Source organism: Nocardioides humi (assembly GCF_006494775.1).
Taxonomy (GTDB): Bacteria; Actinomycetota; Actinomycetes; order Propionibacteriales; family Nocardioidaceae; genus Nocardioides; species Nocardioides humi.
Genome location: NZ_CP041146.1, coordinates 672,836 through 728,489, shown reverse-complemented (window position 1 = coordinate 728,489; position 55,654 = coordinate 672,836). Strand labels below are relative to the sequence as shown.

General features: G+C 67.9%; 60 protein-coding genes and 1 pseudogene (2 of these 61 cut by a window edge). 27 read left to right on the top strand and 34 right to left on the bottom strand.

What is annotated here, in order from left to right:
- Positions 1-1,617, top strand: partial view of a DUF6493 family protein gene (locus FIV44_RS03565; RefSeq protein WP_219996274.1) — the 3' portion only. Its footprint begins 255 nt before the window's first position; only the last 1,617 of its 1,872 coding nucleotides appear in the window; its start codon lies off the left edge, out of view; the stop codon is at positions 1,615-1,617.
- Positions 1,618-1,700: 83 nt separating this feature from the next.
- Here FIV44_RS03565 and FIV44_RS03560 read toward each other — a convergent pair whose 3' ends face one another.
- The gene (locus FIV44_RS03560; protein ID WP_141003285.1) at positions 1,701-2,675 is read right to left on the bottom strand and encodes an AAA family ATPase; all 975 of its coding nucleotides are present in this window, start codon (positions 2,673-2,675) and stop codon (positions 1,701-1,703) included.
- A 69-nt stretch (positions 2,676-2,744) separates the two neighbouring features.
- On the opposite strand from FIV44_RS03560, the pseudogene FIV44_RS33845 reads away from it, so the two are divergent.
- A pseudogene (locus FIV44_RS33845) lies at positions 2,745-2,975 on the top strand (helix-turn-helix transcriptional regulator); the annotation flags it as partial.
- A 232-nt stretch (positions 2,976-3,207) separates the two neighbouring features.
- The gene (locus tag FIV44_RS03550; protein ID WP_246086790.1) at positions 3,208-5,478 is read left to right on the top strand and encodes a S8 family serine peptidase; all 2,271 of its coding nucleotides are present in this window, start codon (positions 3,208-3,210) and stop codon (positions 5,476-5,478) included.
- A gap of 514 nt (positions 5,479-5,992) precedes the next feature.
- Here FIV44_RS03550 and FIV44_RS03545 read toward each other — a convergent pair.
- The 6 genes from FIV44_RS03545 to FIV44_RS03520 form a co-directional block, all read right to left on the bottom strand.
- Positions 5,993-6,928: a YVTN family beta-propeller repeat protein gene (locus FIV44_RS03545; RefSeq protein ID WP_246086789.1), complete on the bottom strand. Its 936-nt coding sequence runs from the start codon at positions 6,926-6,928 to the stop codon at positions 5,993-5,995.
- A gap of 742 nt (positions 6,929-7,670) precedes the next feature.
- Positions 7,671-7,994 carry a hypothetical protein gene (locus tag FIV44_RS03540; RefSeq protein WP_141003282.1) on the bottom strand — a complete coding sequence of 108 codons (324 nt, stop codon included), beginning with the start codon at positions 7,992-7,994 and terminating at the stop codon, positions 7,671-7,673.
- On the bottom strand, positions 7,991-8,236 hold the full coding sequence (locus FIV44_RS03535) for a YgaP-like transmembrane domain (RefSeq protein WP_141003281.1): 246 nt from the start codon (positions 8,234-8,236) through the stop codon (positions 7,991-7,993). The genes FIV44_RS03540 and FIV44_RS03535 overlap by 4 nt, the downstream gene beginning before the upstream one ends.
- 120 nt (positions 8,237-8,356) lie before the next feature.
- Positions 8,357-8,803, bottom strand: coding sequence for a hypothetical protein (locus FIV44_RS03530; protein WP_219996272.1), 447 nt, complete (start codon positions 8,801-8,803; stop codon positions 8,357-8,359).
- A gap of 2 nt (positions 8,804-8,805) precedes the next feature.
- Positions 8,806-10,347, bottom strand: coding sequence for a multicopper oxidase family protein (locus tag FIV44_RS03525; RefSeq protein WP_141003280.1), 1,542 nt, complete (start codon positions 10,345-10,347; stop codon positions 8,806-8,808).
- Between the two features lie 62 nt (positions 10,348-10,409).
- Positions 10,410-10,655 carry an SHOCT domain-containing protein gene (locus FIV44_RS03520; RefSeq protein ID WP_141003279.1) on the bottom strand — a complete coding sequence of 82 codons (246 nt, stop codon included), beginning with the start codon at positions 10,653-10,655 and terminating at the stop codon, positions 10,410-10,412.
- Positions 10,656-10,761: 106 nt separating this feature from the next.
- Here FIV44_RS03520 and FIV44_RS33840 point away from each other — a divergent pair, with 106 nt between their 5' ends.
- The 10 genes from FIV44_RS33840 to FIV44_RS03475 all read left to right on the top strand — a co-directional run bounded on the left by FIV44_RS33840 (position 10,762) and on the right by FIV44_RS03475 (position 20,429).
- Positions 10,762-11,178, top strand: coding sequence for a response regulator (locus FIV44_RS33840; RefSeq protein ID WP_425465153.1), 417 nt, complete (start codon positions 10,762-10,764; stop codon positions 11,176-11,178).
- 86 nt (positions 11,179-11,264) lie between these two features.
- Positions 11,265-11,576, top strand: a complete 312-nt coding sequence (locus FIV44_RS33835) for a winged helix-turn-helix domain-containing protein (protein ID WP_425465152.1) — start codon at positions 11,265-11,267, stop codon at positions 11,574-11,576.
- Positions 11,577-11,590: 14 nt separating this feature from the next.
- Entirely contained in the window at positions 11,591-12,697 is a 1,107-nt protein-coding gene (locus FIV44_RS03510) for a sensor histidine kinase (protein ID WP_141003278.1), read from the top strand.
- A 131-nt stretch (positions 12,698-12,828) separates the two neighbouring features.
- Positions 12,829-13,575 (top strand): cytochrome c biogenesis CcdA family protein, encoded by a 747-nt coding sequence (locus FIV44_RS31745; RefSeq protein ID WP_246086788.1) that lies wholly within the window; start codon positions 12,829-12,831, stop codon positions 13,573-13,575.
- Positions 13,572-14,090, top strand: a complete 519-nt coding sequence (locus FIV44_RS31740; protein WP_246086787.1) for a hypothetical protein — start codon at positions 13,572-13,574, stop codon at positions 14,088-14,090. The genes FIV44_RS31745 and FIV44_RS31740 overlap by 4 nt, the downstream gene beginning before the upstream one ends.
- 23 nt (positions 14,091-14,113) lie before the next feature.
- Complete coding sequence (locus FIV44_RS03495) at positions 14,114-14,737, top strand: peroxiredoxin family protein (RefSeq protein ID WP_141003277.1); 624 nt, start codon at positions 14,114-14,116, stop codon at positions 14,735-14,737.
- Positions 14,738-14,852: 115 nt separating this feature from the next.
- Positions 14,853-15,155 carry a metal-sensitive transcriptional regulator gene (locus FIV44_RS03490; protein WP_141003276.1) on the top strand — a complete coding sequence of 101 codons (303 nt, stop codon included), beginning with the start codon at positions 14,853-14,855 and terminating at the stop codon, positions 15,153-15,155.
- A gap of 26 nt (positions 15,156-15,181) precedes the next feature.
- Positions 15,182-15,562, top strand: coding sequence for a heavy-metal-associated domain-containing protein (locus tag FIV44_RS33490; protein WP_342778876.1), 381 nt, complete (start codon positions 15,182-15,184; stop codon positions 15,560-15,562).
- A gap of 47 nt (positions 15,563-15,609) precedes the next feature.
- On the top strand, positions 15,610-17,955 hold the full coding sequence (locus tag FIV44_RS03480) for a heavy metal translocating P-type ATPase (protein ID WP_141003275.1): 2,346 nt from the start codon (positions 15,610-15,612) through the stop codon (positions 17,953-17,955).
- Positions 17,952-20,429 carry a heavy metal translocating P-type ATPase gene (locus FIV44_RS03475; protein ID WP_141003274.1) on the top strand — a complete coding sequence of 826 codons (2,478 nt, stop codon included), beginning with the start codon at positions 17,952-17,954 and terminating at the stop codon, positions 20,427-20,429. Before FIV44_RS03480 ends, FIV44_RS03475 begins: the two co-directional genes overlap by 4 nt.
- 55 nt (positions 20,430-20,484) lie before the next feature.
- On the opposite strand, the gene FIV44_RS03470 is transcribed toward FIV44_RS03475, so the two are convergent.
- The 6 genes from FIV44_RS03470 to FIV44_RS03445 all read right to left on the bottom strand — a co-directional run bounded on the left by FIV44_RS03470 (position 20,485) and on the right by FIV44_RS03445 (position 25,196).
- On the bottom strand, positions 20,485-21,207 hold the full coding sequence (locus FIV44_RS03470) for a DUF305 domain-containing protein (protein WP_219996271.1): 723 nt from the start codon (positions 21,205-21,207) through the stop codon (positions 20,485-20,487).
- A gap of 87 nt (positions 21,208-21,294) precedes the next feature.
- Positions 21,295-21,702 carry a four-helix bundle copper-binding protein gene (locus FIV44_RS03465; RefSeq protein WP_141003273.1) on the bottom strand — a complete coding sequence of 136 codons (408 nt, stop codon included), beginning with the start codon at positions 21,700-21,702 and terminating at the stop codon, positions 21,295-21,297.
- A gap of 625 nt (positions 21,703-22,327) precedes the next feature.
- Positions 22,328-23,071, bottom strand: coding sequence for a DUF3152 domain-containing protein (locus FIV44_RS03460; RefSeq protein WP_181410967.1), 744 nt, complete (start codon positions 23,069-23,071; stop codon positions 22,328-22,330).
- Between the two features lie 100 nt (positions 23,072-23,171).
- Positions 23,172-23,987, bottom strand: a complete 816-nt coding sequence (locus FIV44_RS03455) for a F510_1955 family glycosylhydrolase (protein ID WP_246086786.1) — start codon at positions 23,985-23,987, stop codon at positions 23,172-23,174.
- Between the two features lie 98 nt (positions 23,988-24,085).
- Positions 24,086-24,652, bottom strand: coding sequence for a DUF305 domain-containing protein (locus tag FIV44_RS03450; RefSeq protein ID WP_141003270.1), 567 nt, complete (start codon positions 24,650-24,652; stop codon positions 24,086-24,088).
- Between the two features lie 85 nt (positions 24,653-24,737).
- Positions 24,738-25,196 (bottom strand): DUF6153 family protein, encoded by a 459-nt coding sequence (locus tag FIV44_RS03445; protein WP_141003269.1) that lies wholly within the window; start codon positions 25,194-25,196, stop codon positions 24,738-24,740.
- Positions 25,197-25,655: 459 nt separating this feature from the next.
- On the opposite strand from FIV44_RS03445, the gene FIV44_RS03440 reads away from it, so the two are divergent.
- Both FIV44_RS03440 and FIV44_RS03435 read left to right on the top strand, forming a co-directional pair.
- Positions 25,656-25,886, top strand: a complete 231-nt coding sequence (locus tag FIV44_RS03440; protein ID WP_141003268.1) for a helix-turn-helix transcriptional regulator — start codon at positions 25,656-25,658, stop codon at positions 25,884-25,886.
- A 114-nt stretch (positions 25,887-26,000) separates the two neighbouring features.
- Entirely contained in the window at positions 26,001-26,501 is a 501-nt protein-coding gene (locus FIV44_RS03435) for a tyrosine-type recombinase/integrase (RefSeq protein WP_219996270.1), read from the top strand.
- Here FIV44_RS03435 and FIV44_RS03430 read toward each other — a convergent pair.
- Positions 26,456-27,735, bottom strand: a protein-coding gene (locus FIV44_RS03430) for an IS3 family transposase (RefSeq protein WP_141003217.1) whose coding sequence is annotated in 2 segments (ribosomal slippage) — positions 26,456-27,432 and positions 27,432-27,735 — 1,281 coding nt in all. Because the reading frame shifts where the segments join, the coding sequence is not laid out codon by codon here. The two genes, FIV44_RS03435 and FIV44_RS03430, sit on opposite strands and share 46 nt — an antisense overlap.
- A 65-nt stretch (positions 27,736-27,800) precedes the next feature.
- Between FIV44_RS03430 and FIV44_RS03425 the strand changes: the two genes are divergently transcribed.
- Positions 27,801-28,448, top strand: coding sequence for a tyrosine-type recombinase/integrase (locus tag FIV44_RS03425; protein WP_141003266.1), 648 nt, complete (start codon positions 27,801-27,803; stop codon positions 28,446-28,448).
- 146 nt (positions 28,449-28,594) lie between these two features.
- On the opposite strand, the gene FIV44_RS03420 is transcribed toward FIV44_RS03425, so the two are convergent.
- The 4 genes from FIV44_RS03420 to FIV44_RS31730 all read right to left on the bottom strand — a co-directional run bounded on the left by FIV44_RS03420 (position 28,595) and on the right by FIV44_RS31730 (position 31,510).
- Positions 28,595-29,173, bottom strand: coding sequence for a hypothetical protein (locus FIV44_RS03420; RefSeq protein WP_141003265.1), 579 nt, complete (start codon positions 29,171-29,173; stop codon positions 28,595-28,597).
- Between the two features lie 10 nt (positions 29,174-29,183).
- Positions 29,184-29,642, bottom strand: coding sequence for a single-stranded DNA-binding protein (locus tag FIV44_RS03415; RefSeq protein ID WP_141003264.1), 459 nt, complete (start codon positions 29,640-29,642; stop codon positions 29,184-29,186).
- 81 nt (positions 29,643-29,723) lie between these two features.
- Entirely contained in the window at positions 29,724-30,524 is an 801-nt protein-coding gene (locus FIV44_RS31735) for a type IV secretory system conjugative DNA transfer family protein (protein ID WP_246086785.1), read from the bottom strand.
- Complete coding sequence (locus FIV44_RS31730; protein WP_246086784.1) at positions 30,407-31,510, bottom strand: type IV secretory system conjugative DNA transfer family protein; 1,104 nt, start codon at positions 31,508-31,510, stop codon at positions 30,407-30,409. Before FIV44_RS31730 ends, FIV44_RS31735 begins: the two co-directional genes overlap by 118 nt.
- 709 nt (positions 31,511-32,219) lie before the next feature.
- On the opposite strand from FIV44_RS31730, the gene FIV44_RS03400 reads away from it, so the two are divergent.
- The 6 genes from FIV44_RS03400 (at position 32,220) to FIV44_RS31045 (ending at position 36,766) form a co-directional block, all read left to right on the top strand.
- On the top strand, positions 32,220-33,296 hold the full coding sequence (locus FIV44_RS03400; RefSeq protein WP_238694809.1) for a tyrosine-type recombinase/integrase: 1,077 nt from the start codon (positions 32,220-32,222) through the stop codon (positions 33,294-33,296).
- A gap of 94 nt (positions 33,297-33,390) precedes the next feature.
- The gene (locus FIV44_RS03395; RefSeq protein WP_246086783.1) at positions 33,391-33,681 is read left to right on the top strand and encodes a helix-turn-helix domain-containing protein; all 291 of its coding nucleotides are present in this window, start codon (positions 33,391-33,393) and stop codon (positions 33,679-33,681) included.
- A gap of 152 nt (positions 33,682-33,833) precedes the next feature.
- Positions 33,834-35,552, top strand: a complete 1,719-nt coding sequence (locus FIV44_RS03390; RefSeq protein WP_219996269.1) for a hypothetical protein — start codon at positions 33,834-33,836, stop codon at positions 35,550-35,552.
- A gap of 125 nt (positions 35,553-35,677) precedes the next feature.
- On the top strand, positions 35,678-36,103 hold the full coding sequence (locus tag FIV44_RS03385; protein ID WP_136562087.1) for a MerR family transcriptional regulator: 426 nt from the start codon (positions 35,678-35,680) through the stop codon (positions 36,101-36,103).
- Between the two features lie 19 nt (positions 36,104-36,122).
- Positions 36,123-36,443 carry a hypothetical protein gene (locus FIV44_RS03380; protein WP_141003262.1) on the top strand — a complete coding sequence of 107 codons (321 nt, stop codon included), beginning with the start codon at positions 36,123-36,125 and terminating at the stop codon, positions 36,441-36,443.
- Positions 36,444-36,490: 47 nt separating this feature from the next.
- Complete coding sequence (locus FIV44_RS31045; RefSeq protein ID WP_219996268.1) at positions 36,491-36,766, top strand: hypothetical protein; 276 nt, start codon at positions 36,491-36,493, stop codon at positions 36,764-36,766.
- Between the two features lie 71 nt (positions 36,767-36,837).
- Here the strand turns inward: FIV44_RS31045 and FIV44_RS03370 are convergent, their stop codons facing one another.
- Both FIV44_RS03370 and FIV44_RS03365 read right to left on the bottom strand, forming a co-directional pair.
- Entirely contained in the window at positions 36,838-38,337 is a 1,500-nt protein-coding gene (locus FIV44_RS03370) for an ATP-binding protein (protein WP_141003261.1), read from the bottom strand.
- Positions 38,334-39,086 carry a hypothetical protein gene (locus tag FIV44_RS03365; protein ID WP_141003260.1) on the bottom strand — a complete coding sequence of 251 codons (753 nt, stop codon included), beginning with the start codon at positions 39,084-39,086 and terminating at the stop codon, positions 38,334-38,336. Before FIV44_RS03365 ends, FIV44_RS03370 begins: the two co-directional genes overlap by 4 nt.
- 663 nt (positions 39,087-39,749) lie before the next feature.
- Here FIV44_RS03365 and FIV44_RS03360 point away from each other — a divergent pair.
- Positions 39,750-40,811, top strand: coding sequence for a CHAT domain-containing protein (locus tag FIV44_RS03360; RefSeq protein WP_141003259.1), 1,062 nt, complete (start codon positions 39,750-39,752; stop codon positions 40,809-40,811).
- A 5-nt stretch (positions 40,812-40,816) separates the two neighbouring features.
- Here FIV44_RS03360 and FIV44_RS03355 read toward each other — a convergent pair whose 3' ends face one another.
- The 4 genes from FIV44_RS03355 to FIV44_RS03340 form a co-directional block, all read right to left on the bottom strand.
- Positions 40,817-42,283: an SCO6880 family protein gene (locus FIV44_RS03355; protein WP_141003258.1), complete on the bottom strand. Its 1,467-nt coding sequence runs from the start codon at positions 42,281-42,283 to the stop codon at positions 40,817-40,819.
- Positions 42,280-43,599, bottom strand: coding sequence for a TrbL/VirB6 family protein (locus FIV44_RS03350; protein ID WP_141007712.1), 1,320 nt, complete (start codon positions 43,597-43,599; stop codon positions 42,280-42,282). Before FIV44_RS03350 ends, FIV44_RS03355 begins: the two co-directional genes overlap by 4 nt.
- A gap of 81 nt (positions 43,600-43,680) precedes the next feature.
- Complete coding sequence (locus FIV44_RS03345; protein ID WP_425465151.1) at positions 43,681-43,977, bottom strand: DUF6112 family protein; 297 nt, start codon at positions 43,975-43,977, stop codon at positions 43,681-43,683.
- Positions 43,978-44,072: 95 nt separating this feature from the next.
- Positions 44,073-44,339, bottom strand: a complete 267-nt coding sequence (locus FIV44_RS03340) for a DUF6112 family protein (RefSeq protein WP_141003257.1) — start codon at positions 44,337-44,339, stop codon at positions 44,073-44,075.
- Positions 44,340-44,730: 391 nt separating this feature from the next.
- Here FIV44_RS03340 and FIV44_RS03335 point away from each other — a divergent pair, with 391 nt between their 5' ends.
- The 4 genes from FIV44_RS03335 (at position 44,731) to FIV44_RS03320 (ending at position 46,418) form a co-directional block, all read left to right on the top strand.
- Positions 44,731-45,252 carry a hypothetical protein gene (locus FIV44_RS03335; protein WP_219996266.1) on the top strand — a complete coding sequence of 174 codons (522 nt, stop codon included), beginning with the start codon at positions 44,731-44,733 and terminating at the stop codon, positions 45,250-45,252.
- A gap of 63 nt (positions 45,253-45,315) precedes the next feature.
- Positions 45,316-45,582 carry an ArsR/SmtB family transcription factor gene (locus FIV44_RS03330; protein ID WP_141003255.1) on the top strand — a complete coding sequence of 89 codons (267 nt, stop codon included), beginning with the start codon at positions 45,316-45,318 and terminating at the stop codon, positions 45,580-45,582.
- A 12-nt stretch (positions 45,583-45,594) separates the two neighbouring features.
- Positions 45,595-45,987 (top strand): VOC family protein, encoded by a 393-nt coding sequence (locus tag FIV44_RS03325; protein ID WP_141003254.1) that lies wholly within the window; start codon positions 45,595-45,597, stop codon positions 45,985-45,987.
- Positions 45,984-46,418 carry a toxin-antitoxin system YwqK family antitoxin gene (locus FIV44_RS03320; RefSeq protein ID WP_141003253.1) on the top strand — a complete coding sequence of 145 codons (435 nt, stop codon included), beginning with the start codon at positions 45,984-45,986 and terminating at the stop codon, positions 46,416-46,418. The genes FIV44_RS03325 and FIV44_RS03320 overlap by 4 nt, the downstream gene beginning before the upstream one ends.
- 82 nt (positions 46,419-46,500) lie before the next feature.
- On the opposite strand, the gene FIV44_RS03315 is transcribed toward FIV44_RS03320, so the two are convergent.
- The 10 genes from FIV44_RS03315 to FIV44_RS33830 all read right to left on the bottom strand — a co-directional run.
- Positions 46,501-46,833: a YciI family protein gene (locus FIV44_RS03315; RefSeq protein WP_141003252.1), complete on the bottom strand. Its 333-nt coding sequence runs from the start codon at positions 46,831-46,833 to the stop codon at positions 46,501-46,503.
- 70 nt (positions 46,834-46,903) lie between these two features.
- Positions 46,904-49,393: a peptidoglycan DD-metalloendopeptidase family protein gene (locus FIV44_RS03310; RefSeq protein WP_141003251.1), complete on the bottom strand. Its 2,490-nt coding sequence runs from the start codon at positions 49,391-49,393 to the stop codon at positions 46,904-46,906.
- Between the two features lie 14 nt (positions 49,394-49,407).
- A complete protein-coding gene (locus tag FIV44_RS03305) occupies positions 49,408-50,097 on the bottom strand; it encodes a hypothetical protein (protein WP_141003250.1) in 690 nt (229 codons plus the stop codon).
- Between the two features lie 163 nt (positions 50,098-50,260).
- The gene (locus tag FIV44_RS03300; RefSeq protein WP_246086782.1) at positions 50,261-51,148 is read right to left on the bottom strand and encodes a ParB N-terminal domain-containing protein; all 888 of its coding nucleotides are present in this window, start codon (positions 51,146-51,148) and stop codon (positions 50,261-50,263) included.
- Positions 51,145-52,035 (bottom strand): hypothetical protein, encoded by an 891-nt coding sequence (locus tag FIV44_RS03295; protein WP_141003249.1) that lies wholly within the window; start codon positions 52,033-52,035, stop codon positions 51,145-51,147. Before FIV44_RS03295 ends, FIV44_RS03300 begins: the two co-directional genes overlap by 4 nt.
- Before the next feature lie 95 nt (positions 52,036-52,130).
- Positions 52,131-52,550 carry a hypothetical protein gene (locus FIV44_RS03290; protein WP_141003248.1) on the bottom strand — a complete coding sequence of 140 codons (420 nt, stop codon included), beginning with the start codon at positions 52,548-52,550 and terminating at the stop codon, positions 52,131-52,133.
- Entirely contained in the window at positions 52,547-53,281 is a 735-nt protein-coding gene (locus FIV44_RS03285) for a DUF2637 domain-containing protein (protein ID WP_181410966.1), read from the bottom strand. Before FIV44_RS03285 ends, FIV44_RS03290 begins: the two co-directional genes overlap by 4 nt.
- Positions 53,281-54,207 (bottom strand): bifunctional DNA primase/polymerase, encoded by a 927-nt coding sequence (locus FIV44_RS03280; protein ID WP_141003247.1) that lies wholly within the window; start codon positions 54,205-54,207, stop codon positions 53,281-53,283. The genes FIV44_RS03285 and FIV44_RS03280 overlap by 1 nt, the downstream gene beginning before the upstream one ends.
- Entirely contained in the window at positions 54,207-55,274 is a 1,068-nt protein-coding gene (locus FIV44_RS31040) for an ArdC-like ssDNA-binding domain-containing protein (RefSeq protein WP_219996264.1), read from the bottom strand. Before FIV44_RS31040 ends, FIV44_RS03280 begins: the two co-directional genes overlap by 1 nt.
- Positions 55,275-55,445: 171 nt before the next feature.
- On the bottom strand, positions 55,446-55,654 hold the final stretch of the coding sequence (locus FIV44_RS33830) for a helix-turn-helix transcriptional regulator (protein WP_425465167.1). Its footprint extends 349 nt past the window's final position; only the last 209 of its 558 coding nucleotides appear in the window; the start codon falls outside the window, past its right edge — the gene reads right to left on this strand; its stop codon occupies positions 55,446-55,448.

The following is a 55,654-nucleotide window of genomic DNA, read 5'->3' as shown; positions in this document are numbered from 1 at the left end:
TTCGACGCTCAGGGGTTTCTCGACGCCAGCAAGGCCACCGTCGGCAGGACCGACAAGGCAACAGTGGCAGCGCACCTGCGCCTTCTCGCCAAGCTCGGCAAGGCACACCCACACGTCTCCGTAATCGACACCGTCCACATCGCTCTCGATCATCCGCGCGCGGACATCCGAGAGCAGGCTGCCAAGATCCTCGAGCAGTTCGGAACCCAACCTGTTGTCAGCCACGAGCAGGCGTCGTTCGCACCCGCGCCGCCAGAGAAGCGGTCGCCGGCCGAGCCAGTCCGGCCCGTCGAGTCCGCCGAGGAACTGGGCGAAGTCCTCCTGGGCCTGTTCGAGCAGGTCGAGCCACTCGAGACGGAACGCGCCATCGACGGACTCCTGCGCTTCGCAACTGACCGCCCGTCAACGGCAGACCTTCTGAACGCACGTGCAGCCGAAGCGGAGTACTACCAAGACGACCCCCGCATTGCTGCGCGCGTGTTCACCCTCGCCTGGCTGACGCCCCGGCGCCGCCTGCGGAGCGAAGACTGGCCCATTGCTCTCGGCCACACAGTGTTTCCCACCGTCGCAGCGGATCCCCACACTCACGTCGGAGCGATCGGACGACGGCTCACCGGAATCGCCCACGCGGTTCGCGATGGCAACCATGTCTCCGTCGCACTCCCAACCCACGCCGACTTCACCATTAACGCCAGCGAGCTCAACCGCCGGCTCCGCGACGCGAGCCGATCGCGCCCCATTTCCGAGCTCGAGCTCGTCGTCGCCCTGCTCCGAGTCGCGCCGCGCGATCGAAACACGGTCGAGCTGCCGCGAACCCTCAGGAAGTCAGCAGCACTCCAGCACCTTCGGGAAGGTCGTCCGCCCCGATGGGCACGCGAGGTCGCCACCTTCCAGAACTACAACTGGGAGCCGGAGCAGCGTGCCGCGATCTTCCGGGACACCGGAGGTAGCGAAGGGCACGCTGCTGCAGGTTTCCTCGCCAGAACGTCACCCGCGACCACGGTGGAGGAGGAGTCGGGATACGGACAGTACGAACCCCGCTTCGAGCAGACCCTGGGACTCGGTGCCGCCCTCCTGCCTCACGACCACGACGTAGCAGCCGCTCACGCACATCCGTACCTGGCGCGGGATCTTCGGAAAGACCGCGCCTGCAGCGTGGCTGTGATCGACGCGATCGCCCGAGCTACGACGATGACCGGCCCGCCGTCGTCCTCGGCGCTCGTGCTCGAACTCGCGGCCAAAGACGCACGCGGCCGTATGGCCGCGCAGGACGCAATCCTGGACCTCGCCCGGTACGGCGTCCTCGACGGCAAGGAACTGGGGCGCCAAGCGGCGCTCCTCCTCACCGACGACATCGTCGTGGGCCAGCGCGTCAGCACCGGCCTGAGTGAGTGCGCTCGTGCCGCCGACGCCGCTGTCCTCCCCATCTTGGACGCCCTCCAGGAGATCGTGACCGCACTGCCAGGACGCCGCGACGCCGGCGGCTTCCTCGAGCTGGCGGCCGACCTCGCCGAGCGGTCAGGCCGTGCTATCGATCTGCCGTCCGAGTTCCGACAGCTCGCTGCAGGGAAGTCCACCTCGACGCCTGCTAAGGCCGCGCGGAGGCTCCTTCGCTGAGGCGGCAGGGATTTGAGCCGCTGGCAGAAACCAGTCGCTGAAAGGCTATGGAGGTCACCTGGAGTCGAGGCCTCAGGCTGTGATCACGGTGTTCGGGAGGGCACGCGCGACTGACGTTCGATCAGCCTGCTTGCGATGGATTCCCGGCTCGGTTGGGGTTGATCACCAAGGATCGCGTCTTTGTGAGCGTCTTCGATCGCCGCGCGGATGTCAGCAAAGGACAGCCCGGCCGTCGCACCAACCAGATTCTCTGTGGGCCTAAGGCGCCAAGGGCGCAGGAGTCGGCCGAGCAACTCTCGCCGCTGAGCGTCCGTCGGCGCGGGGAGCTCTAAGACGTCATCGAATCGACGGAACAGAGCGGTGTCGAGGGCGTGTCCGGTGTTGGTGGCGGCGATCAGGAGGCTGTCGCTGTGGTCAGCATCGAGAAGCTGCAAGAAGGTGGTGACTACCCGCTTGATCTCGCCAACCTCGCTGTCGTCGAGGCGGGTCCTTCCAAGCGCATCGAACTCATCGAAGAGGTACACGCCGCGCACGCGCGCGGCTTCCGCGAAAACATCTGACAGGGTGCCGGCCGTTTCGCCGAGATACTTGCTGAAGACCACCTCGAGGCGAACGCGGATCAGTGGGAGCTTGAGCTCACCTGCGAGCGCTTGTGCGGTCATGGTTTTGCCGCAGCCAGGCGGCCCGTGGAGGAGCAGGCGTCGACGTGGTTTGAGGCCGTGGTCCGCTAGCGCCTCCGCTCGTCGTTGCTCGACTACGTACCGCTCAAGCGAGACGCGCGTCTCTGGTGACAACACGAGATCCGCGAGCTTCGTCTCGCTATAGCCGACGGACAGGATCTGCTCGAGGCTTCTCGGCGCACGGGCGAGAGGAGTGGCCTTGGCAGCCGAATCGCTGCGCGTCCCTTCGATCCGCAACTCCCGCAGGCGCTCAGCAAGACGGGAGTGTCCTGCACGCGACTCCGCGGCGATCACTTGGTTGAGGAGGTTGGAAAACCGCCGGTCGTCGCCACTGTAGTGCGCGCGGACCAGCTCGGTCAGGTACTCGGCGTTCGCCACGGTTCACCTCCTCGCGAGTAGCCTACGGCCTCGGGCCGACAAGTAATAATTTACCTCTAGAATGGTGAAATGCACCAACGAGGCAGGCCGAGTCGCGGGACGCGTTCCCGTGAGGACCTGGCGCGTTCGGTCGTAGCGACCTTGCGCCAGGCCCGTGACGACGCAGGCCTCACCCGCAAGCAGCTCTCAGAGTTGAGCGGTGTGTCAGGCCACACGATCGCGAAGATCGAGCAAGCGGCCGTGACTGATCCGGGCTTCTCGGTCGTCGCTGCGATTGCCGGAGCCCTTGCGCTGCCGCTGGACGACTTAGTTCGTCGCGCTAGTCGCGCGCAGGGAGCAAGTGGGCGTGGCAACTCAACGGCGACGGGACCGCCCGACAGAATCGGGGGTGATTGTCGGCGGCCTTCCTCTCCTCGCGCTCCGCCCAGCCGCACGCGAGCAGTTCGTCACCCGGCGGTCCGGTCGGACGCCGCAAGTGCCCGAACGCGATCGTGCACAGCAAGCCGCTATCGTCTTGTCTCAGCTCGACCAAGTGACCGAGCAGATCGCCGCCGCTCGCGCGGAACTGGAGCGGACCGAGTCGTCAGCGCTGGTCACCGCCGTTGGCCCCGGTCTGGGAGACCCGCTGGTGGCTCGCAAGTTGGTTCCCACGAGGTCCGAGAACGAGTTGCTCGTCACCGGCGAGGGGCGGGTCACCTTCCGAGTCACGGATGACCTCGTGGGACTCCGGAACAAGGCCGTCGCGTACGCCGAGGAGAACACCGCGAAGGGAAACCCGCGCTTCGCGGACCCCGTCGCTCGCATCGACGCCATCGCAATGGCCACCATCGCGGACTTGAGTCTCGGTGAGATCGCCAACGACATAGCAGACGAGGAACGGCTATGGGTCGAGATCTGGACCCGTGGCGGAGCGCGACTGAGCCCCGACGAACACCGGACTATCGATGCGACCGTTGCCAGCTTCGCCGCGCTGACCGACGACGGCGCGCAGGCAATCCCGGTCTTCCGTGGGCCCGAGCGAGATGTGCACGTCGTGCTCGCGAGCGGGGCTTCGCTCAAGGCGCTCCCGGTCCTTCTCCCCGACGCAGCAGAGGTGCACCGGGCGCCCACAGTCTTCCCGATCGTTCTCGCAGAGGCGCAGGATCAGGCTGGCGAGCTGGCGGACGTCGACGAGCCACCCGAGGATGCGGTTGTCGTCGCGGTCCATGACAGCGGGGTGGACTCCTCGCATCCTTACGTCAGCCCCATCCTTCTCGGTGCCGAAAGCGTGGTGCCGGGGGTCCTCGGCTCGGCGGACCTGGACGGGCACGGAACTCAGATGGCAGGGGTTGCCGCATACTCCGCGCTCGCCGATGGCGTCGCGGGCGGGCTCCTTCACGCGGACGCCTGGCTCGTCGCGATGCGGCTGCTCGAATCTGCCGCTGATGCTGGCGGGGATCCCGAACGCGGCGTGCTGTGGGCCGAGCGCACGGTTGAGTCCATCGATGTTGCTGAATCTCTCGCGGGTGGTCGACCGGTCGTGCATAACCTGAGCATCGGGGCCGACAATCCAGCGATCGGCAAGACCGACCGCACTTCGTGGTCGGTTGCCGCCGACGTCCTGGCGTGGAACGGGGGCCACGGTCGTCTTTTGGTCGTCGCGGGCGGGAACGCTGACACGATCACTGATCCGGCGGACTACCCATACATCAACCTCGGGCCGCCGCACCTACAGCAGCCTGGTCAGGCATGGAACGTTCTGACGGTGGGTGGATACACCGCCCTCGACGGGCTGACAGCCGCGGACACGGCAATGGGCTATCCCGCTCCGCTGGCTGCGGCTGGACAGCTGAGTCCACACAGCCGAACCGCAGTCGTCGCCAATAGCCCGATCAAGCCGGACATCGTTATGGAGGCTGGCAACACTGCTCCCGGCGTTGGATTGGAGAACCCCGATGCGCAGGGCCTCAGCATACTGACGCTCCAGTCGACGGCCGGGGGAGCTGGCAGCCTGTTGCGACGCACGTACAAGACCAGTCCGGCGGCCGCGGCGGCGTCGAACGCGCTCGCGCAGATCGCTGCAGCCCATCCTGTGCTCCTGCCTTCCACTTGGCGAGCCCTGCTCGTCCACACGGCCCGATGGCCCGATGCAGCTGTGGCGCAGTTCCCGGACCAGCGTGATCTGCTTCGCTCGTTCGGCTACGGCGTGCCCCGGCCTGACCTCGCGCTGGCGAGTGATTCGAACCGGCCGGTCATGGTCTACGAGGGCTCGCTGAAGCCGAGCCGGCACACGGGATCCAGGGCAGACCGTCAGGCGGACTTCATCGAGATCCCCTTCCCAGAGGACGAGTTGCACGCGATCGGAGAGTCAGACGTCGATCTGGCCGTCACCCTCTCGTACTTCGCGGAGCCGACCGACAACCTGACCCGCCGCGCGTACGTGGGCGGCCGTCTCCGATGGGACCTCCAGGGCCCGACCGAGACCGCCGACGGATTCAGGGCGCGGATCAACAAGGTCGTCCTTGAGCAGGGTGTCACTCCCGGCTCCGGCTCCTACCCATGGGTGATTCCGGCCGATGCGCGCTCGCGAGGCACCCTTCAACACGACCACGCCACGGTCCCGGCCTCTCATCTCGCGGGTACGCGACTGCTTGCGGTGTATCCGGTTCTCGGTTGGTGGGAGGACAGTCGCGAGGGTTGGGACAAGGAGCTGCCCTACTCAGCGGTCGTCAGCGTGGACCTCGGCGACGTCGACCTCGACGTCCATGCACTGGTATCCGCCTCCCTCGTCCCGGCGACCGTTCCCATCACCTATGGACCGTGATGACTTTCCGCGTCGGGTCGGACTCGCGACGTCGTCGACCGAGCCGAGACGGCCGGAGCATTCAATCGATCGTCGACCAGGACGCTACTGCGGGCGGTCGCAGACTCATCGCTGCAGCTTGACCGAGATTCGAGCCGCTGGCAGAAACCAGCCACATACAGGTCCAGCCGGACCCGCGCTCACCCGATACACTCCGAAGTGGACTGTGAGGTCTTCCCGCGTAAACCCGAGGAGATCCACGATCTTCCACGCCGTTCCGTAGTGGCTGAAACAAGCCAGAGGTCGCAGGTTCAAATCCTGCCCCCGCTACGAAAAAGTGGCCTCTGACCTGCGGAAACGTAGGTCAGAGGCCGTTCGCATTTTGAACCGTTTCTGCTTATGTCGCGGATTGGTGACCCAAAAATTCGGCGGAAGCTCGTCCAGCGGGGCGAACTGCAAGGTGATGGTCGGCAAAGTCCACCCCGATGTCTGGGTCTGAGTCAGCGGCACTGAGGCGCTATCGCCTTCCAGAAGATCAGTGACCGTCCTCGTGACCGTCTTCGTGACCGTCTTCGATCTCGTCGGCGGACACCTCGGGATCCATGGGAAGGTCGAGCGTGACGTTGCCGCCTTCGGCGTCGTTCGGGAGCGAGGAGAAGCTCACGCCGTTGGGCTTGTCTCCGACGGGGATCCGCGCCACGACCTCGAGCTCCTGGAGGTCCAGGACGGCGACGTCGTCCCCGTAGATGTTGGTGACGTAGGCGTGCCGGCTGGAGGGGTCGACGACGATGCCGTGGGCGCCCTGCCCGGTCTCGACGATTTCGGTCACGGTGAACGTCTTGGTGTCGATGACTGAGACCGTGGTCCCGGGCGAGCCTTCGGTGCCCTGGTTGGCGACGAGGAGGTAGAGGTTGTCGCCGGTGACGTACGTCTGGATGGGGCCGTCTCCGACTGCGACCGTGCCGACCAGCTGGCGCGTCGCCATGTCGACCTTGGCCACGGCGTCATCCCCGTTCAGGGAGGCGTAGACGAACCTGCCGTCGGGGGAGAAGGCGACTTGCGCGGGGGCCTTCCCCACGACGATGTCTGTGACCAGCTGGTTGGTCCGGGTGTCGATGACGCTGAGCGTGGTGTCGGCGACGTTCGCCACGACAAGCCAGCGGCCGTCCGGGCTGGGTCGGAGGCCGTGCGGGCCCTGGCCCACCTTGATGGTGTCGATGACCTTCATGGTGGATGCATCGATGACGGAGACGGTGTCGTCTGCCCCGTTGGTGGTGTACGCGGTGGCCCCGTCCGGTGAGACCACGACATGGGCTGGCGCGGAGCCGGTCGGAACTACGCCGTGCAGGTCCAGGCTTTCGGCGGACAGCATGGCGGCGTATCCGTCGTGGCCACTCACCGTCCACACCGAAGCACCGTCGGGAGACACCTGGACGTTGTGTGGCCCTTCGACGCCGGCGACGGTGGTCACGACCCGGTTGGTGGCGGCGTCGATCGCCGTGAGCGAGCCGCCGCCCTCGTTGGCGATCCAGACGGTGCCCTCCACCATGCCGCGGTGGCCGGCGAGAGTGGCCGCGGTCGAGTCGTTGGCGCCATCTTCGTTGCCGTTGAGTGCGGCCAGGCCACCCGCGGCGGAGAGCATGGCCAAAGCACCGGCAGAGATTGCAGCGAACCGCATGCGCCGACTCCACCCGTGCCGTTCCTCCGCAGCCTGCGCAGAAGCCGCGTCGGGACCGGTGCCGGATGTTGAGCTCATGGGTGAACCTTTCGCGAGGACGACGTCGGCCAGATGGAGACCGGGTCCTCACCCTTGCGGCCTGACCCGGGCGGATCGCCGGTGATTCGGTGAAGAATCGATGAAGGCCGACCACATGGCGGGAAAGCGAACAGGCCGCATAGTCAGATCGAGGTGGGATGCCGCCCGCTCGGCTCCAGAGAGCGCCGGGGTCGGCGAAGAGGTTGCGCGTTCCGGCGGGCACCACGACGAGGTCGGCACCGAGGTGGTCGTCGTAGGTGGTGATGCGGTCCTGGCGGCCGACCCATAGTCCGGCCAGCAGTAGCATCAGCATCAGGGCGACCCCGATCCCGGCGGCTCCGTCGGCGGTGCGGACCGGACGCGTCGTGAGGAACCGGAGGGTGACCGGCACCGACGCTCCACCGCGGCCCTTTATGCCGGCTCACATCCCTAGGCCGAGCGTGGCTCGATGCTCGTGCTACTTGTGGCCGTGACCGCCGTGACCGCCGTGCCCGCCGGGCATGGCGAACATCATGGCCGCCATCATCGCGGTGCACAGCAGGGCGGAGACGATGATGCCGGAACCTGCTACGCCCGTGAGGAAGAGCAGGCCGGCGATGGCGAGCATCGGGATGCAGCAGACGATCATCATCAACCCGTGACCACCGTGCGCCCCGTGAGCACCGCGGTCGGGCTCCTGCCCGGCGTGGTGGGTGGTCTCGGTGGTCGCAGGCGACTCCGGGTAGGTCCATCCCTGAGAGTCGCGGCGCGGGCCAGGGTCCATGCCGTTCGTGGTGCTCATGACGTCCTCTCTTTCAGTGAGGCGGGCACGCGACCCAGCCTGGCGTAGAGCGGGCAGTGTCCGAGTGCCCCGGTGACGACCAGGTCGAGGCCGGCCAGCACCAGCAGCAGCTCGAGGACGACCGCCAGGGTCGATCCGGCGCCGCCCATCAATAACGCGCCGGCGATCGCAGCGAGGCCGCCGATCACGACGCGAGCGACGCGTTCGGCGGGGGTGATGTTGATGCTCCAACGGCTGCTCATGACGTCCTCCAACTTCGTCGCGGACCGTGGTCCTTTGGTGCACTCTCAGCGTCCCGCTGACGGGTGAAGGTGACCGCGCCCTTCGTGTGAAGGTTCGTTGAAGGTGCGCGGTCGACGTGGTCAGCCACCGTGGTGGCCCTCGTGTTCCTCAGGGTCCGGGGTCTGCACGGGGGTCCGGTCCCGGTCCGGGTTCGGATCGTCGTTGCTGATGGCGGGGCCGATGACGAAGGCTGACAGGGAGAACATCAGCGCGAAGACACCCAACGCAAGAACGGGGGCCTTCCAGGTGCCGAAGCGTCGATAGAGGCGCCGGAGCAGCGGCAGGGAGAAGACCAGTCCCAGTACGGCGAACAGCACATTGCCGGTCGCGCCGGTCACCAGTACCGCTCCGCCGAGGATCCCGACGTGGTGCAGCAGGTGGGGGAGCAGGCCCATGATGCCGCCCACCAGGGCGGTCAGCGCGTTCCACGCGGTGGCGAGGAGACCTCGGCGGTGGCCCGGAGCGGCGGCGTCAAGCGTCTCGGGCCGCACGGCCTCGGCCTCAGACTGGAAGTGCTGTTCGGACATCGTTACTCCTGGCCCTGGTAGGAGAGCGTGGTCATCATGCCGGTCTCGGCGTGGTAGATGTTGTGGCAGTGGGTCGCCCACTGGCCGGGGTTGTCGGCGTCGAGGTCGACGTCGAGGGTCGCCATGGGGCGCACGATGACGGTGTCCTTGCGGGCTCCGCTGTTCGTCAGGGCGAAGGTGTGGCCGTGCACGTGCATGGGATGGAACATCATCGAGTGGTTGACGAATCGCAGCCGGACCCGCTCCCCCTGGGTGAGCTGCAACGGGTCGGTGTCGGGGAAGGTCTTGCCGTTGATGGTCCAGCGGTAGGGCGCCATGCTGCCGCCCAGCACGAGGTCGTGGCTTCTGTCGGCCGACCGCGGGTCCAGGCGGACCGACTCTGCCGCCGACAGGACGGTCCCGAGCAGCACTTGGCGGGCCAGCTCGCGGACCTTGACGTCGCCAGTGGGTGGGCGACCGGCGCCGGTTCGGATCACGGCGAGCGCCTGGCCCTGTTTGCCTTCGGCGGTGGCGACCAGCGGGTACACGCCCTCCCCGATGGTGATGGTGGCGTCGAAGCGCTCGCCCATCCCGATCAGCAGCGCGTCGGTGGGCACCGGCAGGACGGGGAAGCCGTCGCTGTGTGTGACGGTCATGCGGTGCCCACCGACGGCGACCCGGAACGCCGTGTCCGAGCCGGCGTTGACGAAGCGGATCCGAACGCGTTGACCCGGCTTCGCCGAGAGCGTGACCGGATCCTCGGTAGTCCGGCCGTTGAGCAGGTAGTGCGGATAGGCGATGTCCCCAGCACCACCCAGCAGAGGCGACTGCATGCCTTCGATGCCGTGCATCCCACCCATCGACCCGCCCATCGAGCCGTGGTCCATCCCCTCCATGCCGCCCATGTCATGCATGTCTCCCATGGAGTCGTCGCCGCCTTCCTGCAGGTCGGCGAGGATCTGGTCCGGGGTGCGACCGGTCCCGTCGACCCAGTCGTCCAGGACGACGATCCACTCGGCGTCGTAGCGTCCCGGCTCGTGGGGGTCGTCGACGACCAGGACGCCGTACAGGCCACGGTCCAGCTGGACTCCGGAGTGCGGGTGGTAGAAGTACGTGCCCGGGTGAGGGGCAGTGAACTCGTACCGGAACGTCCCTCCGGCGGCGATCGGGTCCTGTGTCATGCCGGGCACGCCGTCCATGTCGTTGCGTAGCGCCAGGCCGTGCCAGTGCACGCTGGTGGCGGCGGAGAGCTGGTTGTCGACATCGACGCGGAGCACGTCGCCGGCGTCGACGCGGAGCAGCGGCCCCGGCGCGGTGTCGCCGTAGGCCCACGTGCTCACGGCCCGGCCACCCAGGTCGAGGGTCACCGGCTGCGGGGTGAGTCGGGCGGTGACGAGTCGACCTCCGGGCTTCCGGCGCGCCGCCTCCGCCGCTGCGACCGCGTCGGCGGCGGGACCGACCGCGGTCTCCGTTGACCGGCTGCAGGAGGCAAGGCCACCGAGGGCGGCCACACCTGCGAGTCCGGCGGCTCCGCGAAGGACGGCGCGACGAGTGATCTCGGACAAGTGGGGCTCCTTGACTCAGGTTCGGCGAGGGCGAGATGTGCGAGGCGCGCGGTGCGAGCGTGCTAGTGCACCGAGGCACGCAGCACACTGCTGCGGGCGCGGTACTCGTCCTCGTCGATCTCGCCCCGGGCGAACCGCTCGTCGAGGATCTGCATCGGGTCGCGGCGGTCCGGGGTGGACTCACCGGGGCGCTCCGTGCGGAACAGCGTGAGAACGGCGAAGACCACCAGCGCCCAGAACGCGACCATGGCCAGGGTCATGACGATCCAACCGCCCCAACCCATGCCGTCGTGGTACCAGCCCATCATCGTCCTCAGCTCCTTTGCTCGGCTTGGTGACTGCCACGATCGCCCGGGCACCACTGCGTCTGGGTCGCGTTCATGTGAAGGTTCGCTGAAGGACCCGCCGTCACCGGTGCTGACCTACGGCTTGCCGCGCAGCGGACTTGCGATCATGGCGGGTATGGGCGAGGACGTGATGGACGAAAGGACCGGCTCACCGGCAACGGGTGCCGCGGGTGGTCGCCCCCGCACCGGGCTCCGGGCGATGGTGGTCGAGGACGAGACGCAGCTGGCCGGGGTCATCGGCAGCTACCTCGAGCGCGACGGCTTCGAGGTGGCGGTGGTTCATGATGGGCTCGAGGCGGTGGAGGCCGCCCGCGCCGTCGACCCGGACGTCGTCGTGCTGGACCTAGGCCTGCCCAGCCTGGACGGCGTGGAGGTCTGTCGGCAGCTGCGCACCTTCTCCGACGCCTACGTGGTGATGCTGACCGCACGCAGCGAAGAGGTCGACACGCTGATCGGGCTCTCGGTGGGGCCGATGACTACCTGACGAAACCGTTCAGCCCCCGGATCCTGATGGCCCGGATCCAGGCCATGCTCCGCAGGCCCCGTCCATTGGGAACCTCGTCCGATGCTTTGGAAGGTGCCCGCACCTTCGGTCCGCTGGTCATCGACCCGCTGGGACGCGACGTGTGGCTCGACGGCGAACCAGTGGCGCTCACGCGCACCGAGTTCGACCTCCTCGCCGCCCTGTCCGAGCGGCCCAGGATGGCGTTCAGCCGCCGCCAGCTCATCGACGCCGTCTGGGGACCCTCGTGGGTCGGTGACGAGCACCTGGTCGACGTGCACGTCGGCCACCTGCGCCGCAAGCTGGACGACGACGCCACTCAGGCGCGGTTCATCCGGACCGTCCGTGGCGTCGGCTACCGGATGGGCACAGGGCAGTGAGGAGCCTCGCACTCGTGGCGGACACGGTCCGTGCCCGGCCGCGGTTCGCCGCTCGGCTCCTGGTCGCCCAGGCCCTGGTGCTGGTGGCCGGGGCCCTGACCACCTGGCTGGTCGCCTCCGTCGTCGGACCCAGCATCTTCAGCGACCACCTGCAGCAGGCCGGCGACACCCACACGGTCGAGGAGACCCGTCACGTCGAGGAGGCCTTCGCCTCGGCGCTGGTCCTCTCGGTCTCTCTTGCGCTGCTCGCCTCGGTCCTCGCCGCGCTGGCGGTCTCGTGGTACTTCAGCCGCCGGGTGCAGCGCTCGATCGGCGACGTGGCCGCCGCCGCAGCGCAGATCGCCGCCGGACGGTACGACGCCCGGGTGCCCGACCCGGGTCTGGGCGGCGAGTTCGCCTCCCTCGCACTGACCTACAACCGTCTCGCGGAGAAGCTCGAAGCGACCGAGTCGACTCGGCGCAGCATGCTGGCCGACCTGGCCCACGAGATGCGCACGCCCCTGGCCACGATCGATGCCCACCTCGAGGCCGTCGAGGACGGCGTCCGAGTCCTGGACGACGACACCCTGGGCATCATCCGCGGCTCCACAGGCCGCCTGCGCCGCCTCGCCGAGGACATGACAGCGGTCTCCCGGGCGGAGGAGGGACTCGACGTCACGCTGCGACCGGTGGCGGCCACTGACGTGGCCGCCGCGGCCGCCGACGTCGCCCGCGACCGGTACGCCGCCAAGGGGGTAGACCTGCGCACCGAGCTCGACGATGTCGGCCAGGTCCGCGTCGACGCCGACCGGTTCGGACAGGTGCTCGGCAACCTGCTCGACAACGCCCTGCGCCACACTCCCGCGGGCGGGACCGTGACCCTGGCCTGCCGCCGGATCGACCACTGGCTGGAGTATCGCGTCGCCGACACCGGCCAGGGGGTGGCGGCCGAGCACCTGCCGCACCTGTTCGACCGGTTCTACCGTGCCGACACCGCCCGCGACCGTGGCCATGGCGGCTCGGGCATCGGGCTGGCCATCGCCCGCGCCCTCGTCGAGGCACATGGCGGTGGGATCTCGGCGACCAGCGCCGGGCCCGGACTCGGGGCCACGTTCACGGTGCGGCTCCCCGGCCTCCGGTAGGGCCTTCGGGCCCGGACATCCGGGACCAACCGCCGGGCATCTTCAGCGAACCTTCACACAACCTCGCCGCTTTTCCCCGAGCACCCCGTCGACGCTGGACCGTGTCGAACCAGCGCGCCTGAGGGGAAGCCATGTCATCACCCACGCCGGCATTCGAGCCGGTCCGGATCACCGTCGTGGACAGCGAGGCCTGCCACTTCTGCGAGGACGCACACCGAGCGCTCACGGCGCTCGCAGCCAACTACCCGCTCGCGGTCGACACGGTAGCTGTGCGCAGCGAGGCGGGACAGGCGTTGATGGCACGCCACCGCGCGCCGATGAGCCCGCTGGTCCTCCTCGAGGGCACCTTCTTCAGCAGCGGACGCCTGCCACGACGCAAGCTGGAGAAGCTCCTCAAGTGCAGGTACGGCGACGCACCGAGCACCGCCGCCGCGGCGAGGGGGCCAACCATGGGTGACCTGCTGACCACCGGCTCGGTCCTCGCCGCGTTCTTCGCCGGAGGCATCGCCCTGTTCGCACCGTGCTGCATCGTCTTCCTCGCCCCGTCCTACCTGGCGGTGGCGGTGAAGAACCGGCGGTGGCGACTGCTGCCGCTCACCTTCGTCTTCGCCGCCGGCCTCGCGCTCGTGCTCGTGCCGATCACGCTGGGCATCAGCCTGGTGGCCTCGACCATCGCGAACTACCACGCACCGCTGTACTACGCCGGCGGAGCGCTGATGCTCGCGTTGGCGGGGCTCAGCCTGTCCGGCCGGATGCTCAGCCTGCCGTCCTTCCTGCGCGCCCCCGACACCGCCCGGGGGATTCCGCAAGCTTCTTCGCCCTCGGCGTCTTCTCCGGGATCGCCAGCTCCTGCTGTGCCCCGGTCCTCGCCGGCGTGATGACCCTGTCCGCCCTGTCGGGCTCCGCCATCGGCGGAGTGACGCTGGGACTGGCCTACACCTTCGGCATGGTGTTCCCGCTGTTCGTGATGGCCCTTCTCTGGGACCGCTTCCGGCTCGGGGAGCGGGGATTCCTGCGGGCCAAGCCGGTCCGCCTTCGACTGGCGGGCAAGGTGCTGGCCACCAACTCCATCAACATCGCGATCGCCGCCGCGTTCACGGTCATGGGCGGCTTCGTCATCTACCTGGCCAACACCGGCCAGATGACCGGCGGTCCGGGGTTCCAGGTCTCCATCGGCAAGGGACTGTCCGAGATCTTCGCCCGCATCGAAACGTGGGTCGACCCGGTCCCCGAGCCGGTGCTCGGACTCGTTGTCCTGGCCCTCGCCGCAGTGTTCGTCATTGCCACCCTGCGTGACCGACACCGCCCGGACGGGTCGACCGGCGCGGCGGCCGACGAACATCTCGCCTGCCACGCCCCGGCGGCAGACGCTCACCCCGAACACCACCGCTGAACCGGATGCTGGAGGAACACCTCATGTCACACAAGGCCGCCGAGCAATCGCGCAATGACCGCCGCCTGCGCGCCGAACAGGCTGCGCGAGCATCCGGTCGTCGCCGCCGCTTGCGCATCGTGATCGGCACTGCCAGTGCATTGGCTCTGGTCGCCGTGATCACGGCCATGATGCTCACCTCGCGCCCCGAGTCCTCCGACGAGGTCCGCACCGCCCCCGACTTCACCCTCACCGACACCGGCGGCGCCGAACACACCCTGGCGCAACACCGTGGCGAGAACGTGCTCCTGTACTTCTCCGAGGGCGCCGGCTGCCAGTCCTGCATCGTCCAGATGGGGGAGATCGAGAAGCAGGCCGACGCCTTGGCGCAGGAGGACGTCACCGTGCTGCCGATCGTTATGAACACCCGTGAGCAGATCACCGCCGACATGGCGGCCAACGGGGTCACCACGCCCTTCCTGCTCGACGACGGCACGGTGGCCGAGGCCTACGGCACCCTCGGCAAGGGCATGCACGCGGGCCTGCCGGGCCACAGCTTCGTGCTCATCGACAAGCAGGGCCGGCAACGCTGGTACGGCGAGTACCCCTCCATGTGGCTGGCTCCTGAGGACTTGCTCGACCAGGTCCGCAGCAAGCTCGGCGCCTGACCTCGAGGGGCAGGAACCTGCCCTGATGAAGGTTCGATGAAGGTCTGGCCGACAGCCTTACGCGTGTACCCCTCCGGGGTATAGTTCGGAGCGACGGCGATACCCCATGGGGTACATGCAGGAGGAGGTCGCGATGGCTGTCGAACCGGGTTACATCACCGAGAAGCAGGCAGTCCTGACGAGGCTGCGCCGCATCGAGGGCCAGATCCGCGGCCTGCAGCGACTGGTGGACGAGGAGCAGTACTGCATCGACATCCTCACCCAGGTCTCGGCCGCGACCAAGGCCCTCGAAGGTGTCGCGCTACTTCTCCTCGACCAGCACCTCGAGCATTGTTTGACGCACGCCACTGACCCCGCCGAGGCCCAGCAGAAGCTCAACGAGGCCTCAGCAGCGATCCGACGACTTGTCCGCTCATGATCGACCCGTCCAACCAAGGAGTACCGATGTCCACGACCAAGACCAGCCTCGACCTCCAGCTGCTCGACACCTCCGCAGACGGCGGTGGGTGCGGCTGCGGAGGATGCGGCTGCGGATCCAGCACCGAGACCAAGAGTTCTACCGGTACCAACACTGAATCGACCGCCACCGACGCAACGAAGGGAACCGAGATGACCACCAACACCTACGCCGTCACCGGCATGACCTGCGGTCACTGCGCCAGCGCCGTCACCAGCGAGCTCAAGAGCCTCGATGGGGTCACCGACGTCACCGTCGACCTCGTCGCCGGCGGCACCTCGTCGGTCACGGTCACCAGCACCCAGCCCCTCGACCAGTCCCAGGTGTCCGCCGCCCTCGACGAGGCCGGCGACTACCAGCTCGCCTGAGGACCCAACCTTCCCACCGAACCACCGTCCCTGCAGGAGGCACAGTCATGACACTTCAGGCCAACACGCCCGGTGCCCTCAATGACGTCGAGCTCGCCATCGGTGGGATGACCTGTGCCTCCTGCGCCGCCCGGATCGAGAAGAAGCTGAACAAGCTCGACGGCGTTTCCGCCACGGTCAACTACGCCACCGAGAAGGCCAAGGTCAGCTACCCGACGACCCTCACCCCCGCCGACCTCGTCACCGTGGTCGAAGCCACCGGCTACACCGCCGCCGTGCCCGCCCCGGTGACCGGCGATGAACCCACCACGGCCGAGCCCGAGCCGGACGACCGTGACCGCGAGGCCGCGAGCTGGCGGCAGCGCCTGGTCGTCTCTGCCGTGCTCACGGCTCCGGTCCTGGCCCTGTCGATGATCCCTGCGCTGCAGTTCGACAACTGGCAGTGGATCTCCCTGACCCTGGCCTCGCCCGTCGTGGTCTGGGGCGCCTGGCCCTTCCACCGCGCCGCGGTGACCAACGCCCGGCACGGCGCTGCGACCATGGACACCCTGATCTCCGTCGGAGTCACCGCCGCTTGGCTCTGGTCCCTGTGGGCACTGCTGTTCACCCACGCCGGGATGACCGGGATGCGGATGCCGTTCGACCTCTTCCCCGACGGCGAGGCGGATGTCCACATCTACCTCGAGGTCGCGGCCGCGGTCACCACCTTCATCATCGCCGGCCGCTACTTCGAGGCCCGTGCCAAGCGCCAGTCCGGGGCGGCGCTGCGCGCCCTGCTGGACATGGGCGCCAAGGACGTCGCCGTACTCCGCGACGGCGCAGAAGTGCGTGTGCCGGTGAGCCAGCTCGCGGTCGAGGACCGGTTCCTCGTGCGCCCCGGCGAGAAGGTCGCCACCGACGGTGTCGTCGAGGACGGCACCTCGGCGGTCGACGCCTCCATGCTCACCGGGGAACCAGTCCCCGTCGAGGTGGGCCCTGGTGACGTCGTCGTGGGCGCGACCGTGAACGCCGGCGGCCGCCTGCTGGTCCGGGCCACCCGCGTCGGAGCCGACACCCAGCTGGCCCAGATGGCACGGCTGGTCGAGGACGCCCAGAACGGCAAGGCCGAAGTCCAGCGCCTCGCAGACCGGGTCTCGGCAGTCTTCGTTCCCATCGTGATCGCCCTCTCCCTGGCCACCCTCGCCGGTTGGCTGCTGACCGGCCACAGCGTCACCGCAGCGTTCACCGCCGCAGTGGCGGTCCTGATCATCGCCTGCCCCTGCGCCCTCGGGCTGGCCACACCCACCGCCCTCCTCGTCGGCACCGGCCGCGGCGCCCAGCTCGGCGTGCTCATCAAGGGCCCCGAGGTGCTCGAATCCACCCGGGTGGTCGACACCATCGTCCTGGACAAGACCGGCACCGTGACCACCGGACGGATGGAACTCGTTCAGGCCGTGCCCGCCGACGACGTCGACGGCGACGAACTGCTCCGGCTGGTCGGGGCGCTGGAGAACGCCTCGGAACACCCGATCGGTCAAGCCATCGCCACCGGCGCCAGCCAACGCCTCGAGGAGCGGCTGCCCGACGTCGAGGGATTCACCTCGACCCAGGGCCTCGGCGTCGCCGGAGTGGTCGACGGCCACGCGGTCGTGGCGGGCCGGCCCGGCTGGCTCGCCCAGGAGTGGAGCCAGCCCCTCGGCCCGCGCCTGGCACAGGTCGTCGATGCAGCCGAGCAGGAAGGACGGACCGTGATCGCCGCCAGCTGGGACGGCGAAACCCGCGGCGTGCTAGTCGTCTCCGACGCCATCAAGCCCACCAGCGCCCAGGCCGTGGCCGAGCTCAAGGAGCTCGGACTGAGGCCGGTGCTGCTCACCGGCGACAACGAACGAGCCGCCCGCGCGGTCGCCGCCGAGGTAGGCATCGACGAGGTCATCGCCGAGGTCCTTCCGGCCGACAAGGTCGCCGTCGTCGAGCGCCTGCAACGCCAGGGCCGCACCGTCGCCATGGTCGGGGACGGCGTCAACGACGCCGCCGCACTGGCGACCTCCGACCTGGGCATCGCCATGGGCACCGGCACCGACGTCGCCATCGAGGCCTCCGACCTCACCTTGGTCCGCGGCGACCTGCGCGCCGCCGTCGACGCGATCCGACTGTCCCGCCGCACGCTGCGCACCATCAAGGGCAACCTGTTCTGGGCCTTCGCCTACAACGTCGCGGCACTGCCCCTGGCCGCACTCGGCCTGCTCAACCCGCTCATCGCTGGGGCCGCCATGGCCTTCTCCTCGGTGTTCGTGGTGTCCAACAGCCTGCGCCTACGCCGGTTCCAGGCCGTCTCCACGCAATCGACCGAGACGCCCCACCTCGATCACGACTCGGCCAAGAACAACCTTCCCAAGGTGGAGGCAGGACGATGACCCAGCACGAACACCCCAGCACCGACCACGACACCGACGCGCGGCGCGACGGACGAGCAACCGCAGTCCTCGAGGTGTCCGGGGTCCAATGGGCGACCAGCAAGAACATCGCCGAGAAGGTGCTGTCACGCCAGCCCGGCGTGCACTCCGTGGCCGCCAACCCGGTCGCCCAGACCGCCACCGTCACCTACGACCCGAACCGCACCAGCATCAGCGAGCTGCGGGACTGGGTCCGCGAGTGCGGCTTCCACTGCGCCGGGCAGTCTGTTCCCAGCCACGTATGCGACCCGATGCTCGAACCAGGTCATGATCACCACGTCGACCACGCTCAGCAGGTCGCGCACGGCGAACACGACCCGCACGCCGGACACGACGAGCACACCGGCCCTACCGGCCCGGCTACGCCCGTCTCGTCACCGCACGACGCGATGGGCCACGGCGGACACGGGGCGATGTCGATGGCCGACATGGTCCGTGACATGCGCAACCGGTTCCTCGTCGCCGTGCTGCTCGCCATACCCGTCTCGCTGTACTCCCCGATGGGACGCGACATGCTCGGCTTCGACGCAGCAGCCCCGTTCGGGATGCGCGACGACATCTTCACCTTGATCCTGTCCCTGCCGGTCATCTTCTACTCCGCCTGGATCTTCTTCGACGGCGCCTGGCGAGCACTTCGCGCCAGGACCCTGGACATGATGGTGCTGGTCGCCGTAGCCGTCGGCGCCGGCTGGCTCTACTCCCTCGGGGTCACCCTCACCGGTGGCGGCGAAGTCTTCTACGAAGCCGCGGTCATGCTCACTGCGTTCGTGCTGCTCGGACACTGGTTCGAGATGCGCGCACGAGGCGGCGCCAACGACGCGATCCGTACCTTGCTGGACCTGGCCCCTCCGATGGCGACCGTGCTCCGCGACGGCGAGCCCGTCGAGGTCCCCACCTCGCAAGTCCAGGTCGACGACCTGCTCCTCGTGCGACCCGGGGCGAAGATCGCCACCGACGGCACCGTGGAGGAGGGGGAGTCGGAAGTCGACGAGTCCATGGTCACCGGCGAGAGCCTCCCGGTGCACAAGGCACCCGGCGACCAGGTCATCGGCGCCACCGTCAACGCCAGCGGCACTCTCCGGGTGCGCGCGACCAAGGTCGGTGCCGACACCGCCCTGGCCCAGATCGTCGCCCTCGTGCAACAGGCACAGAACTCCAAGGCCCCCGGACAGCGGCTCGCCGACAAGGCCGCGTTCTGGCTGGTCCTGGTCGCCCTGGTCGGCGGAGTCGGGACCTTCCTGGTCTGGCTCGCGGCCGGCGCGAGCGTGCAGACCGCGCTGCTGTTCGCCATCACCGTCGTCGTCATCACCTGCCCCGACGCCCTCGGGCTGGCCACACCGACAGCGATCATGGTGGGCTCCGGCCTCGGGGCGAAGCGCGGGATCCTGTTCAAGAACGCCACCGCGATCGAGTCCTCCGCGCGCATCGACACCGTCGTGTTCGACAAGACCGGCACCCTGACCAAGGGCGAGCCCGAGGTCACCGAGGTCGTCGTGGGCGACTTCGACCACGACCGGGCGCTGGCCCTCGCCGGCGCACTCGAACGCGAGTCCGAACATCCGCTCGCCCAAGCCGTCGTGCGGTACGTCGACGACACTGATGTGCCGCGTCTGCGTGCGACCGGCTTCCGCAACGTCACCGGCATCGGCGCCCTCGCCGAGGTCGACGGCCACAAGGTCGCCATCGGCAACCGACGCCTGATGGACTCGGAGGGCATCACGACCGGCGACCTCGGCGCCCGGCGCGACGAGATCGCCGCCGGCGGCCGCACAGCAGTGTTCGTCGCCGTCGACGGTCGAGCCGTCGCCGTGATCGGCATCGCCGACGCGGTCCGCGAAACCTCCGCCGCCGCCATCGCGGCGCTACACAAGGCCGGGATCCGCGTCGCCATGCTGACCGGCGACAACCGAGCGACGGCCGAGCGGATTGCCGAGGAGCTGGGGATCGACGACGTCATCGCCGAGGTGCTGCCCGAGGACAAGGCGCACCAGGTCCAGCAGCTGCAGGCGCAGGGCCGGGCCGTGGCGATGGTGGGCGACGGAGTCAACGACTCGCCGTCGCTGGTGCAGGCAGACGTCGGCATCGCAGTCGGCGCGGGCACCGACGTCGCGATCGAGGCCGCCGACGTCGTCCTGATGCGGTCGGACCCCCTGGACGTGCCTGTGGCGCTGACGATCGGCCGGGGCACGCTGCGGAAGATGCGGCAGAACCTCGGCTGGGCGGTGGGCTACAACGCGATCGCGCTGCCCATCGCGGCGGGCGTGTTCGAGCCCTCCTTCGGGCTGGTGCTCAGGCCGGAGGTCGCCGCCTTGTCGATGTCGGGGTCCAGCTTCCTGGTCGCGGTCAACGCGCTCCTGCTCAAGCGCCTGCGGTTGCCTGCACAGCCCGCGGAGGCTGAGCCGGTAAGGGACGAACGCCTTCAGCCCGTGGGCTGACGCTCATCCCCTGCGAGGGCTTGCCGAGCGAACGCCGGCAAGTCCTCGCATGTAGTCACTGCTGACCCGGCTCCTTTGGCAGTGGCAGCGCCAAGAGTGCCCGCAGGAACTCTCGGGCACTCCATCGAGCATCCGGAAGGCCCGAGGCCGAGCCCTGGAAGTCGGGGACGGGCCGTGCATCGGCTTCTTCCTTCGTCGTGGCCGGACCGCTCTCCTCGATGTCCTGGACCAGCCAGTCCATCTCCTTGATCTCCTTGCGCTGCGTCGCCGTGATCGCGTCGGCGAGTTCACGGACCCGCACGTCCTCGATACCGGATCTCTCACTGGTCAAGATCGCGATCGAGTGGTGAGGGATCATCGCCTTCATGTAGCTCTCGTCATCGACCAGGGCCTGCGAACGCGACAGGTAAAGGGCAGTGCCGCCGAGGACGAATGCGCCCAGGATGATGCCGATGTTCACCACGCGATTGCGGTACATCACCCCCCACATGAAGGCCAGCATGATCAGTGCCATCGCCGCGCCCATGAGGAGCGCCATGTACACGCGCTCCTCGCTGAAGCGGACATGATCGGCGCTGAACGCATTGGTGTAGGTGAGCGCGAACATCACGGCAGTCGAGGTCGCGATCATCAGGCCGAAGCGCAGATACATCTTCGCCTCGTGGTGTCCCCCGGAGTCGCCGGCGCGGGCTCGGTTGTCACTCTTCTCGCGATCGGAATGTTCGCCCGGCTCGCGGTGGTTGGCATGCTGTTGTTCGTTCTGCTGACGCTGGTTCATCTCATCGTCCCTCAAGATCGAAGTGGGTGCGTGCAGGCGGCATGGGATGACCGAACCGTTCGGATCCGGCCATCCCGAGCGGCCGCGTCAACCGATGGCGCTCAGGACGCGGTTGCAGGCGTCCTCGCACCGCCGGCACGCCTCGGCGCAGATGCGGCAGTGCTCATGCATCTCGGCGTGCTTCTCGCACTCCTCCGCGCAGGACTTGCAGGCTTGAGCGCACGCCTGCAGCACTGCGCGGGTGATGTTGGCGTCGTAACCGGTGTGGCGTGACAGCACCCGGCCAGTGGCCTCGCAGATGTCGGCGCAGTCTGTGTTCGTGCGGATGCACTTGGTCAGTTCGGCGACCATCTCCTCGCTCAGGCATGCGTCGGCGCACGCCGCGCACGCCTGAGCGCACTCCACGCATGCTTCGACGCATTGCGCCATGAGCTCGCGGTCGGTGTTGATCTCCGCCGGGTAGGTCTCCATCATGTCGCTGATCGTGCTGGTCATGAGTTTCTCCCTCTCGTCGTGACGTGGTCCTGTGGGCTGTCGAACGAGCAGCAGCGCGGCACCATGGTGATGACGCCGGCTGCACAGAGCCCTCAGGTCCGGATCGCCGGAGACGCACGTGGTGGCGAGAGGGGCGGGGGACTTCCGCGGGCACTTGCCCTCCAGTGAGCGGCGAGGAGCCGCCGCGACGGCGGTGCCCTCAGCATGCGGTTCGCATCACGCCAGAACCCGCCCGGGCGCAACAGCAGGACGCTGACGGCAAGGATGGACAGACAGGCGCCCAGCATGTGCAGCAGATGGGCGGGTTCATCCTCGCTACCAGGACCGTGACTGGATCCGGGTAGAAGGCCGCCGCTGCCCTCACGGACTCGCGCAAGAGCCGGCGCCTGGTCGGCGTGAGCAACCGCTTCGGCGACAGCCGCAGGAGTGGCAACTGTCATCCCAACGTGTCGTGCGAACAGGTCATCGCCGGAGATGCCGGCAAGAACGAAGAGAGCGGCCAGGACACAACCAGCGAGCGTTCGAACTCGGCTGGAGGGCGGTCGCTGGCGGCGGTCCATCACCCCGCCCGTACCCCGAGGTGCTCTGGTCCATACGTCGGGTGCCCGACCGATCGATGGTGCCGTCAGTGGGCGACGAGATCTACCCGCGACGGCCACGGGTTCGGCCGACAACCGGCCAAGCCCTTCGTCTGCTGCAACATCACCGGCGCGAGCCTTCCGGAACCGGGGCACCCGACGTGGGGGTAGCCCAGGGCGTGACCCGTCTCGTGGTTGATGACGTAGCGCCGATATGCCTGCAGGTCACCGGCGTATCCGTCTGCGCCGAACTGCCAGCGCCAGGCGTTGAGGACGACGTCCCCGCCGTTGCGGCAGGACAGCCGACCGCCCGTGTCGAGCGGTGCACAGAGTCGATCGGCCGTCTGCGGGGTGGCCAGGACGATGCGGAGGTCGGCATGCCCATCGACGCGGACGAGCGTATGGCGCGTCGCCCAGCCGCGCTGATCAGCCAGGGTCGCTTCGACCAGCCGCGCCACATCCACGGTGCTGAAGGGCAGGCCCCGCTCGACCTCGACCCGGTACGTCACCCCTTCCTGCGAGCCGAGTGGCGCAGCGGCGGCGACTTCGAAGGTGCCGGGGCCGCGCTCCGGAATGCGAGTGGCGGGGGAAGGCGGCCCCTTCGGAACCGGGTCACGATCTCGACCGACCGCGACCTCACCGTCTGGTCGCCGGCCCTTGAGAGTCGGGTCAGGGGCGGGCTCGGAGGGCGAGGCAGCAACTGGTGTGCGGCGGCCCGCCTCCCCGGTGTCCGGTGCGCCGGGGTTGAGAAGCGCGATCGGTGCGGCCACGGCGACGGTCGCCGCCAGCACTGCCAGGACGGTGAGCCCGTTCGTCGCACGCCTACGCGGCGCGCGATGGGAACCCGCGCGCCGATGCGTGGCTCTGCGCTTGCTCATCGTCCCTGGACCGTCACAGCACGCGGGACCAGGTGACACCGTCGTCGGTGGACCGGTAGGCGGCCGTCTCGGTGGCGGCGTACCAGCCTTGGGTGCTGATGGTGAACGCGGCCGGTTGGCCATCGATTGAGCCGGCTTGGCGCCAGGTTCGACCGGTGTCGGTGCTGACTCGAACCACGCCGTCGGGGTCGATTCCGGCCAGGGTCCCGTCCGGAGTGGTGTCGAGGTACATCATGGTCGGGCCGCCGAGTTCACGGGTCTGCCCGGTTTTGGCGTCGATGCTGACGAGTTGGCCGTTGCCGTCGGTCGCGATAGGCGGGTCGCCTTCATCGAACGCCGCGACGCTGATCAGCGGACCTTGGAACACGTCGTCGAAGGTCTTCCGGTCCTCGGTTCGCAGCAGGCTGCCCGAGGTCGCGTCGTACGCGTAGAGGGCGTCGCCGGCGGGTTCGAGGATGTGGAAGTCCGCCTCGCCCTGGAGGGCGAGCGGCTTCCAGGTCTCCCCGGCGTCGGTGGACTCGATCAGGCCCAGGTGAGCGGGCAGGTCCTCGCGGAGGTCCGGGTGCCCGCTGCCGAGGAAGTGGCCAGGGCCGACGACAGTGAACGCCATCGTGTCCTGATACCGGTCTGCGACGCGGCTCGGGCGGCCCCTCTCGTCGACGTGGAAGAGGCCGAAGTGGGTGGCGACGTAGAGGCTGTCGTCGGCCGGATCGACGCCGAGACCATGGATGTGGCCGACGCTCGTGTCGTCATCGGCGGGCGGCGCTGTCGCTGGGGTGTCCTTGGCGCAGGCGCTCGTGAGGAGAGCGGCGCCAACGAGGATGGACATGAGGGCGACATGGGGTCGGTACATAACGGCGGCTCCGAGGTGAGGATGGGTGCCGGGCAGGCGCACTAGCTTTGTCCTGCCCGGCACCAGGAACGACATTAGGACTTCAGCAGGTCCTGCATCGTCTGGATCTCCTCCGCCTGTGTCGTCTCGATCTCCTTGGCCATGTTGACGGCATCGGGGAACTCGCCCTCGGACTGCTCGGTCTTGGCCATCTCGATCGCACCCTCGTGGTGCTCGATCATCATGGTGAGGAACATCTGGTCGAACTCCGCGCCGGCGGCCGCCTCGAGCTCGGCCATCTCGTCCTCGGTCATCATTCCGCCCATCTCATCGGACGACATGTCGCCGTGATCCATACCCGACATGCCCTCATCCGGGACGTCCTCGCCCCAAGACTCCAGCCAGCCGGTCAGGGTCTCGATCTCGGGGCCCTGGGCTGCCTCGATGTCGGCGGCGAGGTCCTTGACCTCTTGGCTCTCGGCGCGTGATTCGGCGAGGTCGGCCATCTCGATGGCCTGCTGGTGGTGGGGGATCATCTCCTGGGCGAAGGTGACGTCGGCCTCGTTATGGCTGGCCGCGGTGTCAGTGTCGTCGTCGTTGCCGCAGGCGGCGAGGGTGAACAGCGAGGCCGCCACAACGGCGGTAATTAGCGACTTGCGCATGAGTGTTGCTCCATCTGTGTGATCGGGTGTCTGGGCAGGCGAAACTCGAGACGCCCCAGGGTGGGCGCCTCGTGACGGATACCTGTCAGCAGCGGATCACACAGAGCATGTCGAGGCTGGGCGGGTCGCGGTCACGCCCGATGAACAGCAGGGGCTGCCATGCCGGCAAAAGGGTACGAGGGATGCGGAAGCCCCGACGCGCCAGCAGGAGCGCGATCCCCAGCACCAAACCGGCCAACACGGCCAGACAGAGGCCAAGCAGCGTCGCCCCACTCTCGCCGACCGGCTCGTCAGAATCCATTCCCGCCGGCACATCCGTCACGACCGGTGCAGATGCACCCGGCTCACTCTCAGACGGGCCAGAGTGGTCATGGACGCGGGAGTCGGCGGGGATCATGACGCTCGCGGGTGTTGCTCCCATGGAGTGGACGCCTGTGTGGGATCCCCAACCGTGCATCGACAGAAGGCCGAACAGCGCGACGGCCACCGCGGCCAGCGCGTAGCGCGCACCGCGTGTCCCGGCCGGTGCTCGGAGGTCCCGCATGCCGCCGATCTTAGTTGGGCACGAACAGGCAGGAATCATGGCTCATTCTCCGGGCCCGACTGCGATTCGAGCCACGCCGCGCTTATGTCCCGAAAACGCCAGCGCAAGCCGTCTGATCCGAGCAGACATCGTCAAGAAGTTCTGGAGTCGACACGCTGGGTTGTGCGCGTCTGCGCAGGTCAGAGCACACATCGGCAAGTAAGGTCAAAGGATCCAGCGGTGGAACGTGCACGCGCTGGAGGTCCAGAGGTCGCAGGTTCAAATCCTGCCCCCGCTACGAATCAGGCCCGGGAAATCAAGGTTTCCCGGGCCTGAAAGGTTTTCGGGATTTGACCACCCTTCCACAAACCCTCCACTTTGGCGTCTCAGATGCCTCCACAAACCGGACTGATGCGCGAACGCATGGACTGACCTGTACCGCCTTGGGTCGGCATGGGACCTGTCTCGCACCTGTCGGACATGGAGACCGACAAGACCCCGGCAGCCGGCTTGGAGCCGCTGCTGAGCATCGAGGACTTGGCCGACTACCTCGGCGTCCCGATCACCACGATCTACGACTGGCGCGTCGACGGCAAAGGCCCCTGCGGTATCCGCGTTGGCCGACATGTGAAGTTCGCTGTCAGCGACGTACGCGACTGGCTCGCTCAGCAACGCGAGTCGGCGTCCGGCCGCACGAGCGAGCAGAGGTGACGGACCGTGGCTAGGCCCCGTACTCCGATCGGCACCTTCGGAGACATCGAGGTCACGACGATGCCCAACGGCACTGTCCGCGCCAGAGTCCGGGTCCGTGATGACGATGGTCGGATGCGTCGTGTCCAGGCGACCGGACGGACCCGCAAGGCAGCAGAGCATCGTTTGAAGGAGAAGCTGAGCGAGCGACGAAGCCACTCGGCAGCCTTCGGTGAGCTGACCCCCGACAGCTCCTTCGCTCGGTTGGTCGAGGTGTGGCTGGAAGACCTTGACTTGGAAGGCAAGATCGCGGAGAGCACCCGCGGGCTGTATGAGCGGAATATGCGTCAGTTGGTGATGCCTGCCTTCGAGCACTACAGCCTCCGTGAGATCACGGTTGGCCGAGTCGATCGCTTCCTCAAGGCACAGGCCAAGACGAGCTACAGCATGGCCAAGCAATCGAAGACGGTGCTCAGCCTCGCCTTCGGCCTTGCGGTCCGCTACGAAGCGATCCACCGCAACCCTGTGCGCGAGACTGTCCGGCTCCGCAAGCCGCCATTGAACCGCACTGGGTCTGATGGAGGCTCTGGTCATTTGATTTCAACCAGGGCCTGGGTTCCCTGCTGGGTAGCGTAGAACCTTTCTTCGAACTCGGTCGGCGGGAGGTCGCTGAGGTAGCCGTGTAGCCGCTGGTGGTTGTGCCAGTGCACCCAGCCGAGGGTGGCGAGCTCGACGTCGTCGATGGCGCGCCACGGCCCCGGACGCGCCGGACCGCGGATGAGCTCGGCCTTGTAGTAGCCGTTCACGGTCTCGGCCAAGGCGTTGTCGTAGCTGTCCCCGACGGTCCCGATCGATGGGACGGCGCCGATCTCGGCGAGCCGCTCGCCGTAGCGCAGACTCGTGAATTGACTGCCGGCGTCGCTGTGACACCGCAGGCCCTCGAGCTGCGTGCCGCGGGACCAGCGGGCCATCTCGATCGCGTCGAGCACCATCTCGGTGCGCATGTGGCTGGCGACTCGCCACCCCACGATCATCCGACTGAAGGCGTCGACGATGAAGCACACGTAGGCGATCCCGGCGAACGTCGGCACGAACGTCAGGTCGGTGACCCACAGTTCATTCGGCCTTGTCGCGGTGAAGTTCCGCTTCACCAGGTCCGGGTGCCGTGCAGCCTTGTCATCCGGCCTGGTCGTCCGCACCCGTTTCGTGCGGACGACGCCTTCGATGCCTTCGGCGCGCATCAGCCGGGCGACCTGGTCACGGCCGACGTCGTGTCCGGCACGCCTGGCGGCCTTCCACAGTTTCCTCGCGCCGTAGACCCGGTAGTTCGCCTCCCACAGCTCGCGCAGCGCCGGTCTGAGCTCAGCATCACGTTGCGCGCGTGCGGATGGCTCGCGGGACCGGGCGGCGTAGTAGGTGCTCGGAGCCACCTGCAGCCCCGCCTTGGACAGCGTGGTGCAGATGGACTCGACTCCGAGCTTCTTGCCCTCGACGACCTCGTCGCGGTTGGCGTCGATGAAAGCGACTACTACTTGTGTTGGCGGTCGAGCTCCGCCCCGAAGAAAGAGGCCGCTCGCTTGAGAATCTCGTTGGCTCGCTTGAGCTCGCGGTTCTCCTGCTCCAGCTCGCGGATTCGCTTGGCCTCCGCTGTGGTCACGCCCGGCACGTGGCCGTCGTCGATGTCGGCCTGCTTGACCCACTGACGCACCGATTCCACGCCGTAACCCAACTGGGTCGCGACCCGCTGGACCGTCCCGTGCTCGGTTCCCAACTCTGCTCGCAGCGTGCGGACCATCCGGACCGCCGCTGCCTTCTCCTCCGGGGAGTAGCGCCGCGTCTGCGGCTTCCCGGGCACCTGCTCCTTGGGCATGTGCTCATCCTCGTTTCCAAGGTCACGAGCCTCCAAGAAACCCAGTGCGGTTCACATCGAAGACGATGGCTCTGACCGTCGATCAAATCGAGGCTATCCGAGAGGCTGTTCGATCCTGGCGACGAGCCGAGGGCTTGTCCGGCCCGAAGCCGGATGGTCAGTTGGAGGCCATCATCGAGGTCATGCTGGGTACCTCTGCGCGTATTGGGGAGGTGCTGGCGATCCGCAAGTGTGATGTGGACATGACCTGCTCGCCTCCCACGGTCCGGCTGTGCGGCACGATCATCTCTCCGAAAGGCAAGCCGACATACCGCCAAGATCACGGCAAGTCCTCCAAGTCCCGCCGCACGGTCTCCGTGCCTTCCTACGCCGCAGAGGCCGTTCGTCAGCGGTTGGCCGCCATCAGTGATGAAGACTCCGAGCACCTGATCTTCTTTAGCCGGAACCACACACCGCTGACGACGAACAACGTGCGACGGAGACTGCGGGCTGTTCTCGATGAAGCCGGCATCGGCGGAGTGACACCACACTCGTTCCGCCGCACAGTCGCTACGGTCCTTGACCGCGCCGCTGGAGCCGACCTCGCCGCCGAAATGCTGGGCCACACCTCGTCGGAGATCACCAAGCAGCACTACATCGAGCCCGATGAGAACGTGAATCCCATGACTGCCGAGATCCTGGAAGGTCTGGCACCCCGAGAGTCGAACGGTTAGATCGCTCGCGCCAGGTCGAGCCTTTAGTCCGCCTGAGGGCTGAGACCCATCCGGGCCGCTGCCGTGCTCGGCACGGGTGCGGCCCGGATGTCTCTGTGGACCAAGGCGAAGGGACGTTGGGGCGGAAGGCTGCGAAGCAGCCTCGGTCACCGTGCCTCTCCCGTCTCGGGGTCGAAGTTGCGGTAGAACTCATCCTCGGCCTCACGTCGGCGTTGCACGTCGGCGAGGACGAACTCCACGAACTCGGCGTCGCGGTTGAGGATGGGGGTGTCCTCGACCGGCTCGCTGGGTGCTTCGCCGGGCCAGACGGTCTGGCGGGTGGGGCGGTCGCGGTCGAGCTTGGTGCCGGAGGCGGCTACCCAATCGCGCAGGCGCTGGCGGGTATCGGCGAAATCGCGATGCCAGCCGAGCGGGGCGGACCCGTTCTGGTCGGGGTCGTAGGCGCAGAGCCAGTGCAGGTGCAGGGCGGACAGTTCCCACACCAGCTCGGGGTGGTTGTACCAGGCGGGCGGGATCACCGAGACGGGAAGCCCGTAGGTCCGGCGAAGCCAGTTGACCCATGCGTTGAGCTCCAGCCACTCGACCTCCGCCTCGTCGGCGGTCAAGAGGTTCCAGTTGATCGGGTGCGGCGGCTCGGACATCGCCGGGTCGCCGTAGCCGGTCTCGTCGTAGGTGGCGTCGTTCTCCAGGTCGGCCGGGTCGGGCTCGGGCACGTACTCGCTCATCGTGGCTGCCTCACATGCCCATCGCCGGCGCGGCGCTGGATCGCTGCGGCTGATCGGGAGCGTCGAACCCGTTGGCCTCCCGCTGCGCTGCGGTCTGGTCTACGGACTGTCGGGGTGCGCGGTCGACGTGGTACCGGGTCCGGGCCATGTCGTGCCCGAAGCGGCTGACGATGAACTCCTCAGTCTCGACGGTGTGGCCGTCCTTCTCGTAGGTGTAGGCGTGGACCTGTCCGATCGCTATGAGCTTGTCGCCCTTGCGCAGTCGGCTGATGCCTTCCTCGGCGGCTTTGCGGAACGCGGTCATGTCGTGGAAGGTCGGGTCGAGTCGGGTGAACGATCCGTCCGGCTCCTGACGGGAGTGCTCGATGCCGATCCGGCAGTAGAGCCGGGCGACGCCCTCACTGGTGTGGGTCAGGCGGGGATCGGTGGCGATGAACCCGGTCACGGCCTGCTGGGTCTCGATGCTCATCAGCGTGTTCCTGTCTGCTCACGCAGCCGGTGGACGACGACTGCTACGACAGGCAGGTGCACCGGCCACCCGCGGGCCGGATCAGGAGGACGCGGGGCGTCGCAGGAGGGCTTCGATCTCGGCGCGGTCGGCGCGGAGTTGTTTCGCGTCGGGCCGGTTTGGCCAGGCGCGCAGGTCGGTGACGATGGGCGGCGCGGACCGAAGCAGGGTGACGCCGGTCCCGAAGGGGAGTGTCCTCACGCGGTCGGGCGGGAGGATCGGGACGCGACGGATGGAGCGTTGGTTGGAGCGGGTGCCGTGGTCCCCGAGGGTCACGCTGTCGGTGTATTCGTCGCGTTCGCCGACGAGTGTGGAGAGGTCTTGGAGGTCGCGTGAGCTGGATGCGCCGCCGAGGATGATTTTCACGATCGAGGCGTCCCAGATGGCGTTGGCTTGGTTCTCGTTCCAGCGGTCGCGGGCCTGTGCGAGTGACTGGAGCACGGGCATGGTGGTGATCCCGGTGCCGCCTCCCTCGGTCATGAGGGTCGGCAGGGAGGGGAGTGGGGCGAGGTTGCCGATCTCATCGAGGGCCAACAGCATCGGCGGGTCGAGCCGTGCTCCGGGCGCGCGGGCCGCGAGTCGTCGGGCGGTTTCGATGAGGTCTTCGACGAGGGCCGCGACGAGTGCGGCGGAGGCTCCGGCTCCTGCTCCGGTGGCGAGCAGGTAGAGGGTGCCGCGTTCGGTGAGGAATTGCTCGGGGTCGAAGTCCTCCCCGGTTCGTGGGGTCACGGCGTCGAGGACTCGGGGGTCGGCCAGTGCCCGAGGGCGAGGGAGACGCCCTGCCAGATGGAGTCGCGGGTGCGGGGGTCGGAGTCGATCATGGCGTCGAGGGAGTCGGCCCATCCGGTCGCTGCCGAGGGGTGGTTGTTGAGGATGGCGACGGCTTCCGCGGCGGCGGTGGGGTCGAGGGTCCAGCGGAACAACTCGGCTGGCTGCCGGTGATCGAGCGCCGCCGCATGAAGCAGCGATTGGAGCGCGGTCCTGGTCTTGCCCTCCCAGAACCCACCAGACTCCACACCACCGGCAGACAACCCCGTGGCAGCGGCAAGGCCGGTCGCTCGGATCATCGCCGTCAGGGCGTCGGCGCAGCCACGTACGGGTGACCAGCGCATCCCGGACGGCACGCCTTCGGCCAGTCGTTGCGGATCGAAAACGGCCACAGGCCCCGACCGCTGCCGAGCGCGGAGGGTCGCGGTGAGGTTGTCCGGCCTGGTCGACGTGGCGATCACGGCTCCGGGCGCGTCGAGGATGGCGTTGATGACGACGTGCAAGCCCTTGCCGGAGCGGGGTGGACCGATCAGCAGGATCGAGTCCTCCACCGATGCCCACACCTGACGGCCTTTCGAGGTGCCGAGCAGATACCCGACATCGGCCGGCTCCGGTGAGCTGAGCGAGGGCCGCAACGCCCCGGCACGTCGTAGGAGGGCTTTCTCGGAGGCGGTGGTGGTGACCTCGTGCCGGGTCGCGGTGCCGGCTAGACAGCGGGGGTCGGTCTCGACCCTGCGGGTGTGCCGTCGAAGCCTGACCCAAGTCCAGGTCGCGGCCGAAACGACCGTCACCAGCAGAACTCCGGTGGTGATCCAGTAGGCGACCGGGCTCAATCTTTCGGAGCCCAGAGCGCCGGCAGGGTCGCCGGGGTGAAACAGCACCCCGAGGCCCGCCGCAAGTCCCGACGCGGGCTGAGGTGTGCCGGTCAGGAACGCTGCGACCGAACCGGAGCCGCGCAGCACGAGTCCGAACGCGAACAGCAACAATAGGCCGATGAGCGCGGCGTTGGTCAGCTCCTCGCCGTAGGTGCCGGCCCGTCGGCCAGGTCCCGGCGAACTCACGACAACCGCCGGATGCAGACGGTCCCGAGTTCTGGCCGATGAGCACCACGTCGCCGCTGCGTGTCTGCGTCGGCTTGATGCTGGTGGTTGCCTGCCCCGAATGGGTGGCTGTGGTGGTCGTGGTGACAAACGCGACCAGCACCTGCTCGCCGGGCAAGAAGCCGTCGCCGGTGACCTCGACGGGCTCGGCGCGGCGACGGGCCGAGTGCTTGCCGTTCGGGTGCGGCGGTTCCTCGGCCGGGGCAGGGGTGCGGCGGTGCGTGTGGATCAGATCGGTGAAGGTCGAGCCGTCGCTTTCATGCACCTCGATCCGTACTGCGACGGTCCGGTCGAGGGTTACCAGGTCGAGCAGCTCACCGAACCTGCTTCGTGTCCAGGCTCCGGTCGGCGGCGGTTCGACGAGCTGGCCGTCGGTTGTCACGGTCAGCTCGCCGGTCGCACAGGCGCGGATGACGACGTGTGGCAGCACGACCGGAGTGGCCTCGTCCTCCGGGCTGGCTCCCCGTCGCAGAGGTCTCATCATTTCACCCCTGTCTCTAGGCGCTTAGGTTCGATCGGCGGCATTGGAGGTCTGGATCCGCGTTTGTGCAGGTGACGTGGGTTCCCTGCCTCCTTGGACTTGAAGTGATTGGTCGTCACTGTGACTGACGGTTTCGGTGTAGCATCGACGCATGCTCGGCTCCTGTGAAGTCGGTATCTGATGGGTCTGGTGGCGCTGCCTGGTGGCAGTGCCGGGGATCTGGTGCTGTCGAGTGCGCAGGCGGCCGAGGACTTCGAGCAGGAGCTCGTGGACCAGTACGCGCTGGCGATGTCGGCGGCCGGCCTGAGTGACGGGCACATTCGAGCGACCCGCTCGGTGGTGATCGAGTTCGCCCGATCGCTGACCAAGCCGCTGTGGGAGGCGACCTGCGCGGACGCTGACGCATTCCTGGCTGATCAGCGCCGGCTGGGCCACAGCGTGGCCACCAGGGCCGGCAAGGCCGGGACCTTGTCGCTGTTCTACGAGTTCGTGCTGGCCCGCTACGAGGGCACGATCCGCCGTGCGACCGGCGTGCTGGTCGAGCAGCCGATCGACGAGTTCAACCGCCAGTCGGGGGCGTCGCTGGCCAAGGTCCGCGTCCCGCCCTCGGATGAGGAGATCGACTCGCTGTTCACCGCGTGGCGCGGCTCGATCCCGCAGGCCCGCAAGTACTTGCCCGCGGCCCGCGACTACTTCGCCGCCTCGCTGTGGCGTCGGCTGGGGCTGCGGATCAACGAGACCGTCATGCTCGACATCCGCGACTGGCGTCCCGATCTGGGCGAGTTCGGCAAGCTCCACGTCCGGTTCGGCAAGGGCAGCCGGGGGCGCGGGCACAAGCCGCGGCTGGTGCCGGCGATCAACGGCGCGGACCAGCTGATCGACTGGTGGCTGGCCGAGGTCCGCCACCAGTACGGTCAGGACTGGGACAACCCGGACGCGCCGATGCTTCCCTCGGAGCGGTTCGATCGTGACCTGGGGCGTTGTGGCCGCGTGGGCAGCAACGCACTGCGCCGCGGCCTGGCGATCCACGTCGATCAGTGGCTGCCGGCCTGGTCGGACCGGATGACGCCCCACGTGCTGCGGCACTACTGCGCCTCGTCGCTGTACGCCGTCGGCATGGACATCAAGGCGATCCAGGAGCTGCTGGGCCACCAGTGGCTGGCCACCACCTCGGGCTACATCCACGTGCGCAGCGAGCACATCGTGCACGCGTGGAACACCGCCAACGACCGTGTTGAAGCCCGTCTGGGACTCCGGACCGACTGACTTCCCGCGATGAAAGGAGAGGATCAAGATGCAGTGGAGCCTGCGGCTTCGGGCCGCCGAGCGAGGGATCTGGAAGTCAGCGGAACTACGGCGCATGCTGGCCGATGCCGGCCTGGAGATTAGCGCCGGGAAGATGTCGTCGTGGTGGGCGGGCACCCCGCCGACCATGCGCCTGGAGGAGCTCGACGTGCTGTGCGCGGTGCTCGAGTGCACCCCCAACGACCTGATGACCCCCGAGCCGGACAAGGTCGCCGCCCGCCGTGCCCGCGACGCCGAGGCCGCCAACGGGGGCAACGGGAACGGCGATGACAACCCGAACGGCGGCGGGAACGGCCCGGTGGTCAGTCCGCGGTTCGGCCAGCCGCGTTCGATCCCGCCGCTGTAGACCACGGCGAGCTCGACGAGTACGCACGGGACAAGAACTGCATGCCGGGACCAGGACCTGAGGCACCGTTGCGGCTGCCGCCGCGGTGCAACCGGTGTCAGGCCAACCCCGTCGCGTGGACGGCTCCGCGGGTCGACGTCTGCTACGAGTGCTTGCCCGGCGGCCCGTTCCCCACGCCGCCGTGCCGCTGGTGCGGGACGACCAAGGACTACTTCAGCCAAGGCCTGTGCAGCCTGTGCCACCCCCGCAGCCCGCAACGGCCCGGGGCCTGCAAGGGCTGCCTGGCGTGGGGCGTCTACCCGCGCCTCAACTGGACCTGCGGACCCTGCCGCTGGTGGCGCACCCACTACCCCGAAGGCGTCTGCGACTACTGCAGCCGACACATTCCCGTCGGACTGTCGGGCGCCTGCCGGCTGTGCGTCGAGCAGGCCCAGATGACCCAGGAGCCCGGACGGGCCCTCGACTACGCCGGCGCCAACCGGCACAGCCAACAACTGTTCTTGGCCAACATGCTGTTCAAGAAGCGCGTCACGCCGCGCCTCGCGCCCGAGCCCAGCCTGCGACCCGGGCCACGGGCACGCAAGGCGGCCACGGCGAGCGTGCGCACCGGCGAGGAGCCCTGGAGAAGCCGCTACAAGAACCAGCTGCCCTACCCCGCGGGGACCGGCTTCGACGACGAGACCTCGATCCAGCTCGCCCTGTTCGACATGACACCCGACCCCGAAGCCGTGCGCCGACGGGTCCTGATCGAAGACAGCGAGCTCACCCGCTTGTGCGCCGCGATCGTCGACCAGCACGCCGAGCGCTACGGCTGGTCGGTGCGCCAGCGCAACGACGTGACGAGGTCCCTGCGGCTGCTGCAGACCCTGCGCGAGAACCCCACGGCCAAGATCCGTGCCAGCGACGTGATGCAGCTGCCGCGCTACGACGGCAACATCATCTCCACCATCGACGTCCTCGACGAAGCAGGACTGCTCATCGAGGACCGGCCCAGCCGCGTCGAGCTCTACTTCGCCAAACGCGCCGCCGGGCTGCCACCAGTGATGCGCGAGCACCTCGAGCTGTGGCTCCACGTCATGCTCGAAGGCTCCGAACTGACCCCGCGGCAGGTGCCCCGCGACTCCCAGACAGTCCGCGTCCAGATCCTCGGCCTGGTCACCGTGGTCAACACCTGGGTCGCTGCTGGCTACCACTCCTTCGCCCAGGTCACGCGCGCCGACATCGTGAACGCGCTGGCGTCGCTGCCACCCGGTCGACGCCACGCAGCCGAACTCGCGTGCAGGTCGCTGTTCAAGACCCTCAAGGGCCAGCGCCTGATCTTCGCCAACCCGATGCGCGGCATGAAGCACACCCCGCTCGCCCGGACGACTCCACTCGCGCTCGACCCCGCCGTGATCCGCGCCGAGCTCAACCACCCCGACCCCGTCGTCGCGCTCGCGGTGGCCCTGGTCGCCTTCCATGCCCTGAGCGGCAAGCAACTGCGGGCCGTGAGGCTGACCGACATCATCGACGGACGGCTCACCATCGGCGATCGCGTCATCCCGCTCGCGGCCCCAGTCCGGACCCGGCTGACGGCCTGGCTCGACCACCGCAACCAGCGCTGGCCCGGCTGCATCAACCCCCACCTGCTGGTCAGCAGACGCACCGCCCCACGGCTGGTCCCGGTCGGCCACAGCTTCCCCTGGCGTGGCATCACGCTGCGCCCCCAAGCACTGCGCGAAGACCGCATCCTGCACGAGATCCACGCCACCGGCGGCGACATCCGCCGCATCTGCGACCTCTTCGGCCTCAGCGTCGAAGGCGCCACCCGATACCTCAAGACCATCGAGCATCCCGACCTCACCGTCGACGGTGAACCGAGCCGAGGTTGAGCGCAGCAGCGACGGAGTGATGTCGTCAAACAAGATCATTGCCTCCGTGCCTTTCCCGCTCGGGCCGTGACAACTGGGCCAGGGACCTTGACTCCGTACCTAGGTCCAGGGTTCAGGATGGGGTCATGCGATCCAGTGAGCTGGCCCAGCGCGCCAGCGTGAACACCGAGACGCTGCGCTACTACGAGCGCCGCGGCCTGCTGCAGCCGCCACCACGGACTCCCGGTGGCTACCGCGACTACCCGCCCGCGGCTGTCGAACTGCTGCGGTTCATCAAGCGCGCCCAAGAACTCGGCTTCACCCTGGACGAGGTCGAAGAACTGCTGCACCTCAACGCCGGCGGGCCCGACAGCTGTGACGCAGCCCGAGAACTCGCTCAATCCCGGCGGGCCGACCTCGAGACACGGATCGTGGACCTGCAACGGATGCACGACTCCCTGACCGACCTGATCGCCACCTGCGAACTCCCGGCGGCCGACCGGGCTTGTGCCTTGCTGGACGCGATCGCGAAACCGACACCACACCAACGACCCGGAGCGGATCATGACTAGCTCGAATAGACAGCCCGCGGTGACCATCGAGGTCCTGCATGTTCCCGACTGCCCGAACCTGATACCGATGCTGGATCGACTCCGCGAGGTCACCGACATCCCAGCCACAACGCGCGAGGTCACCACTGACGCCGAGGCAGCCGCCCGGGGCATGACGGGCTCGCCAACCTTGCTGATCAACGGCGTCGACCCGTTCGCCCTGGGCACGTCTGGCGAATGCAGCATCGCCTGCCGGCTGTACCGCGACGAGAACAACCAGATCGTGCCCGCACCCTCAGCCGACCAGTTTCGGGCGGCCCTGACCCGAACCACCGACCCCGACGAGTCCGAACGCTTGTAACTTGTACCTAGGTCCGGATTTACCCCGGTCGGTCCCACCTGTCCGCCGTGCTTCTGGCCGGCCTGCTTCTCAACGCCACACTCGGTTGGTCCTGGGCCGACCCCATCGCCGTCCTGGTGATCGCCGCTGTCGCCGTCCGAGAGGGGCTGGAGGCCTGGCGCGGCGAAGGATGCGCCTGCGGCCCCACCCCGGCCAGCGAGAACCCCCTCGAGGCGACCCCCGTCCAGAACGGCGTCGACGACTGCTGCAGCGACCCCGCCGAACACCGATCGGAACAGAGCGCCACCGCCGAGCAGAAGGCCGCGCAGGTTCCCCGAACCTGAGCTCCCACGTACGCTCTGAGCCCCGTGAATGCTCAGGTTCGCGTCAAAACCGTCAAATTTCATGCGAACTTCTAACCTGCCGACGTGAGCCGCGAGCTCGTGTCGAACAGAGCGAGCTCAGCAGGGTGGAGTTGATGTTGTGTGACGAAGGATCGGTCCTTAATCCGCCAGAGGCCCTGTCCGACGCCGAGGCCGGGGAGGAGCTTCTGCTCGGTGCCGGTCAGCCCGAGAGCCTGCGCGGTGGCTCCGAGCTGATCGCTCTCTTGGCGGTAGATCACCCTGGTCTCGGCGTTCGCCAACAGGCTGTTCGCCAGCGACCGCATCGCTGAGCCCTGGTCCCCGACGTTCTCCAGATCGGTCAGCTTGTGGAAAATCAACAAGTTGGCGATCCCGTAGTGCCTCGCCAGCCTCCAGTGGGCGTCCATCCGCTTCAACAGGGCCGGGTGGGACATGAGCCGCCAGGCTTCGTCGTACACGACCCAGCGCTGTCCGCCGTTCGGGTCGAGGAGCGCGGACTCCATCCACGCCGACGAGCACGTCATCAAGACGCTGATGAGCGTGGAGTTCTCGGTGACTCGCGAGAGGTCGAGGGAGATCATCGGCAGGTTCGGGTCGAACCGAATGGTGCTCGGCCCGTCGAACAGCCCTTGAAGGTCGCCGGCCACCAGCCTGCGGAGCGCGTGGCCCACGAGCCGGCCGTCCTCCGCGAGTCGCCCGTCCGGGTCGTTGTGGCGGTCGGCGGTGGGCGTGAGGATTCGGTCGACGACCATCGGGAGGATCGGGACGTCGTTGTCGCGCACCGTCTGGGCCAGCGCGAGGTCGATGGCGGTGTGCTCCAGAGGGGAGAGCGCACGGGCGAGCACGGTCTCTGCGAGCGCGCCGATCAGGTCACGACGGCGTGAGGCGACGGTGGATGCCCACTCCTCATCCGAGAGCCCACCCGGCCTATGTCCTTCATCGAGCGGGTTGAGCCGGGTGTTGAGGCCATGTCCGAGGACGATCGCCCTGCCGCCGACGGCTTCGGCGACCGCGGTGTGCTCGCCTTTCGGATCGCCGGGTACGTAGACCCTTCTGCCGAACGGAAGGGAGCGGGTATAGAGGCTCTTGGCGAGCGAGGACTTGCCCGACCCGACGATCCCCGCCAGCACGATGTTCGGAGCGGTGATGACCCCACGGGCGTAGAGAACCCAGGGGTCGTAGACGAAGCTTCCGCCGCTGTAAAGGTCTTGGCCGATGAACACCCCATCGGGGCCCAATCCGGCCTCGGCGAGGAACGGATACGCACCGGCCAGCGACGCGGACGTGTCCTGATGACGAGGCAGCCGCAGGCGGTGTGGCGTCCGCAGTGCGGCCGGGCCGGGCTCGCCTGCGGCAGGCAGATAGGTGGTCGCTCTGAGCTCGGCTTTCGCAGCCTCCGCGCGCCTCTTGGCCTCGGCCTTCTCGGCCCGGTTCTGTTCGGTGTGCAGATGGGCTGCGGCCTTGCGGCGAGCGCGCCGCAGTCGACGGCGTTCGGCCGTCGGCGTCAGTAGGACCGAGGCGTGCAGCGACTCGCGCTGGTCGTGGCGGCTCACCGCGACAACCCCCGTGGAGCACCACCAGCGCCACTAGCCGGGGGAGACGCGAACCAGTCCCGCTCCACACCAGCGGCCGACCCACCGGGGCGCGGCACTGGCGCCCGTTCAGGTGCGGGCCGCGGTGCTGCGGGGTCCTCGATGCCCAACAGAACAGGATCAGGAACCGCGTCGTGGACCCGCAACAGGTGAACGTGCCCGAGGTGATGGTTGTAGGTCAGTGTGTAGACATCACGCTGCGCGACCTCGTCGACGGTTCCGGTCGGCAGATCGTCGTAGACGTACCCGTTCTCCAACGCGGCCTGGACGGTCTCCTCGCCGTAGTCGTAACCAGCCAGGTACTCGATCGCCGCGTCCGTGCCCTGCCGGTCGATCAGGTCCAGCAGATCGTTGGCCTCCGGGCCTTGGAGGAACACGACGCTGATCCAGCGCTCCGGCTCCGGCGATGCAGCCGCAACCTCCGGGCCGGACGGGTCGTCGGACTCGGACAACAGGGCAAGGTCATCGCTGTTCGTGCGGGCTGCCTCGGCAATCCAGTCGGGAAATGCGTCCCAGCTCCCGGACGCCTCACCCGCAGCGGACAAGAACGCGGCAAGCACCCGGATGGCCTCGGAACTGTCCTCGGCCTGCCCTGTCCCGAGCATCAGATCGCGGCCCTCGACACTCTGCCCGGTGGTGGTGTCGGTGACGCGGTAGCCGAATCGGGGGCGTCGTTCGACCGGGGTGTCAGGCCAGACCGTCAGCGCCAATGAGCCAGCGTGTCGGGTGATGCGGGTAGGCGATGTGTTCTCCATGCCTGCCAGGTGCGCCCGCGGGACCTGCCATCAGTCGGGTCACAGAGACGGGCTCCGACCGCCCTGCCTCGGAGGGGAATCCAGGCGAGCGAACGGGTCGGCAAAGCCGCCCAACCGCGTGTGCAGACGCTCCCGAGAAGGCGACGGGGTGGGTGGGGACTCGTGCCAGGCGATCCGACCCGAGTGCTGCAACGCCTCGTCCAACCGAGCCTCCACCTGTTCCAGCAGGCTCCCGGCCTGGTGCAGCTCGTCCGCGGCAGCCAACGCCGAACGGTCCCGGCAGCGTGGCTGCCGTGGTCGTCGTGCGCAACCTCACGGAACCGCAGATGCGTGGCGGCGAGCTGATCGAGCACCTGCCGGAGCGAACGTGCCCCGCTCAGCAAGTCACCAAGCACACGGTAGGTCTCCGCTGGCTCCTCCATGCGCATCGTCGCGTGGGCCAGCCCACGCAACGCCTGCGACGCCTCACCGGCATCTGCGATCGGGTCATCGAACGTGGGCATCGTGCGCCTCCTTTGTCTGACCTGTCAGGTGCGCTAACGCTGACCCGCGGGGCAGTGTCGGCGGTGGCAGCTAACGTGGATAGCGAGTCAGATCGATGCGAGGTGAGGAGACAGATTGAGCGCGAGTCAGTACCGAGGCCAGCTCGACCGCAAGCGCAAGCAGCGAGTCGATGCCGAGAAGAAGGCTGGTGACTACCGCGCCAAGGAGTCCAAGAAACGCGCCGATGCTGCCAGGGCCAGGCAAGCCGCCGCAAAGTCGAAGAACGCGAGCACGATTAAGTCCAAGAACGCGGAGGCCGTTCGCCGCGACAAGGAAGCCGAGGCCGCAGGCAAGGAAGCCGGCCGATGGCAGGCCAAGGCCAGCGGCTACGCCAAGCAGGAGTCGAGTCTGGCCGAGAAGCTCGCGTCTGCCGAAAGGGCTGAGGTGACCGCTGCGGAACGCAAGCGCCAACGCGAGCAGCAGCGGGCCGAACGTGACGCCTCTGCTCAACAGGCGGCATTCGACGCTCGACTCCAGCAGACCGAGATTGCAGTGAACAACGCAGTCCGGGAGTTGCGAGCTCCGAAGCCGGAGAAGCTCCGCGTGCTGTTGCTCGGAGCATCCTCCGCGGGTGACCTTCGTGTGGGCCGTGAGCAGAAGCGAATCCGCGCAGCCGTCGAGTCAGCGCTGCACCGCGACATGATCGAGCTCGACGTGCGGCCGGCCGCAACCACTGACGACCTGTTGGACGGCATCACCAAGTTTCGTCCCCACGTCGTCCACTTCTCCGGTCACGGCGACGTCGACCTGATCGAACTGGAACACGGGCGGGACGAACCACACGAAGGCCATGTCGTGACCGCTCACGCCTTCTCCCGCGCGGTCGCGGCCACGGACGATCCGCCACTCCTGGTACTGCTCAACGCCTGCAACTCTGCCGGACAGATAGATGATCTGGTCGAGAGCGTGGTCCCCTTCGCCATCGGTATGGCCGACGAGATCGCCGACGGCGACGCGATCACCTACGCGGCGCAGTTCTACGCTTCCGTCGCCAACGGACAATCGATTCAGTCCGCGCACCTCGCAGGCCAAGCAGCCCTGGAACTCGCCGGACTCGAAGGCGCCGAGCTGCCGACGTTGGCGTTCGCACCCGATGTAGACCCAGCAACGACAATCCTCGTCCAGCCGGCCCCGTAACCCGGCTACACGCGACGGCACAGCGGCAGCGCGGCGGCGGTGAAGGCCTGGGCCTGCTGGCCGACCAGCAGGCGGGTCTCGCAGGAGGCTTGGATGGCGGCCTGCTCAATCGCCGCGACGGCGGTCTCCAACTCCTCGACGTCAGCGGCCGAGACGCTGACGAGTCCGGTGTAGCGCAGTACGCCGTGCCCGGCCGTCAGGTCGGCCTCCTGCTGGAGCACGTCGTGGTACTCAGCGGTTTGAGCGGCGTCCTCGATCTGCCCAATCTTCGCCCTCTGGGCGGCGTCGGAGACGTACTCGACCTTCTTCTTCCTGATGTCCCGCGCCGCGGTATCGGCACGCATGGGCGTGCAGATCAGCGAGAACGACCGCTGAATCCCCGTCGACAGCAGCACGGGACCAAGAAAGCCGGGATACACCAGCGACCGAGGCCATTCACTGATCCACAGCACCGCATGATGGGCCGAGTCGGTGCGCAGCCGAGACCAGGACTCGTTGACCGCGACCGGCCCCGCGGTCGCCAAGTCTTGCCCGAGCTGGCCGTGCCGCTCCAGCGTGCCCGCGATGGCCGGGTCATACGCGCTACGGAGGATGACAGCGACCTCGCCCGCGCTCAGCCAGCCACCGGGCGTCAGGTCCGCTGACCGCAGGGCGGCGGTCAGGGTGGACATCTCCTGACGCAGCACCGCCGCGCCACCACGGACGCCTCCGCCTGCGGTCCTGATCTGCCGGGCCGCTGCCTTCATGTCCAGACTCAACGACAGCGTGGTCGCGTGCCGCTCGCCGGCCGGTCCGGCCCTCTCGATGAGTTCGGCGTAGGTGGTCGAGGCCCACGTGTCGTCGTGGTTGCCGTGGCTGGCCCACCACTCCGCGAGGCCCGTGCCAGAGTCCGGCAGCGTCCGCTCCAACACCTGCAATGTGGCGATCCGACCGGAACGGCAGACCGTGGCGAGCACTCGCCCCCAGGAGGTGACCCGGCGCTCCTGCTCGCCAGGATCGAGCAACACGAAGGCGGGATGGGTGATCTCGGTGACGACCGTCAACGTGCCTGCGGTGGGGTCGTGGATCATCGCCGCCCCGGTGGTGGGGTCGGTGTATTCGCGCAGTCGGGCGGCGTCGCCCGGCAGCGCGAGGGTGCCGACCGGGCGCGGGGTGACGATCCGGCGGCGGTAGAGGAGCTGGGTGCCGGTGGAGCGCCACACCCACCAGACCGCGACGGGCAGCCACTCGACGGCCACCCGGCCAGCGACTGGCACCCAGGTCAGTGCGACGCAGACCAGCCACAACGGGGCCGAGTACGCCAGCAGGATGCCACCACCGGCGTAGAGGGCACCGACGATGGTGGCTCCCGCAATGCCGAGCGTGACGAGCTGCGCGACCGAGAGACCGAGGAGAACACCGCGTCGGGTGAGGCGGCTGAACTTGACCGGCACTAGCTCGCTCGACGGAGCTCGATCCGTCGCGGTGCTCATGCCCGGTCACCGCCCTTGCTGCTGGTCGCCCCACCTGCTGGACCGTCGGTGGGCGAGTGCGGCGGTTTGGGGACGGGCGGCGGAGGCGGGGCCGATGACGGCTGCTGGTTAGCACCACTCGCGGTGGACTCGGCATGACCGCCCAACGCTTGACCGGCCTTCGGTCCGGCTGTCGCCGCGTCCTTGGTGACCTTCGTTCCGACCACCACCGCTGCTGCCGGGCCAGCACTCGCCGCCGCACCGCCAGAGCCGGTGGCCCCGCTGCCTCCGCTGGCGGTCTGCGTCTTCGGGGCCGGTGGAGTCTTCCCGCCACCACCTCCGCCGCCACCGGTGCCGCCGCTGTCGCCGCCGTCGAGCACCTTCTTCGGGTCACCGCCTTGGGGTTTGGTGGGCATGGGGATGGGCCGGTTGAGGGCGCTCTTGGCGTCCTGCTCCGAGCCGATGTTCTGGTAGAGGTCGAAGCCGAGGAAGCTCACGAACCGGTAGGTCATGTACGGGGCGAAGGCCGCGATGAACATGAGCACGACACCGGCGATGGGATCGCTGATCGAGGCCAGGTCCCCGTCGATGGGCGTGGAGACCTGAGTGATCGCCACGAGGAACACGACGGTGAGGACGAGCTTGGAGACGATCAGCGCGATCACGAACGCGAGCCACTTGCCGATCCAGCCCTTCGTGGCATCCCACGACGCACCGGAGAAGGCGATCGGCGCGAGGACGATCGCCACCAACAGCAACGCCTTGCGGATGAGCAGCGACATCCAGACGATGAACGCCGCTGCGATCGCCAACCCGGCAAGGAAGATCGTGATGACCGCGCCCACACCCGGGGCGCCGATGTTGATGGCCGTCAGCCCGGCCGCGAGGAGGGCGATCTTGTCGCCCATCGACTCCATCGACTCGCCGGAGGCTTGGATGATGCCGACGCAGAGCTGGTCGACGATCTCCAGCGCCAGCGCGGTGAGGGTGATGACCACGAACGAGCCCAGGATCGACTTCGCCAAGCCCAACGCGGCGCGTGAGAGTGCGGTGGGGTCGCGTCTGATGAGGCCGGTGATGAGCTGCAAGAAGAAGAACAGCAGCATCAGAAACACGGCGACGCCGAACAAGATGTTGTAGACGCCGACGTACTCGGCGCTGGTGACGTCCACAAGGGTAGTGGTGTCGATGACGGCCCACACGGACTCGAATAGCCACGCAGCGGCTTCGCCCATCGCCGATGCGATCCAGTCGAATGGAGCCGATACCAATGACGCTGCGGCTTCGCCAGCCTTGTCGCAGACGGTGGAGATGACGGGGACATCGCAGACACCCATCGCGATCACTTCCTCACTCAGAAGCAGGGGTAGACGGGGTTGGGTTTCACACGCTCTGGCCGACGTTCCAGAAGAAGTTGATCAAGGTGACCGACGCGCCGCAGATGACCGCCGCGCCGCAGGAGACGAGGACGCCGACCTTCCCCTCCCGGCCAAGTGGGGGTTGCTGCTGTTGGCTCCGAAGCCCCACACGACCGCGCTGACGATCAGCGCCAGGACCGAGAGGATCAGGCCGACCGTCATCACCGCGCCGACGATCGTTCGCAGTTGGCTGATGCCGGGCAGGCCGTTCGAGTTGGGGTTGATGTCGATGTCCATCGGCAGCAACACCGGTAGAGAGAGGGGGAGGGAGACGACAGAGTTGATGAGGTCGAACACGACAGGGCTCCTCACAGAACGCTCCGCCCGCAGGCGGATACAGACGAACAGGTCGCCTGTCAGGTGCGCCGCCTGCCCCGTTCCGTGAGCGGTCGTCAGAGCTGTCGGCCGAGGTCGATCAGCCAGTTGGCCCACATGACGCCCGCGCCAGCCAACACGGCAGCGCCCAGCGCCACGAGCACGCCCGTCCGTCCCTTGATGGCGGCGTTGTAGTTGCCGTTCGATGACGCGATCGCCCACACCACGGCCGACACGATCAGCATCAGCACAGCCACGATGAGCGTGATCGTCAGCAGCGCGCCGATGACCTGTTTCAGATCACCGATGCCGCCGAGACCGTTGAAATCCGGGAACACATCCATGCTCGGTAGGTGCGCCTCGTGTCCTTTGTGGCACTCTGTCTCAGAGCCTTGCTAGACGCTTCCTGTCGCGGTAGATGTGAGGTCTCGGCCATCGGCCAGCGTGAACGTCGGCCCGTGTTTGCCTATCTACTCCTGGGCGACAGGAATGAGTCGATAGCCTTGGGTCTGCCGCTCCTAGCAGCCATGCCGGGGCGAACACCTCTCGATATCGCTGGTTTCGCTTCCTGCGATATCTGAGGAAGGTCCCGACTCAACAGACTCGGGTTGCTGGTGGAAGGTCACGGCGCTCGATGCGCCCCTTAGCCCGGAGGTCGGAGTGCTTGACCCGCAGTGGGTTCTCGTGGGTGCCTCCCTGGGTCTTGTGGGCAGCGTTCGGTATGCGATGGCAATCGTGAAAGGGCAGGTGCGGCCGAATCTGGTCACGTGGACGTTGTGGGCGGCCGCACCGATGATCGGGTTCAGTGCCCAGCTGGACTCGGGCGTCGGATGGCCTGCGGTGATGACGTTGGCTGCGGGGCTGGGGCCTGTGCTGGTGATCGCGACGAGCGTGATCTGCCGAGATCACCGCGCCCGTGTCGGGGTGTTCGATATGGGCTGCGGCATCATTGCCGTCGCGGCGCTGGCCGTGTGGCTCGGCCTGGGAGACGCTCCGCTGGCTGTGCTGTTCGCCGTCGCCGCCGACGCGATCGCCGCGTTGCCGACCGTCGCGAAGGCGTGGCGTTTCCCTGAATCCGAGAACACGGTCTTCTATGTGCTGGTCGCCATCGGTGCGTCGATCACGTTGATGACGATCTCATCGTGGGCGCCGCAGGCGTGGGCATTCGCGGCCTACCAGTTGACGATCTGCGTGTTCCTCGTTCTCCTCCTCCACCTGAGGCGGGCCGTGCAGCGCGACTCGGTCGGACTCGTCTGAAGGGTGGGCTGTGGCTCGGTTTCCGCGTTGACAGGCAAGTGTTCGCTTGCCTATTTTGGGGCTGTGGCCGACGTGTACCGGGCTATCGCCGATGCGACGCGACGGCAGATCCTCGATCTGTTGGTGGAGCGTGAGGAGATGACGTTGTTCGAGATCTGCACTCGTCTCCATGTGTTGGGGACGGGGTCCTCGAGGCAGGCGGTGTCCCAACATCTGGCGGTGCTGGAGGAGTGCGATCTGGTCCGCGTGACGCGGGTGGGTCGCACGAAGGTCCATCGGTTGAACACGGAGCCGCTGCGCGAGATCGCCCAACGGTGGCCGACCGAATGAGAGGAAGCCGAGATGAAGGCACGACTGCATGTGATGAGCGTGTTCGTCGATGACCAGGACAAGGCGCTGGCGTTCTACACCGACAGGCTGGGGTTCGTCGCCAAGACCGATGTTCCGTTGGGGGAGTACCGATGGTTGACCGTGGTCGGCGACGAGGATCGCGACGGTGTGGAGCTGCTGCTGGAGCCCGATGAGAACCCGGCGGCCCAGGAGTATGTCCGGGCGCTGGCCGAGCAGGGCATTCCCGCGGCGTCCTTCGCCGTCGATGACGTGGACGCCGCGTATCGCGAGCTCACCGAGCAGGGCGTGGTGTTCGTCCAGCCGCCGGCCGACGGCGGGCCGGTGCGGACCGCGGTGCTCGACGACACGTGCGGCAACCTGATTCAGCTGGTGAGCCCCGCATGAGCTCCGAGGACGAGTCGATCCCCTCGACCCCGGACGAGGTCGACGAACAGGGGCGCAAGCAAGGTCTGTGGACCGAACCCGACCCCCACGGCGGCGTCATGGTCGGCACCTACGTCGACGACGCCCGCCACGGCCAGTGGTGTCACTACGCGAACGACGGGCGGGTGCGCTCCGAGGGCGGCTACGCCCAAGGCGAGCTGGACGGCGAGTGGATCTGGTACCGGGCCAACGGGCGCCTCATGCAGCGTGGCGGCTTCCGTCGCGGTGAGAAGCACGGTATCTGGGAACGCTGGAACGCCGCCGGGGATCCGATCGACCGCGGCGCCTACCTCGATGGGCGCAAGAACGGCGAATGGCAGACCTTCGGTCCCGATGGCAGCGTCAAGCGTGTCACCCGGCATGGCTCCGTGCCGAACGGTGACGCTGAGTGAGGAAGCGACACTCCAGCGCCGCTCAGGGACAGGGGCCGCCGGACAGATTGCGGTGGTCGGTTCGTGAGGCTGGCCGAAGGCGTTAGACGGGCAGCGACGGGCACTCAATCACTTCGATCGAGTTGCCGGCCATGAGGGTCAAGTGGGGATGCTTGGCGAAGATGGCTACGGCCGTGTCGTGAGAATCAGCCTCGACGATGGCGTATGCGGTCTTGGAGTCGGTGAACTCCGTGTCACCGTCGCTGGTTACGACGCGTTTGGCGAACAGCGGAGCACCCGGATCGGTCAGTGCGCTGGCGTGGTTCTGGGCCCATTCGCCCCACGCCGCCATGAACGCTTGCTGCTGCTCTGGGGAAATCGCGTCCTTCTGTTCCTCGCTCGCGGCACCGTTGAAGATCGCCAGGTACTTGCCCATGCTCGGAGGATACCGACGCCGGTGATGGTCGGATGCCGGCTGAACCGGCCAATCCGTCGCCTGGCACAGATTAGTTGCGGACGGTCACATGGAGGTGGTCGTAGTGCCCGCCGGTCACGTTGTCCGGATCGTGCGCCCCGCCGCCGTTGTAGGGACGCCATCCCTCACCGGACCGGGCGACAGACCAAACCTTCCCTTGCCAGATCAGGTACTCGACTCCGAGCGCTTCGGCGTTGTTCTTCATCCAGTCGGTCAAGGCCCAGCCGGCCTCCAGCTGTGCTGGGGTCGGATAGTGGCCGATGGCGTTGCCGAAGGTGATGTCACACGCACGCCCGAGCGGGTGCTCCGAGGTTGTGCCAGGCCGCTCGGACCAGCAGGCCCATCCGGTGTCGGGGAACGCGGCGGATGCCTGGATGTAGAGGTTGAGCAGGCGGGCGGTGATCTGCCCAGTCGAGGTGGGGTCGTCGACCATGCGGTTCGGGTCGCCGTCGACCGGAGTGGGGACCACGCCGATACCGGGCGCGAGCCCGGTGGAGTCGCATCCGGTCGTGCTGCTGCCGGGTCCGCCGTTGGCGGCCGGGAGGTCGGCCGCTCCGTGGGCGTTGAGCCACGGCACCGGGTCGACGGGGGCGGCGTTGGTGCCGCCGGGGCGGACCTCGAAATGCAGATGGGGGCCGGTGGCGTACCCGGACGATCCGACATCGCCAATGTGCTGCCCCGCGGTCACACGGTCGCCGACGGCGACATGGATGCCGGCCGGCCACATGTGGGCGTACGCGGTGGCGATCGTCTGGCCGTCGATCGTGTGCTCGATGATGATGAGGTTGCCGTATCCGGCCGCTGGGCCGGCGAAGGTCACGGTCCCGTCCGCGGCGGCGAGGATCGGGGTGCCCGCAGCCGTAGAGAAATCCGTTCCCGTGTGGAGCTTGTATTCGCCGGTGATCGGATGGACCCGCATCCCGAACGGGCTGCTCATCGCCCACGTGTCTGCGGGGAGCGGGAACACAACTCGCGATGACTCCGGCCCCTGAGCTTGAGCCGTGACTCGCGTGATCGCTGGTGCGGTCGCGGCGCGTCGGGAAGCGGTGTTCGCTGCGCTGCTTGTGCGGGCAGTGGTGCCGGCATGGTTGAGGTTGAACCGGGCGGCGATCATGTTGTGGTCGCCAACCTCGGCCTTCGGGCCGACGGTGCCGTGTGCGAGCTTCACTCCGTTGCCCGATGGGTAGAACACGAAATCGACGCCGTGTGCGTGCCAGGCGTAGCCGGCGGTCTTCATCTTCGCCGCCGCCGACCAGGCCAGGTCGGTGTAGGAGGCGGGAGTGTTCATGTCGCCACCGACGAACACCGGCCCGTGCTGTCCGAGCTGGTTGAGCAGGCCGATGAGGATGTCCATGCCCTTGCCGTACTGCTCGGGCCGGCTCATCGACGGGTTGCCGTGCTGGCGGGGAAACTTGTGCGGGTCGGTCATCTGATGGACGGACACGATCGAGACGACCGCGCCGTCGCCGCGCTGGAGCAGCGCCCAGGTGGCGAACCGATCCCAGGTGACCTTCTTGCCCTGGTAGTAGGCGTGGTCAGCTTCGACGAGCTTGATCCGTCCGGCGGCGAGCTTGCTCCAGATCGCGGTCTTCCAGAGGACGACGTTGCCTTGCGACTGGTTCCCGTCCGCCTGCCGCTGGCGATACGCGGCGTAGCCCGGCGCGTGAGCCGAGATCGCCTCCAGGCTGCGGGCGCTGACCTCGTTCAGCGTGATGAAGTCCGGTCCCTGCGAGGTCAGCCAGCCCATCGAGGACGCGAACCTACCTGAGGAGGTTCGGTTCGGGATGTTCGCCTGCGCGACCCCGATCTTCCCGTTGATCGGACTGGTGACGACCGTCGGGAGATCGACCTGCCCGGCCGTACTGGCTGCTCGTGCCGTGAGGGCGTCCAAGATCGCGGCGGCGACGGGCTCGTAGTTCCGGTAGCGATCCGGGTAGGCCGAGACTTCGACGGCTTGGGCTGCCGCGCCCTTGTCCATCTGCCGCCAGCCGGGGATGTCCAGCAGGCCCCGCGGAGAGGGATAGTTCGGGCCGGTGGGTCCGCCGTAGAACGCCTTGGCTTGGTAGGTCGGGTCCATGAGTTCGGCGACGGCTCCCCATCCGGCGGCGGGTCGCATCTGGAACAGGCCGAGGCTGTCGTTATCGGAGCCGTCGCCGTCGTTCGGGTAGTTCGCGGACTCGGGGTAGGCGCTGGTGTTGGACAGCATTCGCAGGGTCGACTCGGTGAGTGCGGCCATGAGCGCGATCTGGATGCCGTTCCGGTTGACCCCGTCGGTGCGGCTGCCGATGTCGATGATGGTGGCGGCATGGGTGAGCTGCTGATGGTTCAACGTGAACGTGGTGCCATCGGCCGTGGTCACGTCGAGGGAGTCGGGGATGTTCCCGACGGTCACCCCGTTGCCGGTGCCGATGGTGCAGGCGGCGTTGGCTGCCGGGTTCATCAGCATGGCGATGGAGACCATGACCAGCATGGGCGCGAGCAGCACCAGAGCAGCGCCAGCGATTCCGAGCTTCTTGACCACACCGAGTCACCGCCTCATCGAAGCGGGTTGTCGAGCTCGGACAGCCGCAAAAGGTGGCATGTCTCGTAGGTCGGTGCGCAGACGATGAACACCGTGAACGCCACCGGATGCGCGGATTCAACCGGCTCGTCATTCCAGACGCCGGAGCGATGACGGGTGCCCTCAATGGTGTAGGCGACGGTGCCCTCGGCGAGCTGCCCCGGCTGTGCCTGCTCCACGGCGGCAGCCCACGCCTCGGGGACGAACACCTCGCCGATTCTCAGGTGCTGGGCCGTGGCGTACTGGCGCAGGTCGAGCCAGGCCGTCCGGGTGGGCAGGTAGGCGGCGACGTCGGAGGCGAGCCCGGCCTGCTCCTCACCGGACGGGTCCCCGACCGCGAGGATCACGCTGGTGTAGTCCAACGGCATGAACCCGCTGGCGGTGTCCCAGGCGAACAAAGTCGTCGCGACGTTGCGGGCGAAGGTCTCGGGATCGGCGCTGGCGCGCACCGTCGGAAGAACCGGCGTCAGGGTACCGTCCGGTGCGACACTGACCGACGGAGACGGCGGACGACGGTCGATGTCAGGCCGCTGGTCGTCTAATGTGCGTGGCCCTGCGAGGAGGCCGTAGACGCCGATGGTGGCGAGCACGACGATGGCGATGATCGCCACGACAACGGCGATCAGTCGGCGGCGGTCCTGAGCGTCAGTGAGTGCGGGCTTCATGCCCGACAGGTGCGCCCACTGTGCCCGCTGGTTCTGGGTCAGAGCGCGCGTAGGTGGCTGCGGCTCGGTCCATCTTCAACCGATGAGCGGGCGGTTTGGAGCTGACCGGCGAACGCGGTTGTGCCCTCGACCACAGTGAGGAACGACGCGATCTGCTCATCGCTCAGCGCGGCGGCGAGCTCGGCCGCGTCGTAGTGCTCCCACCAGTTCTCGAGCTCGGTCCACAACAGCGTGAACGCCCGCACGGGATACCGGGCCGGCTCCTCGTCCCCGACCGGGGTGGGCGGATCGGGCGTTTCTTGGCCTTCTTGGAGTTGTCCGCCTGGACACGGGCGAGCGCTTCTTGGGCCATCTGATCGAGCTCGGCGGTTCGCTCGGCCTCGGCCTTCTCGACGATCTGGCGGACCTGTTGGTAGATCGGGTTCACCGCGGCGCCGGCCTCGATGCACTCCAGTTCCGCGACCACCTGCGCCCGCAGGGCCGCGGGCTGTGCCAGGTCATCGGCGACCTGTTGGAGCCACCCGATCTGCTCCAGCCGCTTGTAGGAGGCAGCGCCGGTGACCACGCGAGCGGCTTGCTCGCGGGTCTTGCCGATCGCACTTGACGGTGGTGGCGACTCGCCACCACCGTCGCCACCCGACTGATCTCGCGGTTGATGGGTGGCGCTGAATCGGGTGGCGGCCTGACGACGTGCGGCGTCCTCAGCCATGACCTGCTTCAACTCTCGGTACAGCGCCGCCGCCTCCAACTGACTCAGTGGCTTGTGCAGCACGTTGTCGTCCTGCTCCGCGACGAGCTGACCGAGCCGATCAGAGATACCGGAGCGGACCCACACGTTGACCGTGCGCCAGCCGAGGGCCTTGATCGCCGCGAGCCGCCGCCTGCCGCACACCAGCACGCCTTCGGGGGTGACGGTCAGGGGTTGCAGCAGGCCCTCACGGTCGATAGACGCCGCGAGCGCGTCGATGTCGCCCAGATCGACGCGATGGCGTCGACCGACCGTGATCGACTCGACGGTGCGGTCCAGCTCGATGTGCCCCACGCTGGTCATGGCCGACACCCCGCCCCGTGAACCGGCTCGCGACGCGGTGCGGCGAGCGAGACGGTCAACACGAGGTCGTCGTCACGCAACAGGACACCGACGGTCTCGCCGATCATCAGCCGGAGCAGCACGCCACGGCCGGTCGAGGTGGCCGCATACGCGGGATGCGGGTTTCCCAGCAGAGTCCGCAGCAGCGCCGACCACGACGAGGCAGGAAGGTCGAGGAGAGCGCGAGCATGCTTGTCGCGACGCAGCGACTCATAGGCAGTGCGCCGGGCGCCGGCCCTCGCCAGAGCCCCGCAGACATGTTCCACCGATGCGCGTGCCACCGACGCCGGCCAGCCCAGCAGCGTGAACAGACTGATGGTGTCCTCCACCGCCGACCACACCGACGCCCGCCCCGCCACTGTGCCCTCGGACTCGGGTTGGTCATCGGTGGTTTGGAACGCCGGATGGTAGTCGATCAACGGGTTCTCGACGCGGTCGGCGAACCGCTCCGGATCATGGAACGCCGACACATGCGGACGCCTCGCCTGATGTGTCGAACACAGCAGCCCTCGGGCGCGCTCCTCAGCAATGCAGGTGATCCTCACGGCGTGGGTGATGACCGCCCACGGGTCGACCGCGTTCCTCGCGGCCTTCGTGCGCATCACGTCGAACGCGGCGCTCGCGGCCTCCCAAGGGTCCAGGCCGTGCTTGCGCGCCAACGGCTCGTACTTCACCGCCGCGTACTCCATGAGCTCGGCCGCCACCGGATCGTGCTCCCACGCACCCGGTCCGCCGTGATGCAGGCGGTTCAGCAGACGCCGCAGGCCCTCTCCGTGTGTGAAGCCCTCCCCAGCACCTGAACTGTCGGCGTCGGAGTCTGTGGTCTGATCGGCAGAGTATGTGGTCATGGCGCAGGCACCTCCTGACAGACAGGTGTGCGGCGCTCCCCACCAAGCGACGCTCCCGCCGATCACCTCTCCGGCGCCCATGACCCATCACCGACCTACGACATCCCGACCCCGGAACGCACCGGCCCGGACTGATGCCCACCCCGCCGACCGAACGCACTGACCGGAGGCAGACGGCGCGCTCGCTCCGACACCTGCCGCATGGCAGCGATGGCGGCAGTGCGGGCGCGACGGTGCAACTCAGCTTGGAAGTCGATGCCGCGCCTGGAGACTGCGCCCGCCTGACGGGCGATGAGGTCGGTCGGGCGCACCCACTCCACACCCCGAGCCTTCTTCTGCACCGACCAGCTGGCCTTCGGAGTCGAGGCGTCCTTGCCGGGAGCGATCCCGGCCTCTCGCACGGCGCCGGGCGTACTGGCCTTCTCGACCGCATCAGCCCCGGCAGGCTGGGGCTGTGCCGACCGCCGGTGGCTCGGATCGTCGTAGCGTTCATACATGATGGGGCCGTTGCTCACTGGATCGCCTCCTCGGCTACCGCTGCGGTGTCGTCTGCTTGATGCGTAGGTGCGAACCAACGCCCGACCGTCGAAGGATGGACGCCCAGACGACGGGCGACGGCCTTGTTCGACCACCCCTGCTCGCGCAGCTTTGCCGCCAACACACGCCGATCCTGGCCACGCACGGCCACGGCTACGGCGTCCTCCTCGGAGCCAATGGACGGCACCGCCGGTGGCTCCTTGCCCGTCGACGACGGCAAGCCAGCCGCGATCGGTTGCTCAGCAGTCTTGATCGCAGCTTCGGCCGTCGCGGCACCGGGCGATAGCTGGTCCCCAGACCCGGGGGTGGTCGTGTGGGTCAAGATGACGGTCAGGTGCGTGATCGCCAGCAACACGATGGGAGGGACGGCCGCCACGGTTGCCGCCAATACCGACGGCACGTCGGCATCCGCGGCGACGATCGCGTGGATCGCGTTCGCGCTCACCGAGACGACCGCGCCGCCGATCAGGAGAAGCCACGGATACCACGCGTCCGGCTGTCCCGCCTGCGCCACGACCGCGACGGTTCCGACGACAATCAGGCCGTCGACGATGAGCGGCCATGCCCACGCTTGGTCGGCTCCGATCCCGGATCGAACGGCCAAGTCAGCCAGCGCGGTGTAGCTGAGCCAGAACGCGCCAGCGGCGATGAACACCGTCCCGCAGACCGCAGTCACCACCGCCGATCGCCGACCCGCGGGCGCGCTCATCACAAACTCCGAACCTTGTGCGAGGGTCGGTCGATTCTGTGCTGCATGAACCGGGGCTCGGACGACTGATGCTCATCGCGGGCGACGCCCCTTGCGCCCGTGCCGCATCCGGTGGAGCGGTAGGCGCTGTAGACGGTCCGGGCGATCTCTCGCTCCCGGAAGTCGGGCTTCCTCGCTGCCACCAGTGCATCCAAGGCGTCGGCAACCGGTACGCCGCCCTCGGCGAGCCGGCAGGCTGCCCAGAACAGTTTGAGGTTCCTGTCGGTGGCCTGCTCTGCCAGCCACGAGGCCAACCGCATGGCATCGGCCTGCCGGATCGGGCCACCCTGGCGCGGACGAGGGGGCGGGCGTGGGTCGAGGAAGTCCCGCACCCTGCTCGCGTCGACCGGCTGCACCGCGCTCGTGGCGATCTGTTCGATCCGGTAGGGCACGCGCCCGCCGTCGAGACGCAGCACTGATGGCGGCGCGATGATGTAGCCGCCGTCAGCACGGCAGTCCACCCCGACTTTGCCGGCCTGCCACGAACGCTCTGCCCGATCCGGGGCGGCCGGGAAGTAGACATGCCGCCCACCCGTGGGCGTGCGTACCACCGCCAACGGCTCCGGGATCAAACCGGCCCGCGCGGCGCGGGCGTAGGCGTGGTGTCCATCGACGCCATGCACATCCACGTCGATCACCACCAGCCCCGACACGCTGCCGGTGGGTACACCGATGTTCGCGATTGGATAGTCGCGCCACCACGCGGCCACCTGGTCGAGATCAGTAGTCGCATCCTTGAACCCATGCTCGGTCATCGGGCGCTTCCCGGCTGGAACACAGGGAAAGATCGGCACGCCGGCGGCCGCGAACTCACGGGCAGTCACGCTCAACGGCCGTTGTGGATCAATACGCGAGAGCGTGGTGGCGAAGGCTGCGGGTGTGGGCATCACAGCCCCCGTCCGCTGGCGACAGGAATCCGAGCCTGCGATTGGTAGATGTGCTCGACGCCGACAGCCGCAGCTCGTGGTGGCTCGGGCGAGGCTCGTGGGGCGTCGCGCGTCAGCCCCGGCGGGTCACCGCCGCTGACCTGCATGGTGTCGAGATGGTCAAGAATCCCTAACGCTGTCCTGCGGACCCGCTCGCCGGTGGCCTGGACCACCTCGACCGGTGTGGAGTCCTTGACAGAAGACGCCCAATCCGAGACGTACGGGATCGTGTAGTCGGAGGTGTCCATTCCGTGAGCAGCGCCGATCATCAGTGCCACGGACTCGGCCTCGACCTCTGCGATTCCGCGGTGACCGGTGGCGTCCGGGTTGTCGGGGCCGTGCAACAGCACATGAGCCAACTCGTGTGCCAACGTCTTGACCCGTGCGGCCGGGTCCATGTCCTCACGCACGACGACCGAGCGGGCGACGTAGTCGGTGCAGCCATTCGCGCCACCGATCGCCACCGCATCGGGCACGAGGCCGACGGCAAATCCTTCGGCACGGACCTGCTCGGCCAGGCCGTCCCACACTCCGGCAGGTGCCTCGCCCTCCAACAACTTCGGCGAAGGACGCTCAGGAATCGGGTCGCCTGCCGTTTGCGAGATATCCCACACGTAGGCCGGGCGGACCCCGACCATTCGAGTGCGGACGACCTCACCCGGACGCGGCTTCTCGCCCCGGCGCAGCCTCCTCCACGACTCCGGGTCGGTCAGCGTGCTGGTGGCAAAACGACCCGTGACCGGAGCGAAGATCATGTACCCCTGTTGGCCCTTCAACACCTGCCGACCCAACCGCTGCCACTGGCGGTAGCCAGCTACGAACGACGGCATCGGCTCACTGGTCTGACCCGCCTCGAACGCGGCCGTGTGCTGCACACAGATCAACACCGAATTCGAGAACGATCTCGAACGGAACCGGGCGGCGAATGACACTGCCTGCTGCCAGTCCGAACTTGAGGATAGCGCGGAGACAGCGGCGGTGAGCCGCTCATGGAGCGCGCCGAGCCGTTGATCTGTCGATCGATCCATAACGACTCCTCCTGTCGACCATACGGCTCGGTTCAGCAGGTAGGTGCGCCGCAAATGTCCTAGCCTTGCCCCGCGGATACGAGCAGCGGGTGCTGTCGTTGGCTTTCCTCGCTATCGCGAAAGCGGCGACGGGACCAGCACGGGTGAGAGAGTCGCGCGTATTGTCGGGGTCTATGCGCCTGTCATCAGGTTACGCACTATGCGGCGGTAGCGGCTCGGGGTAAGGCCGAACTGCGCTCGGAAGCGCCGCGCCGCGTAGTCTGGGTCATTCCATCCGACGCTTGCGGCGGCGTCGCGAACGGTGAGATTCGTGTGGCGCAGGAGGTCAGCCATCCGTTGCGTTCTACGTCTCGCCAAGTAGGACATTGGTGCCAGGCCTA

What these genes read in the sequence shown, in the direction of transcription:
- FIV44_RS03540 (WP_141003282.1), bottom strand. Translation starts at nt 7,994, where the DNA reads ATGAGCACCACGAACGGCATGGACCCTGGCCCGCGCCGCGACTCTCAG.
- FIV44_RS03535 (WP_141003281.1), bottom strand. Translation starts at nt 8,236, where the DNA reads ATGAGCAGCCGTTGGAGCATCAACATCACCCCCGCCGAACGCGTCGCT.
- FIV44_RS03530 (WP_219996272.1), bottom strand. Translation starts at nt 8,803, where the DNA reads ATGTCCGAACAGCACTTCCAGTCTGAGGCCGAGGCCGTGCGGCCCGAG.
- FIV44_RS03520 (WP_141003279.1), bottom strand. Translation starts at nt 10,655, where the DNA reads ATGATGGGCTGGTACCACGACGGCATGGGTTGGGGCGGTTGGATCGTC.
- FIV44_RS31745 (WP_246086788.1), top strand. Translation starts at nt 12,829, where the DNA reads ATGTCATCACCCACGCCGGCATTCGAGCCGGTCCGGATCACCGTCGTG.
- FIV44_RS03495 (WP_141003277.1), top strand. Translation starts at nt 14,114, where the DNA reads ATGTCACACAAGGCCGCCGAGCAATCGCGCAATGACCGCCGCCTGCGC.
- FIV44_RS03490 (WP_141003276.1), top strand. Translation starts at nt 14,853, where the DNA reads ATGCAGGAGGAGGTCGCGATGGCTGTCGAACCGGGTTACATCACCGAG.
- FIV44_RS33490 (WP_342778876.1), top strand. Translation starts at nt 15,182, where the DNA reads ATGTCCACGACCAAGACCAGCCTCGACCTCCAGCTGCTCGACACCTCC.
- FIV44_RS03480 (WP_141003275.1), top strand. Translation starts at nt 15,610, where the DNA reads ATGACACTTCAGGCCAACACGCCCGGTGCCCTCAATGACGTCGAGCTC.
- FIV44_RS03475 (WP_141003274.1), top strand. Translation starts at nt 17,952, where the DNA reads ATGACCCAGCACGAACACCCCAGCACCGACCACGACACCGACGCGCGG.
- FIV44_RS03470 (WP_219996271.1), bottom strand. Translation starts at nt 21,207, where the DNA reads ATGAACCAGCGTCAGCAGAACGAACAACAGCATGCCAACCACCGCGAG.
- FIV44_RS03465 (WP_141003273.1), bottom strand. Translation starts at nt 21,702, where the DNA reads ATGACCAGCACGATCAGCGACATGATGGAGACCTACCCGGCGGAGATC.
- FIV44_RS03455 (WP_246086786.1), bottom strand. Translation starts at nt 23,987, where the DNA reads ATGTCCATCCTCGTTGGCGCCGCTCTCCTCACGAGCGCCTGCGCCAAG.
- FIV44_RS03450 (WP_141003270.1), bottom strand. Translation starts at nt 24,652, where the DNA reads ATGCGCAAGTCGCTAATTACCGCCGTTGTGGCGGCCTCGCTGTTCACC.
- FIV44_RS03445 (WP_141003269.1), bottom strand. Translation starts at nt 25,196, where the DNA reads ATGCGGGACCTCCGAGCACCGGCCGGGACACGCGGTGCGCGCTACGCG.
- FIV44_RS03440 (WP_141003268.1), top strand. Translation starts at nt 25,656, where the DNA reads ATGGAGACCGACAAGACCCCGGCAGCCGGCTTGGAGCCGCTGCTGAGC.
- FIV44_RS03435 (WP_219996270.1), top strand. Translation starts at nt 26,001, where the DNA reads ATGCGTCGTGTCCAGGCGACCGGACGGACCCGCAAGGCAGCAGAGCAT.
- FIV44_RS03425 (WP_141003266.1), top strand. Translation starts at nt 27,801, where the DNA reads ATGGCTCTGACCGTCGATCAAATCGAGGCTATCCGAGAGGCTGTTCGA.
- FIV44_RS03420 (WP_141003265.1), bottom strand. Translation starts at nt 29,173, where the DNA reads ATGAGCGAGTACGTGCCCGAGCCCGACCCGGCCGACCTGGAGAACGAC.
- FIV44_RS03415 (WP_141003264.1), bottom strand. Translation starts at nt 29,642, where the DNA reads ATGAGCATCGAGACCCAGCAGGCCGTGACCGGGTTCATCGCCACCGAT.
- FIV44_RS31735 (WP_246086785.1), bottom strand. Translation starts at nt 30,524, where the DNA reads ATGGGCCGACTCCCTCGACGCCATGATCGACTCCGACCCCCGCACCCG.
- FIV44_RS03395 (WP_246086783.1), top strand. Translation starts at nt 33,391, where the DNA reads ATGCTGGCCGATGCCGGCCTGGAGATTAGCGCCGGGAAGATGTCGTCG.
- FIV44_RS03385 (WP_136562087.1), top strand. Translation starts at nt 35,678, where the DNA reads ATGCGATCCAGTGAGCTGGCCCAGCGCGCCAGCGTGAACACCGAGACG.
- FIV44_RS03355 (WP_141003258.1), bottom strand. Translation starts at nt 42,283, where the DNA reads ATGAGCACCGCGACGGATCGAGCTCCGTCGAGCGAGCTAGTGCCGGTC.
- FIV44_RS03350 (WP_141007712.1), bottom strand. Translation starts at nt 43,599, where the DNA reads ATGGGTGTCTGCGATGTCCCCGTCATCTCCACCGTCTGCGACAAGGCT.
- FIV44_RS03340 (WP_141003257.1), bottom strand. Translation starts at nt 44,339, where the DNA reads ATGGATGTGTTCCCGGATTTCAACGGTCTCGGCGGCATCGGTGATCTG.
- FIV44_RS03325 (WP_141003254.1), top strand. Translation starts at nt 45,595, where the DNA reads ATGAAGGCACGACTGCATGTGATGAGCGTGTTCGTCGATGACCAGGAC.
- FIV44_RS03320 (WP_141003253.1), top strand. Translation starts at nt 45,984, where the DNA reads ATGAGCTCCGAGGACGAGTCGATCCCCTCGACCCCGGACGAGGTCGAC.
- FIV44_RS03315 (WP_141003252.1), bottom strand. Translation starts at nt 46,833, where the DNA reads ATGGGCAAGTACCTGGCGATCTTCAACGGTGCCGCGAGCGAGGAACAG.
- FIV44_RS03305 (WP_141003250.1), bottom strand. Translation starts at nt 50,097, where the DNA reads ATGAAGCCCGCACTCACTGACGCTCAGGACCGCCGCCGACTGATCGCC.
- FIV44_RS03300 (WP_246086782.1), bottom strand. Translation starts at nt 51,148, where the DNA reads ATGACCAGCGTGGGGCACATCGAGCTGGACCGCACCGTCGAGTCGATC.
- FIV44_RS03295 (WP_141003249.1), bottom strand. Translation starts at nt 52,035, where the DNA reads ATGACCACATACTCTGCCGATCAGACCACAGACTCCGACGCCGACAGT.
- FIV44_RS03285 (WP_181410966.1), bottom strand. Translation starts at nt 53,281, where the DNA reads ATGAGCGCGCCCGCGGGTCGGCGATCGGCGGTGGTGACTGCGGTCTGC.
- FIV44_RS03280 (WP_141003247.1), bottom strand. Translation starts at nt 54,207, where the DNA reads ATGCCCACACCCGCAGCCTTCGCCACCACGCTCTCGCGTATTGATCCA.
- FIV44_RS31040 (WP_219996264.1), bottom strand. Translation starts at nt 55,274, where the DNA reads ATGGATCGATCGACAGATCAACGGCTCGGCGCGCTCCATGAGCGGCTC.